36 protein-coding genes and 1 pseudogene are annotated in these 48,057 nt (G+C 53.5%); 12 read left to right on the top strand and 25 right to left on the bottom strand.

Annotated features, from left to right (window positions below; all coding sequences use genetic code 11):
- The 6 genes from LAO76_26420 to LAO76_26445 form a co-directional block, all read right to left on the bottom strand.
- A partial coding sequence (locus tag LAO76_26420; GenBank protein MBZ5494475.1) for an AMP-binding protein occupies positions 1-1,310 on the bottom strand: 1,310 nt, incomplete at its 3' end.
- Entirely contained in the window at positions 1,292-6,799 is a 5,508-nt protein-coding gene (locus LAO76_26425) for an amino acid adenylation domain-containing protein (protein ID MBZ5494476.1), read from the bottom strand. The genes LAO76_26425 and LAO76_26420, both read right to left, overlap by 19 nt.
- Positions 6,800-7,000: 201 nt before the next feature.
- Positions 7,001-8,518, bottom strand: a complete 1,518-nt coding sequence (locus LAO76_26430) for a tryptophan 7-halogenase (protein MBZ5494477.1) — start codon at positions 8,516-8,518, stop codon at positions 7,001-7,003.
- On the bottom strand, positions 8,515-8,832 hold the full coding sequence (locus LAO76_26435) for an AMP-binding protein (GenBank protein MBZ5494478.1): 318 nt from the start codon (positions 8,830-8,832) through the stop codon (positions 8,515-8,517). Before LAO76_26435 ends, LAO76_26430 begins: the two co-directional genes overlap by 4 nt.
- Before the next feature lie 39 nt (positions 8,833-8,871).
- The gene (locus LAO76_26440; GenBank protein MBZ5494479.1) at positions 8,872-9,090 is read right to left on the bottom strand and encodes a hypothetical protein; all 219 of its coding nucleotides are present in this window, start codon (positions 9,088-9,090) and stop codon (positions 8,872-8,874) included.
- Positions 9,091-9,517: 427 nt separating this feature from the next.
- Positions 9,518-10,063: a UpxY family transcription antiterminator gene (locus LAO76_26445; protein MBZ5494480.1), complete on the bottom strand. Its 546-nt coding sequence runs from the start codon at positions 10,061-10,063 to the stop codon at positions 9,518-9,520.
- A gap of 16 nt (positions 10,064-10,079) precedes the next feature.
- On the opposite strand from LAO76_26445, the gene LAO76_26450 reads away from it, so the two are divergent.
- Positions 10,080-10,355 carry a hypothetical protein gene (locus LAO76_26450; protein ID MBZ5494481.1) on the top strand — a complete coding sequence of 92 codons (276 nt, stop codon included), beginning with the start codon at positions 10,080-10,082 and terminating at the stop codon, positions 10,353-10,355.
- A gap of 60 nt (positions 10,356-10,415) precedes the next feature.
- Here the strand turns inward: LAO76_26450 and LAO76_26455 are convergent, their stop codons facing one another.
- On the bottom strand, positions 10,416-11,117 hold the full coding sequence (locus LAO76_26455) for a LuxR C-terminal-related transcriptional regulator (GenBank protein MBZ5494482.1): 702 nt from the start codon (positions 11,115-11,117) through the stop codon (positions 10,416-10,418).
- Positions 11,118-12,099: 982 nt separating this feature from the next.
- Here LAO76_26455 and LAO76_26460 point away from each other — a divergent pair.
- The 4 genes from LAO76_26460 to LAO76_26475 all read left to right on the top strand — a co-directional run bounded on the left by LAO76_26460 (position 12,100) and on the right by LAO76_26475 (position 13,301).
- The gene (locus LAO76_26460; GenBank protein MBZ5494483.1) at positions 12,100-12,393 is read left to right on the top strand and encodes a hypothetical protein; all 294 of its coding nucleotides are present in this window, start codon (positions 12,100-12,102) and stop codon (positions 12,391-12,393) included.
- Between the two features lie 48 nt (positions 12,394-12,441).
- Positions 12,442-12,687 carry a hypothetical protein gene (locus tag LAO76_26465; GenBank protein MBZ5494484.1) on the top strand — a complete coding sequence of 82 codons (246 nt, stop codon included), beginning with the start codon at positions 12,442-12,444 and terminating at the stop codon, positions 12,685-12,687.
- A gap of 72 nt (positions 12,688-12,759) precedes the next feature.
- The gene (locus tag LAO76_26470) at positions 12,760-13,065 is read left to right on the top strand and encodes a DUF3575 domain-containing protein (protein MBZ5494485.1); all 306 of its coding nucleotides are present in this window, start codon (positions 12,760-12,762) and stop codon (positions 13,063-13,065) included.
- A complete protein-coding gene (locus LAO76_26475) occupies positions 13,062-13,301 on the top strand; it encodes a DUF2911 domain-containing protein (protein MBZ5494486.1) in 240 nt (79 codons plus the stop codon). The genes LAO76_26470 and LAO76_26475 overlap by 4 nt, the downstream gene beginning before the upstream one ends.
- 808 nt (positions 13,302-14,109) lie before the next feature.
- On the opposite strand, the gene LAO76_26480 is transcribed toward LAO76_26475, so the two are convergent.
- From LAO76_26480 to LAO76_26495, 4 genes are all read right to left on the bottom strand, one after another.
- The gene (locus LAO76_26480; GenBank protein ID MBZ5494487.1) at positions 14,110-16,233 is read right to left on the bottom strand and encodes a serine/threonine protein kinase; all 2,124 of its coding nucleotides are present in this window, start codon (positions 16,231-16,233) and stop codon (positions 14,110-14,112) included.
- Positions 16,203-16,517, bottom strand: a complete 315-nt coding sequence (locus tag LAO76_26485; GenBank protein ID MBZ5494488.1) for a hypothetical protein — start codon at positions 16,515-16,517, stop codon at positions 16,203-16,205. The genes LAO76_26480 and LAO76_26485 overlap by 31 nt, the downstream gene beginning before the upstream one ends.
- Positions 16,514-17,986: a CsgG/HfaB family protein gene (locus LAO76_26490; GenBank protein MBZ5494489.1), complete on the bottom strand. Its 1,473-nt coding sequence runs from the start codon at positions 17,984-17,986 to the stop codon at positions 16,514-16,516. The genes LAO76_26485 and LAO76_26490 overlap by 4 nt, the downstream gene beginning before the upstream one ends.
- 63 nt (positions 17,987-18,049) lie before the next feature.
- A complete protein-coding gene (locus LAO76_26495) occupies positions 18,050-18,610 on the bottom strand; it encodes a sigma-70 family RNA polymerase sigma factor (protein ID MBZ5494490.1) in 561 nt (186 codons plus the stop codon).
- Between the two features lie 460 nt (positions 18,611-19,070).
- Here LAO76_26495 and LAO76_26500 point away from each other — a divergent pair, with 460 nt between their 5' ends.
- Genes LAO76_26500 through LAO76_26510 form a run of 3 tightly spaced genes read left to right on the top strand, consistent with a single transcriptional unit; the run spans position 19,071 to position 23,538 of the window.
- Entirely contained in the window at positions 19,071-22,115 is a 3,045-nt protein-coding gene (locus tag LAO76_26500; protein ID MBZ5494491.1) for a CHAT domain-containing protein, read from the top strand.
- Positions 22,116-22,130: 15 nt separating this feature from the next.
- Positions 22,131-22,640 carry a hypothetical protein gene (locus LAO76_26505; GenBank protein ID MBZ5494492.1) on the top strand — a complete coding sequence of 170 codons (510 nt, stop codon included), beginning with the start codon at positions 22,131-22,133 and terminating at the stop codon, positions 22,638-22,640.
- 43 nt (positions 22,641-22,683) lie between these two features.
- Positions 22,684-23,538: a hypothetical protein gene (locus LAO76_26510; protein ID MBZ5494493.1), complete on the top strand. Its 855-nt coding sequence runs from the start codon at positions 22,684-22,686 to the stop codon at positions 23,536-23,538.
- A gap of 189 nt (positions 23,539-23,727) precedes the next feature.
- On the opposite strand, the pseudogene LAO76_26515 reads toward LAO76_26510, so the two are convergent.
- The 10 genes and pseudogenes from LAO76_26515 to LAO76_26560 all read right to left on the bottom strand — a co-directional run bounded on the left by LAO76_26515 (position 23,728) and on the right by LAO76_26560 (position 35,879).
- Positions 23,728-24,851 (bottom strand): annotated as a pseudogene (locus LAO76_26515) (histidine kinase).
- Between the two features lie 260 nt (positions 24,852-25,111).
- The gene (locus tag LAO76_26520) at positions 25,112-25,930 is read right to left on the bottom strand and encodes a hypothetical protein (GenBank protein ID MBZ5494494.1); all 819 of its coding nucleotides are present in this window, start codon (positions 25,928-25,930) and stop codon (positions 25,112-25,114) included.
- Positions 25,931-26,112: 182 nt separating this feature from the next.
- Positions 26,113-26,880: a PIG-L family deacetylase gene (locus LAO76_26525; protein MBZ5494495.1), complete on the bottom strand. Its 768-nt coding sequence runs from the start codon at positions 26,878-26,880 to the stop codon at positions 26,113-26,115.
- Between the two features lie 28 nt (positions 26,881-26,908).
- The gene (gene kdpC / locus LAO76_26530) at positions 26,909-27,499 is read right to left on the bottom strand and encodes a potassium-transporting ATPase subunit KdpC (GenBank protein MBZ5494496.1); all 591 of its coding nucleotides are present in this window, start codon (positions 27,497-27,499) and stop codon (positions 26,909-26,911) included.
- Positions 27,500-27,514: 15 nt separating this feature from the next.
- On the bottom strand, positions 27,515-29,560 hold the full coding sequence (gene kdpB, locus LAO76_26535) for a potassium-transporting ATPase subunit KdpB (GenBank protein ID MBZ5494497.1): 2,046 nt from the start codon (positions 29,558-29,560) through the stop codon (positions 27,515-27,517).
- Positions 29,561-29,573: 13 nt separating this feature from the next.
- The gene (kdpA, locus tag LAO76_26540) at positions 29,574-31,367 is read right to left on the bottom strand and encodes a potassium-transporting ATPase subunit KdpA (protein ID MBZ5494498.1); all 1,794 of its coding nucleotides are present in this window, start codon (positions 31,365-31,367) and stop codon (positions 29,574-29,576) included.
- 1 nt (position 31,368) lies between these two features.
- The gene (gene kdpF, locus LAO76_26545) at positions 31,369-31,458 is read right to left on the bottom strand and encodes a K(+)-transporting ATPase subunit F (protein ID MBZ5494499.1); all 90 of its coding nucleotides are present in this window, start codon (positions 31,456-31,458) and stop codon (positions 31,369-31,371) included.
- 114 nt (positions 31,459-31,572) lie between these two features.
- Positions 31,573-32,979, bottom strand: coding sequence for a porin (locus tag LAO76_26550; protein ID MBZ5494500.1), 1,407 nt, complete (start codon positions 32,977-32,979; stop codon positions 31,573-31,575).
- A gap of 953 nt (positions 32,980-33,932) precedes the next feature.
- Entirely contained in the window at positions 33,933-34,628 is a 696-nt protein-coding gene (locus tag LAO76_26555; protein ID MBZ5494501.1) for a response regulator transcription factor, read from the bottom strand.
- 111 nt (positions 34,629-34,739) lie between these two features.
- Positions 34,740-35,879 (bottom strand): histidine kinase, encoded by a 1,140-nt coding sequence (locus LAO76_26560; GenBank protein MBZ5494502.1) that lies wholly within the window; start codon positions 35,877-35,879, stop codon positions 34,740-34,742.
- Between the two features lie 47 nt (positions 35,880-35,926).
- On the opposite strand from LAO76_26560, the gene LAO76_26565 reads away from it, so the two are divergent.
- Together LAO76_26565 and LAO76_26570 are read left to right on the top strand one after the other, a co-directional pair.
- Positions 35,927-37,363 carry a DUF4118 domain-containing protein gene (locus LAO76_26565; protein ID MBZ5494503.1) on the top strand — a complete coding sequence of 479 codons (1,437 nt, stop codon included), beginning with the start codon at positions 35,927-35,929 and terminating at the stop codon, positions 37,361-37,363.
- Positions 37,364-37,586: 223 nt separating this feature from the next.
- Positions 37,587-38,528: an ABC transporter permease gene (locus LAO76_26570; GenBank protein MBZ5494504.1), complete on the top strand. Its 942-nt coding sequence runs from the start codon at positions 37,587-37,589 to the stop codon at positions 38,526-38,528.
- Between the two features lie 99 nt (positions 38,529-38,627).
- Here LAO76_26570 and LAO76_26575 read toward each other — a convergent pair whose 3' ends face one another.
- The 3 genes from LAO76_26575 to LAO76_26585 all read right to left on the bottom strand — a co-directional run bounded on the left by LAO76_26575 (position 38,628) and on the right by LAO76_26585 (position 44,571).
- Entirely contained in the window at positions 38,628-42,146 is a 3,519-nt protein-coding gene (locus LAO76_26575; protein ID MBZ5494505.1) for a hypothetical protein, read from the bottom strand.
- A gap of 55 nt (positions 42,147-42,201) precedes the next feature.
- On the bottom strand, positions 42,202-43,020 hold the full coding sequence (locus LAO76_26580; protein MBZ5494506.1) for a hypothetical protein: 819 nt from the start codon (positions 43,018-43,020) through the stop codon (positions 42,202-42,204).
- Between the two features lie 1,185 nt (positions 43,021-44,205).
- Positions 44,206-44,571 (bottom strand): hypothetical protein, encoded by a 366-nt coding sequence (locus LAO76_26585; protein ID MBZ5494507.1) that lies wholly within the window; start codon positions 44,569-44,571, stop codon positions 44,206-44,208.
- A 1,139-nt stretch (positions 44,572-45,710) separates the two neighbouring features.
- On the opposite strand from LAO76_26585, the gene LAO76_26590 reads away from it, so the two are divergent.
- Positions 45,711-45,926, top strand: a complete 216-nt coding sequence (locus tag LAO76_26590; protein MBZ5494508.1) for a helix-turn-helix domain-containing protein — start codon at positions 45,711-45,713, stop codon at positions 45,924-45,926.
- A 355-nt stretch (positions 45,927-46,281) separates the two neighbouring features.
- Complete coding sequence (locus LAO76_26595; GenBank protein MBZ5494509.1) at positions 46,282-47,025, top strand: transposase; 744 nt, start codon at positions 46,282-46,284, stop codon at positions 47,023-47,025.
- 605 nt (positions 47,026-47,630) lie between these two features.
- On the opposite strand, the gene LAO76_26600 is transcribed toward LAO76_26595, so the two are convergent.
- On the bottom strand, positions 47,631-48,057 hold a 427-nt coding region (locus tag LAO76_26600), incomplete at its 5' end, for a non-ribosomal peptide synthetase (GenBank protein MBZ5494510.1).

Genomic DNA, 48,057 nt, shown 5'->3' on the forward strand with positions numbered 1-48,057 from the left:
CATATCGCCACCCGGTCATCCGGCTTCACCCCTAGTTGCCGCAGATAATGCGCCAAGCGGTTCGCTCGCAGATTCAACTCTTTGTAAGTAAGCTGATTGCCCCCGCATACCACCGCCACCGCGCCCGGCGTCCGCACTGCCTGTTCTTCAAATAATTCATGCACGCACTTCTCTCGCGGATAGTCCCTCTCTGTCGCGTTCCAGGTATACAGAAGCTGCTCTCGCTCCTCCTTCGCCAACAGGTTTATCTGCTCTATCCTGGGGTTTCTCTCCGTCGCCATGCCCCTCAGCAGTCTTTCGAAATATCCCACGTATCGTTGGATCGTCCTTCCCTCGAACAGCGCCGTCGCATATTCCAACTCCCCAACGATCCTCTCCCCCTCCTCCCTCAGCGCCAGCGTCAAATCGAACTTGGCCTTCCTTCCTTCTTCCACCCGCACCTCTCGTGCCTCCAAACCCGCCATCTCCAACTTCCTCCCAGGCAGGTTTTGCCACGCCAACATCACCTGAAACAACGGACTGTACCCCAAACTCCTCCCTGGCCTCACCAGTTCCACTACCTGCTCGAACGGTATGTCCTGATTCTGTTGCGCCCCCAGCGTCACTTCCTTCACTCCCCGCAACAGCTCTTCCACTGTCGGCCCACCACTCAAATCGATCCGCAAGGCCAGCGTGTTCACAAAAAAACCAATCAGCCCTTCAATCTCACTTTGTCCACGGTTCGCCACCGGCATCCCGATCACCACTTCTTCCTGTCCTGATAGTCGCGACAACAATGCCCCCCATCCTGCCGCCACAGTCATGAACATCGTCGTCCCCTCCCGCCGACTCAATTCCTTCAACCTCCCCGTCAGCCCCTCCTCCAAGTTCACTTCCACCACCGCCCCTCGAAAATCCTGCCGCACTGGTCTCGCTTTGTCCCATGGCAACTGCAGTAACTCCGGTACTCCTCCCATCACTCTCTTCCAGTACTCCCTCTGCTCCTGCCATACCTCCTCTCCCAATCCCCTCTGCCACACCGCATAATCCGCATACTGGATACTCAATTCCCCCAACCCCGCTTCCTCACCTTTTACGTATCCACTGTATAATCGGCTCAACTCCCTCATCAGAATCCCCATCGACCACCCGTCCGATACAATGTGGTGCATGGTGATCAACAACGTATGCTCCTCTTCCCCTTCCCTGATCAGCCGCCCTCGTATCAGCGGCCCACCCGCCAAGTCAAATCTCTCATTCACTTCTTCCTCTCTCAGCGCCCCCAACTCCATCCCAACGTCCGGCCTCCCACTCACATCCTGCTCCCGCATTGCAAACCGGCTCTTCTCCGCCTCCTCGTCCTCAGCACTTCATGACGCTTCACCAACTGGTTCAGCGCTCGCCGCAACGCCACACGATCCAATTTTCCCTTTAAATGCAGCCTCAAGCGGATGTGATACGCCTCCCCCGCCCCCTCCATCTGCGCCAAAAACCACAGCCGCTGCTGCGCAAACGACAGCGGCAGATGAGACGGCCTTGGCTGCAGCCTCAATAAAGGCGGTAATTGCGTGGCAAAATTCCCGGGGCTGGTATAGGACCATCCATTCCCATTCCACCAGACAGGCTCTCCGGTCTGAGTATCGACTGCTTCTTCCCCAAATTTTGCGGCAACTTCAATATGGCCCACGTCCTTGACTCGTTTAATTGTCGAGGGATTGGCATATATAACGACAGGAACTGGAGCATGCGGGTCGGAGGCCAGATAGCGGCCCAATTGCAGCACGGTGGGAGCATCAAAGATCGTGCGGATGGAAATGTTCGTACCAAAAGCTTTGCGTACCTGACTGACCACCCTCATCGCCATTAACGAGTGGCCGCCGAGAGCAAAAAAATCATCATCAATGCTCACTCGCTCCAGCGATAGCACTTGAGCAAAAATTCTGCACAGCAATTCCTCCTGTCTATTCCGTGGACTGCGATGCGATTCGCTGTCCCGCTTGGGATCCGGTAACGCTCCCCTATCTACTTTGCCATTCGAGGTCAGCGGAAGCTCGTCCAGTTCGATATAGCTAGTGGGGACCATGTATCCCGGCAGCTTCTGTTGCAAGAACAGATGCAGCATGTCACCGTTAACCTTTTCATTCCTGGACACAAAATATGCGGCGAGGAAGGTTTCCCCATTACCTTCTTTTCTCAACACCACGACTGCTTGCATCACGTCGGGGTGCTCCAGCATGATGGACTCAATTTCACCCAGCTCGATCCGATAACCCCTTACTTTGACTTGGTGGTCAATTCTGCCGAGAAACTCCAGAGTCCCGTCGCCCCGCCAGCGCACCCGGTCTCCAGTCCGATATAGCCGCTCTCCTCCGCTCTCACTGAACGGATTCGGCACGAACCGTTCCGCCGTCAGTTCCGGTCGGTTCAAATAACCACGAGCTAGACCAACACCCCCAACGCACATCTCTCCTGGAATGCCGATTGGCATTGGATTACATCCCGTCTCCTCGTCCATCACATAAGCCTGGCTATTCGTAATCGGTGATCCGATGGGAACTGTTCCGTCCAGTTGAGACGCATCTGCAACCTTCATCCGGTAGCAACAACTGAAGGTAGTATTCTCTGTTGGACCATAACCGTTGATCAGACAGGTCTCTTCCAGTTCCGCCAGTGCTCTGCATACGTGAGCAGTTGATAAGACATCTCCTCCGGCGAGTAACTGTCTTACTCCTTTCAGCCGTCCCAATTGCGTGTCCACCATTTGGTGAAACAATCCCGCTGTTAACCACAACACTGTGGCACCACTCTTCTCTATTACCTGGCCCAGGTCTTCCAGTGAAGGCACTTCCCCCGGATACACTGTCAAGCGGCATCCATTTAAAAGGCTGCCCCAAATCTCAAATGTCGCCGCATCAAACGATACCGGAGCCAGTTGCAGGAACACATCCTCTTCCCCCAGTTCCACATAGTTTGTCCGCTTCACCAGTCGCACAATACTTCTGTGCTCCACTCCAACGCCTTTGGGCCGGCCCGTTGAACCCGAGGTATAAATCACGTAAGCGAGGTTTTCTGGGCGCACCCCGCTTTCAAAATCCTGATCATTTTCTTGTCCGATTTCATCCCACAGCTGATCCACGCAAATCCAGTCACCTGTAATTCCTGTGAGCCTCTCCCTCACGTCCTGAGTAGTGAGCAGCAGCTTCAGTTCTGCATCTTGAACCATATACTGCAGGCGCGGAGCAGGATAATTCACATCCAGTGGCACATAGGCTCCGCCAGCTTTCAAGATGCCCAGCATTACCACCATCATCTCTGGGCGCCGTTCCATGCACATGCCGACCCGGACCTCGGGATGGATTCCTTGCTTTCTGAGATAATGCGCCATTTGGTTGGCCTTTTTGTTCAAGTAGCTGTAGGCCATGGTTTGCTGCCCATAGAGGAGCGCGGGCAATTCAGGCGTTTGGCAGGCTTGCAGACTGAATAATTCATGCACGCATTTGTCGAAGGGAACATCTTTCCCGGTCTGGTTCCATTCCGCCAGCGCTCGTCGGTCATTTTCTGTCAGCAAACAGATTTCAGAAATTCTCTGCTGCGGATTCGCGATCATGCATAGCAGGATCTGCTGATAATGCCCAATCATCCGCCAAATTGTGGCTTCCTCGAACAGGTCGGTGTTGTACTCCCACAGCATGACGAGGGCATCCTTGTCCCACTCTGGATTCAGCCGCAGCCTTTGCGGGGAGGCTGGAATCACGACTATTCCCAGATCGAATTTCGCTGTCCCATTTCCCAGAGCCTCTTGCAGTTTCAATTTCAACTCTGGGATCTCAGGCACAGACAGGGGCGAGTTGTGAAAATTGAACATCGTTTGGAAAAGTGGGTTTATACTCAGGTTGCGAGTGATATTCAGAGCTTGCACCACGTCCTGAAATGGAACGTCTTGATTCTCATAAGCTTCAAAGGTCAATTCGCGCACATGCGACAGAAGGCCATGCAAGCTGGCATTGGGCATCGTCTGCGCTCGCAGGACAACATTGTTCACCAGCATGCCCAGCAAACCTTCGGTCTCAGGGCGATGTCGGTTAGCCATACTCGTGCCCACACAGAATTCAGATTGTCGGGTGTAGTGATAGGCCAACACGAAAAATGAGGACATCATGACTACAAACAGACTCACATCCTCCTGATTGCTGAAGAGGTGAAGGCTTCTTGCCAGTTCGGCGTTAAGCGGAACTCGCAGTAAACCGCCATGAAACGTCTGCACATTAGGCCGCGGATGATCTGTAGGCAGCTCGCTTATCGGCGGACTTCCAGCCAGTTGCTCTTTCCAATAAGAGAGTTGTGCCTGGGCTTCGTCTGAGTGCAGAAACTCGCGCTGCCACAGAGCAAAATCAGCAAATTGAAAACGAAGGGGCAATAGGGGGGAGGGCTGGTCTGCCGCAAATGCGCGGTACAGCTCCAGCAACTCACCCAAGAAGACATTGAACGACCAGCCATCATGCAAAAAATGGTGTTCAACGTGCACTAGCAAATGCTCGTCTTCGCTGAACGAAATCAGTATCCAGCGAATGAGTGGAAGTTGGCTGACATCAAACGGTTTTGCCAGCTCATTCTGAATGATCTTTTCAGGTGTCTCACCCGTGCTGCCATCCGCATTTTTTAGAAGGTGGATGATCGTAAATGAGGCCGGTAGAGGTTCATGAATGATTTGAATCGGCCGTCCATCTTTCTCGATAAAGGTAGTGCGAAAGATCTCATGACGTTTCACCATCTCGGTGAGACTGCGCTCTAGGGCCGGCACCTTCAAAGGCCCGCTGATCTGTAACGTCGCCTGGGCATGATAAGCGATACTTGAAGGATCCAGCAGATGTAAGAACCAAATTCTTTCCTGGGAAAACCCCAGCGGAATATCTTGACCGCGTGACACTGGGCCGATCGAGGGAGCCTGACCGCTGGATGCTTGCCGCTGGGCTGCCTCAACGTACTGCGCAAGATCGGCCAAAACTGGCCGGTCAAAAAAACTGCGCAGGGGCAGAGATACATGACAAGTCTTGCCCACACGGGAGATCACCTGGGCAGCAAGGAGCGAGTTCCCGCCCAAGTCAAAAAAGCTATCTTGTACGCCTACCCGGTTTATGTGCAGTACTTCAGCCAAAATGGACGAGAGCAGCTTCTCCGTAGCGGTTGCCGGTGCGACATAGGACTGTTCCAAAGCCGGACGCTCACCGCCTGGCATTGGCAACGCGCGACGATCCACTTTGCCATTCGCTGTAAGGGGCAGCTTTTCCATTAAAACGAATGCTGATGGAACCATGTATTCGGGTAGCTTATTGCTGATATATTCACGCAATCCGCTGGGAGACAGGCTTTCTCCTGTGTGCTTCACTACGTAAGCCGTCAACCGCGCATCACCCGGATTGTCTTCTCGTACCAGAACGACCGCCTGTCCTACTGCCGCGTGCTGCTGGAGGACGGCTTCGATTTCCCCCAACTCGATGCGATAACCACGCAGCTTTACCTGCTGGTCAATACGCCCAAGGAATTCGAGTGTCCCATCCGGTAGATAGCAAGCATGATCTCCACTACGATAGAGCCGTGCTCCAGGGGTAGTGCTGAAAGGGTCGGGCACAAACTTGTCGGCGGTGAGCATTGGTTGCTTCCAATATCCGTGGGCCAACCCATGCCCGCCAAGGCAAAGCTCTCCCACCTCTCCTACCGGCATGACTTGCATGTGTTGGTCGAGCACATAAGCGGTGCTGTTTGCAATTGGCTTCCCGATGGGAACGCTTCTTGCATCCACAGGCATCTCCCGCAGTTCTGCACACGTGGAAAAGGTGCCATTCTCCGTGGGCCCGTAGGCATTGATGAGCCTGCAGCTGGGATACTGTCTGAGGAGCTTCCGCACCAGACTGAGCGAAAGCACGTCTCCGCCAGAGATAAACTGCCGCAGATTCTGGAAGTAGCGTCCGCTATCGCACTCCGCCGCCTCGTGAAACATGCCCGATGGCAACAATAATGTGGTGACGGGATGTTGTGAAAGCCATTCTCCCAATTCTTTACCCGACGGAGCGTACGCAGGAAAAATCATGAGGCGTGCGCCATTCAATAAAGCACCGAAAATCTCAAACGCAGCTATATCAAAGGAAATCGAAGCAATCTGCAGGAAGACCTGATCAGCGCCGAAATCGGCATAATTGGTGTTTCGCACCAGCCGCACGGCGTTGCGGTGGCAGATGCATACGCCTTTTGGTCGTCCTGTTGACCCGGATGTATAGAGAATGTAGGCAGGATGAACGGCGGTAATGCGGTTGGTGAGATTTTGTGTCGGTTGTTGGGAGATTTCAGCCCATCCTGTATCCAGAAAGAACCGCTTCACCCCGAGCCCGGGAATTCTCGCTGCCAATTTTTGCTGCGACAGCAAGAGCTGCACTTCTGCATCTTTCGCCATGAAGCTGAGGCGCTCTTGCGGATAATTCCCATCCAAAGGTACATACGCGGCGCCAGCCTTCAGAATCCCGAGGATTCCGACCACCATTTCCAGCGACCGTTCCACGCAAATGCCCACCCGGTCTCCCTCTTTGATTCCCAAGCGGTGAAGATACCAGGCGAGCTGATTGGCGCGATCATTCAACTCCTGATAGGTAAGCTGACTGCTCTCAAACTCTATAGCCAAAGCTCTTGGATATAACCGCGCTTGCTCGTCAAAAATCTCGTTGATGGTCAGCTGAAGCTGTTCACTATCATCTGTTTGGAGACTTGTCCTAGGTGCTGAACCAACTTTATTTTTATTGATAACCAAAGCTATCTGTCGCTCAGTCATAAACAAAGCTCCTGACAAAAACTTTGAAAATATATGATGGAGAGTTACGAAGGGAACAGCGGTGAGCGACCGTCAACATTGTTTTAGAACAGGAGTAACTTCTCACCGCCGCGAAAGCCCAAAAAGCGAGTGCCGAGCGGATATTAAGCCCCGAATCTTCATCTCAACTTACGCAAGTGCCGATTGGTATCTGGAAAGCCACTACCGGTAAGCTGCGGGCATACCAGCGGGCATGGGGGAGTGGGTCCAGGAAAGGCCATCCCGGGATGGAACGAGCCCATTTTTGAAAAGTGGCTGCTCAGGCACAGGAGCACCCTTCATAGCACCCCGCAATTGCAGCTTAAAACCTTCTGCATTCAATTCGCTCCACAACTTTCTTCTCTCGTTCGGTGGTGAACCGCTTTCGGCATACTTATCGCTGGGCAATCCCGCCGCGTCAGGAAAGATTCGGCTGCCACGCGCTCGATAATCTTCCGGTTTGCCGTTGACGCTATTGAGCAGTTCCCCGCTGGCATCTCCGCCCACGAGATTGAGGAATGCCTGGTTTCCAGGAATTTCAGAGTGCATCAATACTCTTGCAGTCCAATAATAGCTTTCCAGATCTTGATCCAAATCATAAAAAGCTGTAAGAAAGTCATAAAACACTTTATATTCACGTCTATACCGCATCTCAAATTCCTTGAAAGCTATTTCCTCGCTCAATGGGTTCTCAAAATAGGTATTGATCGATCTTGCCGCCAACAATGCCGAATAAGTCGCAAGGTGCACTCCAGATGAAAACACCGGATCGATAAAACAGGCAGCATCGCCGATCAAAACCAGACCTGGCCTCCAAAAACTACTATGGGAGTAGGAGTAGTCTGTCCGTACGCGAATCTCGTTATAGGGAGCGTCCTTGCACGGAGAAGCGTTTGATAACAAATCTTTAATGGGCCCACAGTTAGAAACCAATTCGGTAAAGGCCCGCTCATGCCCTTTCTGCAACAAAGACGAGTATTCTTGCCCTATAATGGCTCCCACAGAAGTCAGCATGTCAGAAAGTGGAATATACCAGAACCACCCCTTTTCAAAAGCAGCGCAAAAAATATTGCCCGAATTGGGGGCTGGCAATCTACCGGCGTTCTTAAAATATCCAAACAAGGCGAGATTCCGGAAAAATTTGGAAAATATGCGCTTTCCTGCATGGCGGGCAATGGTGCTGGTATGACCGGAAGCGTCCACTACGTAGGTGCTTCCAACCACTATTTCCTCACCTGCATTGTTGAAAAGCCGTATTCCCGATACGCGATCATTGTCGAAAAGTAGATCTTGCACGCGATGTTGTTCCCAAACCTCTACACCTTTTCGAACGGCGTTATCCAGCAATATCTTATCGAACTTGATCCGTTCAACCTGATAAGCATGAGATGTGGGCCCTTGGAATCTTGATGACTCAGCAAACGTAAAGGTCCAAGGCGCTCTGTTTTTCCCCCAGCGGAACGTGCCGCCAAGCTTGCGTATGAAATTGTGACTGTTCAGTTCTTCAACAACGCCCAACATCGCGCAGATTCCATGAACGGTGGCAGGCAGCAAGGACTCGCCGATCTTATAAACGGGAACCAATTCTTTCTCGATAAGCAGAACGCGGTGTCCCCGCATCGCCATAAAAGTTGCCGCTGTAGATCCAGCGGGACCGCCCCCAACCACGCAAACATCGTAGCGTGTATCATTGCTCCTCATACAATTCTCCTGTCAGTAATTAGCTTGTGAACGGACAGGATATGCGGGGACAGCAATTGTCCCGCATACAAACATCCCCAAAACGCTGCCACAAATTCCAGGCCGGGTGGAAAAAGCGGAAGCACGCGCTGGCCAATCCAAACCGACTCTTGCAAACGGCCGGCTATGGCGCGAGCGGCATGATCCAGCTCAGCATAGCTCCACTGAGCGTCTTCCTCGCCATCATCCTTGAGAAAAGTAAAGGCGGGCTGGTTAGAATCATGTTGTGCTCTCCAACGGAGCACTTCATTTAAGATGCAATACTCACGGGACATAGACACCTTTGGTCAATTGAGTTTTTGTGGGTGCCGTGCTTATCTGCCAGTCTCCATCCCATGGACTGGTAGGACCGGCGGCATCTCCGCCGTGGCTGCGGTCCATGAAGCCAGGGGCCGGAAGTACACCGCATTTCCCTGACCATCGTGGTTGTTTTTATGCGGCTCGTTCGACTCGAACCCGGTTTGCGCGGTATAGTGCGCGCTCACATAGGCTGGATCGTGGTGATAGTTAAGGTAAGGGTCGGGGTGGGCCATAACACACCTGTCGTAATTGTCGTTTCCAGTTTCTCCTCAGTCAGCTGCTCCATAAATAAAGCCCTCCAAATGGTGTAGCTCGTACTTTTTTGCTACAGCACACTTGCTGTCAGATTTGTGTGAATCGGTTTTTGGGATTACGGATAAGTGACGGTCTCGTCCGCTGGGATCTTGAGGAAACAACCCACATCAATCCGCAATCGAGGTGCTCGCGGACGCGATGGCCGCACCCCGCTTGGGATTTCTCAATGTGAGCTTCCATCTGGTGGAATCAGTTCAGATCATCCGCTGCGGCGCTTGCTCGTAGATTTTGGAAGAGCAGGTCGCGCCTTGGCGTGACGCTACGATGTCATGCCGGTCCTGAAGAGGACGAATCGTGATAATTGCCGGCCTTGGTCACATTTTGATGTATCCCAAACAACCAATACTACGCCGTCAGATCCAAAGATAGTCTATCGGGTGGAGCAGGACTTAAAAGTGCGGCTTCCTCCGTATCAATCTCGACTACTACTGACCTCATAATCAAATCCACTGAGACGACCAGCCTGCCACAATTTCTATAGTGACTAATGATTCCGGTGAGGCCGGACAATGGTCCGTTGACAATTTGCACCTTCTGACCTACGGCAAGATACGGAATTGGACAAATGTCGCGCTTCGAGTCAATAATTCGTTGCAAAGCCTCAATTTGAGCATGTGGCACAGAACATGGTCTGCCGCCAAAACTCACAATTCTTATAAAGCCTGGCATGCGATGAATCATTCCCACGCTACACGATTGGGTACGGACAAAGACATACCCAGGGAATAATGGCTGCTCGATGACTTTGACGCGGTCCGACCACTTCCGGCGCGTTCGGCGCATTGGTAAAAAGTGACCATAATTCTGCTGCTGAAGAATGGCATCAACCCTCTTTTCATGTCGAGGTGTGACTTGGATAGCAAACCATGAGTCCTTTTCAATCAGCAGCATATTAGGTGTCCGACCAGTGAAAATTGCTCTGATCCAAGGCCGTGAGAGGGCAGGCTGCCGCCTTTCTGAGTCACAAAATGCTTGCAAACTTACAGGCAGCCACATGCAAGTTTTCCGCTCACGATATGCCAATGATATGAAAGCAAATTCAAAATTCTTTGACAACTGTACGGGTAACAAAAAATCGCCGGGGAGTACACTGACCTACTTTTTCGCAACGGTACAGGTAGACTCAAATAATCCACTGACCCCTTTCTTGGATCCAGTTGGCTACAAAGCTCAGTTTTTATGAATTATGAAATCGCGGGTATTCTTTATGAATTATGAATTGCAGGGATAACGAACAACTTTTCTAAGCGACTGCAGTTCCCGCAAGCGGTTCTTCCCCGGTATCTGCCATTCTAAGATCTTTACGAGTTTTCACTTTGAATTTTCGCAAGATGTTGGAAACGTGGAATTTTACTGTTCGGACCTCTATCTGAAGCATATTGGCGATGTCCTTGTTGGAAAACCCTGTCACCAGGAAAGGGATAATCTGCTGTTCACGGTCAGTGAAACTACGCGGCTGGGCAAAACGGCCAAATGAGCGGGTACGCTTGATATACTCGCTGAGGCACTCCCTCCCCATCCAGAATCGGCCTTCTGCTACCGCATGCACGGCACTCGGCAAGTCGGTATCGATATTCGGCGCCAGAATGATTGCATGGATGCCCAGGTAAATGAACCTGCTCTCCTCCTCTGGGCTCCCGAATCTTTTTTGAGTCAGGACGATAGACCGTCCCCCCGTCCGGTTCCACTCAATCGCGATCTTTGTCCAATTCTTGACAGAACAGGTGTCGAGAATCAATAGCCGATTCTGACCCTCCAACGGATTAGTTGGAATCTGCTCGAACATCCTGACTTCGTACATCGCGGAAATGAGCAGTTTCTTGATCGCACCAAATGCAAGCGGATGACGAGAACAAATGAAGATCGCCGGGGAATAGATCTGACGGCTCTCCATGGCTTTCACCTCGTAAAGAACGGCAATACCGCTGGTAAATGCTAACAGCACGAAGAAGGTTCACGATCATCAGATGCGTCGAAGGAATCCTCATGTCGAATAAAAGTGTGGAAAATCAACATTTTGATTCCCATTTCGGGAGGCTGAACATCTTGTCGCAATACTTCCCGTGTAGACAGTATCTACTGATGATGTGGGCAGTTTCATTAAATGCCCTCAGCAGCCCGTTACAACACCCGGCATATTGCTTCTAAGTTTCACGATGTTGAGCCTTCTAAGAGAATCAAGAACTTTCTTAAGACCTTTCTAAGGATGCGAATTTGGGAATGACGCTCCTGTGCGGAATCCATTGCTGACCTACGGCTGACCGGATTGATAGCAATGCTTGAAGCAGTTTATTAGAACCACGAAATGATGAAGTGTCGCCCCGTTATTGTAGAATCGTAGCCATTCTGGATAAAGGAGACTAACACTTGGACACACAGTCCATCATCGCGGTTTTGGAAGCTGAACGAGATCGATTGAATCAAGCAATCGCGGCTCTGCAACCTAGTCCAGGTAGGACCGCATCAAGTAAGCCAGACCGCAGAAGGCGTCATTTGTCAGCAGCGGCTCGGAGACGCATTGGTCTGGCCATGAAGAAGCGTTGGGCAGAGCGGAAGAAAAAAGCGGCGGCCTGAGAATGGTTTAAGATTGGTCCGGTGGGGGTGCCAGCGGGTGAACGTCTCTTGTGCGCATTGCCTCCTTGTAGAGTTCAAGAGCCTTCTCTTTTTGGGTCAGAGGCTGGAAAGCTGTGGCGCGACTACACGATTGCAGTGGAACCAGCAATTACTTCTGATCCGGCTGATGTCAAATTTCCAATCAGAGAAAAAGATATAGCCGCTGCGGAATAGAAGTAGCTACTGACCGCGAACACAAGAGAGTGTATGTAATTCTGAAGGAAAGTCTCAGTTGCGATCAGAAACCATTACAAGGATCACAGTGAAGGTATTAAACCCGCTTGAATATGTCCGACAGGCTGGCCTTCAGACCTTTGGCAATCTTACCGATATTGACGATAGAAGGCAACCTGGAACGCGTCCTCAACCTGCTCAAAGCCATGAGCCCCATCGCGGTCATCGTGGACGAAGCCGACGCCCACCTTGCGTCCTCTCAATATATATCGCAATACGATGCAACCAACGTCCAGCGACGTGCATACATTCTTACCATGGGCCCAATCGGGTGCCTGCTTTCTCCTGGAAAGCCGTCTTGCCTCGAGTTCGTCCACACACGTGCACGCGGTCGTCTGGATGCTAAAGGAATGGTTGGCTGCCCCGCTGGTTGAAGCATGGAATTGGCCCGGAGTTGAGCGTTCGCTCTCGGGCAGTTTTTGATGAAGCACAACATCGCGAATGCCATTACGCCTATTTTCAACGGAGGAATGGGAATTATGCAGAATCGTCAAAATACGCCGACCGTCATTCTGTTGGCCATGATCGTTGCTATGAGCATGGCGATGATATTTGCCGCGCTTCTGTATGGATTCATGAGGGCCAGCCACGCTTCGTCGCTTGAAATCGGGGCGCATGACAGCCGCTGTCTTCACGAAGTGTGCGACATCCATCACTCCGTGACCTAGCCAGATGTCCTGAAGTTTAAACCTCCGCGTGAGGAGTGCCCACAACGATCCGGCACATTAAGGAATCGGGTAATGAACACCCAAATCTCAGAATTCAGAGGCTTTCGGAGGCGAAAAATGATGCGCGCTTTACTAATCTGTGCCGTGCTGATCGGTACTTTAGGCCAAGCTGTTGCGGTCCAGGAAAAGCAGACCACCACCGCCAATGCTGCCTGCACGTTCCAGGACGGCAAAGAAATGAGTGTCCGATATAACCCGGCATCCTTCGACAAAAACAAAGATGACCGTTTCTCAGAGCGCCAGATGTTTTTGTTTACCCAAACTCCTCTCACCATAGGTGACAAGAGATCCCGGCCGGTGCGTCTAGTCTGTACTTGATGCAAAAGGGGAAAACGTGGACCCTCATCATTAACAAGAACGTAATGCCGGACACTAAGTATGATGAGAAGCAGGATTTAGCGAGGGTTTCAATGCAGCTTGGAGAGGTCGACTCAGACGCAAAACAACTTGAAATTCTCTTCGCTCATGGAGCGCCGAAGCAGTGTAATTTACGGGTTTATCAAGGACACACAGGCGCATGGGTTGAATTCAAGGAGGCCGCGCCCAGTAAATAGCTCGAATTGGGAGCGCCCCTTGGCGCGACAGGCCAGTTCCGTCCCGGTCGGCATGTTACAGAATTGGCCAAACAAACTGGCTTACACCGACGAGTCGCTCTCGAATGCCTCGGGCTGATTTGCTTCTGACTGTGCGCCAACAAAGGGCGCCGCAACCCAGCAATGAAAGATTTGGCTCCCGAATTTCTGCCGGAATTGAATTCCCAAATTATCTACTTTCGCTCCAAATCCCAACTAACTGCGGCGGCGAATCCCCGGCATGGAGTGCCGGATGATATTCGCCGGCTGCAGTCGGTCAAATTAACTTAGCCGGTACCTCAACGGCCGTTATGTCATTGCGTGAACGCCAGAAGTGCGAGATGTCACTCATCGAGGGACGTTTCCGCCTTAGGAAGGTCTCATCACGACTCAATGCTTTCGATTCTGAACGACAAAAAGCAGCAAGCTTCCGGCCTATTGGTTCAAAGAGGGCGTCGCATCTCCCCTGAAGAGCGCAGAACAAATCAGCAATGAAGAGGCCACTGAGCACACTTCTCGAAGATCATCGGCAAAAGTCTTCCTGTCCATCCTGTCCATAAAATGCGGAAATTGGTTCTACTGGGCAGACAGGGCGGAAACAGCGGAAAGGGCGGAAAGCAAAGAATTCCCTGTATTCATGCGTATTTGACGCTATGCTCCTTGAGAATCAGAGATTTGCAAAAATCAGGGTAGGTAGAATCCCTCCTCTCCGCCACAAGCGCGCCGCCAGCCAGGTAAGCCGCGGAGATTCCGCTTTCGCGTAGATGCGTGGCAGTGCAGGAACTGCGCTTCAACGCCCCACGATCTTCATCAGCCGTCGTGCGTATTCATTAGCAAGGTCAATATCATTTCGTGCTGCCGTTAAGTCGCCTTTCTCCAGCTCATGGCGCGCCGACTCCAGCGCCGTCTGCATGCGCATGTGGTTTGCCACGATATCGGAGTGAAGGGACTTTCCTTCCTTCTCCAGGTCGGCTTTCAGGCCGGTGAAAGTCTCATCCGCTAGTTTTGATTTGCTCGTGGCAGCATCCAGGCTCCTGCTCACGATCTCGTATTCAGTCGGATTTACGTCAGGCTTTACGGATATCACGGGCGGGTGCGCTAAATCTGTTCTTGCGACTGGCACAACAGCGGCTTGACTGCTGCGGCTCTCCGGAGCTGAATCTGGGACCCGCTGTTGCGGGACCTTGGGAACCCAAACAGGGACCACGCCTCCCAGGCCGTTTATTTTGGCAAGGATCACGCCCCACTGTTGGCGATTCGGCCCCTGGCTGGGATCGCCCTCGGCAATCTGTTCTAGTGTTTTTGCAGCGCTGCTGTACGCCACCAACGCTAATTGCGGGAAGCGGGTTTCATACAATGTGCCCAGTTCCTGATACGCGCCGGCCACCTCTGTTGCCAGCGCTGCATCTTGCGCAATGCAGGGACGCACGCCATCAAGATAAATCACTGCGCGCTGCAACAATGCTTTGCGCTCGGCAGTAAACTCGGGATGCAACGACGATGCAGGATCCAGATCCTGTTTCAAGGCGTTGCGGAGTGTGCGAACATCCTCCGCGCGCACCGTAGAAGGCGGGCACAGGCCGGCACGTGGCCGCGGCGTTCCCGCTCCCGGCTTGGGCGCTTTTCGTTCCAGCGCCTCGAGAATGCTTCGGACTCCCGCTTCGCGCGCTTCAATGAGTCGCGAACGGATTTGCGCCGTTACCATCTGCCACGTGCCAATTCCAAGCGCCGCGAGTACAACCGCGCAGATTGCCACCGCGGCCCGGTTCCGCTTCAGGTAGCGCATGGCGCGTTCTATGCCGGGCTCGCGCCGCGCAAGGACGGGCCTTCCTTCCAGAAAACGCTGAAGGTCGTCCGCCAGCGCGGCGGCAGTGGGATATCGCCGGCGAGGGTCATGCCGCAGACACAGCAAAACAATCTGGTCCAGGTCACCCACGATCCGGCGGCGAAGCTGCGCGGTGGTCTCCGGCATGCGCTTGAGATCTTCGCGGATATTTGCGCTCGGCGGCGGCGGCTCCTCCCTCAGCTTCAGCGCCGAATCCTCGTAGGGCAGCCGCCCGGTCAGCAACTGGTACAACACCACGCCGAGAGAGTAGATATCAGAAGTTTTCCCGATAGGCGCTCCGCTGATCTGCTCCGGGCTGGCATAACTCGGGGTAAGAAGCCGGTCTGCCGGTCCGGTAAGGCTCGGCGATTGGAACAACGGAATTTGTGTTTTGGCGATCCCAAAATCCAGCAGCTTGACCTGCCCCTCACCTGTTACAAGAATGTTGGAAGGCTTCAAGTCGCGGTGCAGCACCAGGTTCTCATGCAGGTAACACGCGGCTGAAACTACTTGCTGAAAGAGCCGTATGCGATCGGCCAGGTCGAGCTTCTGCGTGTCACAGAAGCGGTCCAGCGCGAGCCCCTCTACGTACTCCATTACGTGATAAGGCAGGCCGTCAGCCGTCTGTCCACCATCGAGAATCCGCGCGATGTTTGGATGATCCTGGTTCGCCAGGACCTGCCGTTCCTGATTGAATCTCTGGATGAAATCCTGGGTCGCATGATTTCGCTTCAAAAGCTTGATGGCCACGTTCTTGCGAAACGTTCCATCATCGCGCACCGCCAGGTAAACCACACCCATGCCGCCGCTGCCCAACTCGCGCAAAATCCTGTATGGTCCGATCATTTCCGGATCGCTGGATGAAGAGGCACCATCCACCGTCGCGCAGGTGCCCGCACTCTGGTGCGCGACCAGGAGTTCCATGGCTTCCGCATACAGCTCCTGGTTGTCTTCACACGCCTGGAGCACGAAGGCCGGCCAGGCCGGGGCCGGCAGCCTCACAGCTTCGTCAAAGATTTTTCGCAGTTGGATAAAGCGGTTGGTTTCCATCATGCGCCTCAGAGCTGCCGCCGCAGCCGGTCGATCCATCCGCGCGCGCGATCCAGGCTTTTGCGAAGTTCGTTCCAGTCCTTTCGTTCCAGCGCGCCGGACGCGCTGTTCATCGCTGCTGTGAGCCCGTTGCGCGAGGTTGCGATCTCCGGGTTCAGCACGAGCCCCTGCTGGCGCAGGTCGTTCTCCAAATGGTCCACCAGATCGAGGATGGCCGAAGCCCGCGCCGCCACGTTGTCATATTCCACCTGCAGGCGCCGCTCCTTCGCGCTGGAAGCAGGAAGGAGCGCCGCACAAAGCAGGATTGCTGTAAGCACTCTCATTTCGACATCAGCCGGGCCTGGTAGCCCTTGCCGGTAACGTAGTCAGGGGAGAGCGGATGTCCACCGTAGTTGCCGATGCAGCTCTTTTCCTCCACCTCGCTGACCACAACCTCGCCGACTTTGACTGCTTCGGTGGCGATTGGTTCCTTGGTCTGCGGGTCAAGCACCTGATTGTTGATTTGCCGGATCTCGAAACGGTCACCGGGCAGGACGCCATCATTGCTTCCCAGCGCCAGATAAATACCGTTGGGCGTTATCTGCGCAACGCGCCCTTCGATCTTCCGTAGTTTGGCTGGAAGGAGCGGAATTTTTTCCTGGATCTGCTTTACGATCTGATCTACCGCGGCAATCGTGGCTTCGCCCAGAATGGTGTTGGCAAAGTTGCTGCTGTTCATGGCGCTGCCGATGCCTCCGCCGGCAATGCCACCCTGGCCAATACCCAGCCCTTCCAGTCCCAGACTTTTGCTCTTTCTCACTGACTCGCCGCGGACGTGTATCGGCAAGAGAACTTCGGAGGTCTCAGCGTCCACCAGGCTCAAATCAAGGACGACCACGGCCTTTTCTTCCTTCTTGGTGAGTCCGGCTCCTCCTATGCCAATTCCTTTCCATGATGGCACCCATCCACCGAAGACACCGCCTTTGTGTGTAGTCTTGTCATCCCGCCCAAAGACAGTGATATCGCCGGTAACGATGCAATCGGCACTCCAGCTCTTTCCGATGGTTGGCCCGCTGCCGGGACTGGCCTGCGCACTAATGCTCCGTGCTAGTTCCTTATCAATTGCGTCGTTTCTGTCCAGCACGGTAATGACGTTGGACTGCTGCAGGCGGTTCATGATCATGCGTTGCAGACCTTTTCCAATGTCCTCAGTCGTGCTCAGGCCCGGAGATCCCGCCGCAATAGCGTTCCTATACTGCATGAGAGCGATCCAAGGATTCTGAGAATATGCAGCAGCAGCCTGGCTCTGGTCTTTCAATGCACCAAACACAAACGGAGCAATCACCACGCGCCGCTTGCGCACCGGGGACGTGTTCGGCAAGTCGGGCGGGTAAGGTGTGTCTGCCGCGATGGCCGAAGTCCCCGCACTAGCCGGTGGCGGGGGCTCGGGTGCAGGCGGCGCTCCGCCGGGCGACGAATCCTTGTTCGCCAACAGATTCGGCGCGACTGGAGATGACGCCGCCGCTGGCACAGCAGCCTTCGGGTCCAGCATCACGTTGATAATATTTTCCGAGACGCCGGCCTTCTGCAGCTTCACCAGGTCCGGCGTGGTCAGCTCATAAGATTTTCCTTCGCGCTGCAATTGCTTGATCACCAGCGCCTCTGACATGCCGTTCTTCACCAGATCAATTACGTTGTCCACTATTGATTTCGCCATGACAGCCGGCCTGTGTGGCTTTATAACAGCAGGAGCAGGAGCTGCCTGTCCAAAGCCGGCAACGGAAAGAAGAATCAGGACCCAAAATTTTTTCATCGTCATACCTCTCTTGAGTTTTCATACCGCCTTTTGCATAGCGGAAAGTTCCGGAAACTTTATTCAAGCTGGGGTCAGATGTTTTTCCATCCAGGCGCGGGCAAACATCCAGTGCCTCCGTACTGTGCTGTGCGATGTGGAAAGCGCTTCAGCCACTTCTTTGTCAGTAAGGCCGGAGAAGAATTTCAGCTCTACCACTCGGGCCGCCGCAGGATCGGTCTTTTCCAGCCGCTGGATTAGGTCGTCTAGCACCTCGATCTCGCACGGCTGCCTGGGATTGGGAACAACAGTTTCGTCCAGCGCCACCTTGCACTCGCCGCGGCGGTTCGGACCACGAAAGGCCCGCCCATGGTCTATCAGTACGCGCCGCATTTGCGACGCAGCAATGGCAAAAAAATGTGCCCGGTCACGCCACTCCACTGGGCCGCCACGAAAAATACGCACATAGGCTTCATGCACAATGGCCGTAGGCTGTAACGTATGCTCACGCCTTTCACGCGCCATGTAATGGCGGGCAATCTTGCGCAGGTCGGTGTATACCAGGCCAATCAGCCTGCTCTCGGCCGTCTGGCTGCCTTCGCGCACTTGCCGCAAAAGCCCGGTGATCTCCATTGCATCAGGCATGGTGTTGTCTTTCCTGCATGCTCAATCAGGCGAAAATTTTCCGGTTGTGTTTTACGAAAGAGATATGACCAGCACGAACCGGGCATTACAGCCCGGAATGAAAAAATCTGATGAGTTCAAGGGCGAGGCCTCCCAGATTAAAGTTTTCTAGCAGTTAGCTAGCTGCCACGGGGATTCCGCCTTTTTCTCTTCTGACCATTTTTCTTTTCTCCTCTCGCTATCCCGGTGACCGGAAATCCCCGGCAATTTCCGCCGGGCCGGCCAGAGAGGAGACAGTTCGATGGATAGCATCCTTCAAGCGCTGATCGTATTGTTTGAGGTCATTCAGGACACCGGAACGGGCACCTAATCCCGTTGCTGAAAATTTTGACAACAAACAATTGCGGGGAGAGGCAGCTCTCTCCGCTTTCTCTGCTACAATGCCCTCCACTTTCACCGCAACATTGGGAAGGTAAAGAACGTGAAGTCTTTCGCCGCGACTGCTCTCTGCTTCGCAGGAACGCTTCTTTTGGAAGGCGCGGCAAGTTCTGCGCGCGCCTCTGAGGCCCTGCTTGAGCAAGGTATCCGTCCCACCGCTGTGCGGAATCAGGCACCGCAGCAGAGAAGGAACCGCTGCTCTCCGTTGCCGGCGGAGACGCCACAAAAACGCGTGCTTCTGCCGCAGCAACTTTATTGCTTTACCGTGACAGTCGCGGCGGGTGAGCCTACACAATTGCTGTTGGACCAGCCTATCGATTTGGAAATGCGCGTCACCGGCAACGCCGCGGGAACTCGCGTGGACAGCTTTGAGATAGGAATCGAGACCCTGACTTTCACTGAGCCTGGCGATTACCGGGTCGAAGTCCGTGCCGTCCACGCGATGACCGGCCCGCTTCCATTTTCCATCGTCCGCTGGACGCTGGATGCGCAGAAAGCCGAGTCCTGGAAGGAAGCGGAAACCTGGGCCACGCACTCAAAAAAATCCAAGGAGATGAAAGACCTGGAGAAATCATTGGCGCTGTGGACGGCGATCGGCGACACAAGTTCCATCGCGCGGACTTACCTGAAGCAGGGTTCAGCGCTGCAGAAGACCGATCCCGCCAATGCCCTGAGTTTCTTCGAAAAAGCGCTCGCCTTGTGCCGCGCCAACTTTGATACTCGCTGTTCTGCGGAAGCCGCGAACAACAGCGGCACGATGTCGCGTCGTCTGGCTGATCTCAGCGGCGCGCAGCGGCGGCTGAAAGAAGCCGCTATTGACTGGCAAAAGCTTGGCGACAAAGAAAATGAAGGCGTCACACTTTCCAATCTTGGCCTTACGCTCTGGCAGGCCGGCGACTTTGAGCAGGCGATCGGGTTACTGAACCGGTCGGAGAGTCTGTTGCGCATCCGGGACGCTGCCGGAGATGCAAAAACATTGAACAATCTGGGGCTGTGCTACCAGTCTTTGGCCGCATATGCACGAGCCAGGGGTTATTTTGAATCAGCGATCAAGGGCTTTATTCGCACCCAGAAACCAACGGAGCTCGCGCGAGCACGGTTGAACCTGGGCCGTAATTACATGCTGGAAGGCAATTTCATCCGCGCGCAGCAGATACTTGAGATCGCCGAAAAGGAAGCCAACACGGTTCCTGATCGCGCCACTCGCGCCGATATTCTCAGAAACCAGGCACAGAACTTTCTTCAGCAGAACAAACCAGAGCAAGCCCGTCTCCGTCTGGAACTTGCCCTGGAAGTGGACCGCCTGGATGGAGACCGCAGAGGAGAGAGCAGCGCGCTGCATTATCTCGGCATCATTGCGCAGCAGAAGGGCGATATTGCCACAGCGCGCGCTTTCTTCATCCAGGCGGCGCACTTGCGGCATGAAACAGGGCTACGTGACGACGAAGCGGAATCTCTCTTCAAGCTCGCGGACCTTGACTATCAGGCGGGAAACATGAATGATGCCCGCGCCTCCGCCGAGCATGCGCTGGATATTCTGGAATCGGTGCGTAGCCAGGTACCCAACGCAAACCTGCGTGCCTTGTACTACTCGCGTAAGCGCCAGTTTTTCGAACTTCTGGTGGAGTTGGCTATGGTTCCGGGGAATGCCAATGCAGCCGCTGACGGCCTGTTCGCTGTAGAGCGCGGACGCGCCCGCGCACTGATGGACCTGCTAGCGAACAGCGCATCGCCCGAGCAGACGCCTAACGCTGGCCGGCATGCCCAGATCCAGCGCCAACTTGATTATCTTGCGAATTTGCTTTCACGTACTCAGCCGGGAAAAGATGCTGAGCTGCGTCGGCGTTTCCAGGAACTCCAGGACGAAGATGCAGCGCTCGAAAATGCGATCCGCAAATCCATCGCCGGTGAAAAACTTGCCGCGCCGCTTCAGTCAGTGGAGGAGTTGCAGCAAAAATCCCTGCCCGTCGACAGCACCCTGCTTGAATTCCATCTGGGGAGGAAGCGCAGCTATCTCTGGCTGGTAGATGCTCACCACGTTCAGGTTTTCACGCTCCCCTCCGCCGGCGTCATTGAATCTTACGCCCGCCCGGTGGTGGAACACTTCCAGAACATTCTTGAGAGGCAACGCTCATCGGAAAAAAGAGCAGCTTTCAGGCGCTCTCTGCATAAACTTTCCGCCGCATTGCTGGGGCAGCTCTCTGAAAAGCAGCTCCAGTCCCGTGTGATGCTGGCGCCGGACGGCGTCCTTTATAGAGTTCCTTTTGCGGCCTTGCAGCTGTCCGGCGCGACTGAGCCGCTGGGTGTGGAGCATGATTTGGTGCAGGTTCCTTCCGCCTCCTATTTGCTCCACGCTGCGCGACCTCGCCCCATCAGTGAATTTCCGCAGACCATTCTGTCCATCGCTGATCCCGTCTTTTCCGCCAGCGATCCACGCGTAACCGGCGGCGGACGCAAACTCCGGGAATCAGCTACGAATGAGTTACCGCGGTTGCCGTTCAATGCCGAAGTGGAACTGATAGAAGCCACGGTCCCCCGTGGTCGCTACCGCACCCTGCGCAGCTTCGCCGCGGGCCGCGCCGTATTGGCCAACATTCACCTGGAAGACTACGCGATCTTGCATTTCTCCACCCATGCACTGATCGACGATCGCTTTCCTGAGCTTTCCCGAATCGTACTGTCGCTGGTGAATCGGGCTGGCCGCCCTGTAGATGGTTACCTGCACCCGTATCAATTAGGGCAGCTTCACCTGAATGGCTCTATTGTTGTTCTCTCCGCCTGCGACACGGCGTTGGGCAAGCAAGTGCTGGGAGAGGGGATGATGGGCTTCTCCAGCAGCCTGCTTTATGCAGGGGCTTCGCAATTGGTACTCACGCTTACCGCGGTCGATGCTGAAGCATCGTCCTCTTTCCTTACCGATGTTTATCGCCGGTTCCTCCAAGGAACCACTAGCATGGAACATTCCATTTCTCTCGCGCGCCGGACCATGATGCACTCCCGCCGTTTTTCAGATCCTTATTATTGGGCCTCTTTTATCGTGATCGGCAGGCCGGCAGATACCCTCAAACCCGGATTGGCTTCCATGTGAGATTCGGAGAGAACTATGGCCAACTGCCGCTCCATTTCGCCCGAAGCCTGGGCCCATGCTCGGGAAAGCCTGGTCTTTTATTTCTCGCGCCGCCACGCCCGCTCCGATGCCGAGGATCTGGCCCAGGAGACGCTGCTCACCATCTGGAACAGGGAGGATTATGAATTCGATAAGGAAGAGGACTTTTTGAAAGTCTGCTATGGTTTTGCCCGCCTCGTCTCCAAGCAGGGCTATCGTGAAAGCCAGCGCCATGCTGCGGCGCCGCTCGAGCCTTCGTTGCCCGCGCCGGCACACGAACGGCACGGTCCTCAGGCAATTGAAGCCCGCCTCCTGCTGGAAAAAGTCTGCGCTATCGGCGAATCCCAGTTGCGTGACGAGGAGTGGAAAATGGTCCGGCAATCCATCGACCATGATCGGGCCGGCATGGCGCAGGAATTCAAAATCGGAGATGCAAACAATATGCGCGTCCGTCTCCACAGGGTGAGACGAAAACTGGCAAAACTCACAGGCCTGGACAAGAGTTGAGGTGTAATGAAGGTTGCCGATGGACCATATATCCAATGAGTCTATGAAAGCCTATTTACTCGGCCAGCTTCCGGAAGACCAAGCCGTGGTGCTGGAAGAAAAATATTTCACGAACCGTGAGTTCTTCCTCCAGGTGCAATCGGCAGAGACGGCGCTGATCTCCGATTATCTCGATGGCAACCTGTCCTCGGCAGAAAAGCAGCGTTTTGAAAGCCGCTACCTGCAAGTACCTCTTCTGCGAGGCAAGGTAGAAGAGGTCCGGCGACAACGCGCTGCCCAGCCTCCTGCTGCGCGTACACCCATGTGGCCCCACTTACGTTTCGCTCTTGGGATTTCGATAGTCCTGGTCCTGGGATTGGGAATCTGGCTCTATCGCTCCCGCTCTGTGCATCAGCCTAACGCCGGCTTCATGCGGCCGCAAGTCCAGTCCGTCATCGCAGTCCACCTTGCTCCAGGCCTGGTAAAAGGGCCTGGCCAGCAACAGGCGCAGTTCGAACCGCCCGCGCATGGCGCCGTCAACCTCGTCTTGGAACTGCCTGCTCAATCCTCCCCCGTCCAGTGTCAGGTAAAAATCTTCCGCGTGAATGCGGATGGGAGTCGGATGGCGATGTGGAACAGCCCGGGACCAATACTCTCTTCGCCGGAAAGCAATTTCCAGGCGTTGACGCTGCAGATCGGCGGTTCTTTGCTCGAACCAGGAGATTACATCGCAGAAGCCTGGACTGCGGGAGGGACAGTGCAGGAAACATATTCCTACCGAATCCGCAAACCCGAGGCTTCAGCAACAACAAGTCTGACGCGGAAGACAAACGCGGCCCTCATCAAGATTTGCAAAATCAGGGTAGGTAGAATCCCTCGCTCTCCGCCACCTAAACTATTTGTTTTCACTGTCTTATAGTGATCCCTCTTTGATTCGCATGCCTGAATGAAAATCCAAATCATTGCAAATAAATGTGTTTATCTCGCTCTATGGTGGAGAATGCTACACTCTCACACTCGCATGGCAATGAAGATTCGTTCGATCATTGCCGCCTGCATTCTGCGGTGGAATTCTTGATCAAAGCATGTGGGTTACGTGCTCAACAAATCATTCTCTCAACTCTCTTCGTGCCAGCGGGTCCCGGTCAGAAACGATCACGATCTGCATGTCCTTCGCCAAATCAATGATCTCCTGGGCTTGATCATGTAATCGGAAACGCAGCCATGTGCGACTATGCGGGCGTGTCACAAAGATCTGCGTCACGCCGTTTTGGCGAGCGAAATCAACCAGGCTGGCCCCGCTATTTCCTTTCAAAATATGTGCATTGATGTGAAGATTCCGGGCAAAGGCCAGGTGCTTTTCCAATGCTTGTCTCTCTGATTCAGCCAAGCCCGTGAGGTCGCCGGTGGGCGTCACAAGAACTGCCATGCATTCAACGCCGAGGAAATCGCTTACTCTCTTGGCGCGCCTTGTGACCATGGCGGTTTTTGGATCGGCGGTGACATGAATGAGAACTTTATGCTGCCGGTTGTGGCCTTTAGCATTCGCTTCCTGCAAGGCTACTTCAGCCTGGCTTGCGATTCTTTGTCCCACTTCGTGAGCGGCTTCTCGCAGCGCAAGCTCTCGCAGCGCAACCAGGGTTGGCTCACGAAAGAAGTTTTGCAGAGCACGCTCGGCTGATCAGGTCTGTAAACGACGCCACGTTGCAAACGGTGCATGAGTGCGCGCGGCGTAAGGTCAACCATCAAGACCTCATCAGCATTGCGGACGATCCAGTCGGGAACTGTCTCGCGAACTGTCACGCCGGTAATATGCTGGACATGGTCATTCAGGCTTTCAAGGTGCTGGATATTCATCGTGGTAAGAACATCAATGCCGGCATCGAGCAGCACCTTGACATCTTCCCAGCGCTTGGTCCGGGATGATCCTGGAACATTTGTGTGTGGAAATTCGTCTACGGCGCAGACCTGCGGGTGTCTGGCCAGAATGCGTTCTGTGTCCATTTCTTCGAAGATGTTTCCGCGGTACTCGACCTTTTTCCTTGGGACGAACTCCAGCCCCTCTGCCCTGGAGATCGTCTCCTGACGACCGTGTGGCTCAAAGTAGCCAACCACGATGTCGGTCCCGTGCTTCCGCAGTGCATGGGCCTCTTCCAGCATCTTGTATGTCTTTCCGACGCCGGCCGCATAACCCATAAAGATTTTCAGTTTCCCGCGTTTTGTCTCATTCATTGCTTGTTCGGAAATATCCGGACATCCATGCCGCGTGACAATCTGACCAGCCTGTCTACCGAGGTTCCCAGCAAGCCCGACCAGAATCCTGAGCGGCGGCTATGTCCGACAAAAACTTGGGTCATTCCTCGCGAACGAGCAAAGGCCATGACAGTGCTGATTGGGTCTTTTCCTTGCAAAATTTCAACACGCGCCCCGGCAGCGCGAGCCAAACTGAGTTTTTCATCGACTGCAGCCCGCTCCAGAGAGGAAAGTTCAGGTTAGTCTACATTGACTACAACCAGTTCGGCATAGAATCTCAGTGCGATCAGCCGCGCCGTTTCAAGCATCTCTTCTGCATTTGAATCAGCAGTGATGCAGACAAGTATTCGCTCTTGTGTGCCATACTGCTGCTTGATGCCATGAGACTCCAGATAACTGGTGAGCTGATGATCAACCACGTCAGCAGCGAGAACCAGGGCCATCTCACGCAGCTTCAACAACTGGCGCTGCCGCCTTTCAAGCCCTGCCTGTTCATCGGGTGTCCGTGCGAGCGCCTCCAAGGCAGGGGCATCAACGATCTCGATTTCATTAGCACTCCTGATAAAGGCAATCGGAACGGTTTGGGTCACGTGCTTGCCGGTGATTGTCTCCACTTGTTGCTGCAACTCTGCGATGTACTGAATGTTGACGGATGCGACGACCTTGATTCCGGCCTGCACCAGGTCGCGAACATCCTCCCAACGCGTTTTGTTCCGCGCACCGGGTGGATTATCATAGGCCAGCCCGTCGATCAAGCAAACTTCCGGATGGCGCTGGATCAAAGCCTCAATATCGATAACCGCGCCCTGCCCCATCTCTTTTAAGGGCACTACTTCAAGCTGTTGAACGAGGGGTTCAGCCTCGCGTGGCATCTGCGGTTGAGTTGCAGCGAGCACAACATCCTGGCCCCGAGCACAACGGCGACGCGCCTCGTCAAGCATTCGAAATGTTTTGCCCACACCGGACGCGTACCCGAGAAATATCTTGAGGTAGCCTTTCTCGACTCCTGCTTCGACCTCGCGCAGGATCTCTTCCGGAGTTTTACGCCGTTGGTTCATTTCACCAGTGTTTTATGCAGTTCTCTTGTCCGTGATTGCGTGTACTCGTTATTGAGCCTGCATTGCTGCTCCTACTGTTCCACACCACGGCCGTTCCAACCAAGACCGCAGCGGCACACGCTTGAGGCACCGAATACAAGGGAAACATTATCAGCATCTGGCCGGCTGTCACACAGTTCGCGTCAAACGGACGCGGACGTGCGCCGCTGTCCATAACTCTGAAAGGCTGCACATACATCAGATCCAGTAATAGGCCAACCCCAAACTTCATAGTTAAGAGCACCAGAATGCGGTGGCTGGAAGTAGTCATAATCAGGTTGGGGCCTGAAGCGTTCAACTTCCTCCGCAATGAACTTTGGCAGATCTGGCTGGGAGACATACTTGCTGAGCATCTCACCGCGCCGCTTCAATTCCAATTGAGAAGGATGCAAGAGAATTTCGCCACCTCTGGAAACTCGGAATTTCTGGCGTACGAGGCTGCCATTGGGCGATCGGTGGTAGAGAGGCATCTCCCATCTTGGAATCACAAGAGCCCGCCCAACCGTATTCACCAGAAAATTACAGACATCGTGATCGGGATGGCCGCCTTCGTAGGCAGGCGCCAGCAATGCGTCTGGCCTGAATTGGTGTGTTATGGCTTCCAAAGCCTTGCCTGCGGAAGACAGAGAGCGAAAGAGTTCCTGATCGCGAAACGGAACGTCGGTCGTCCCATCTTTCAGGAAGATTGCTTTCACGTTATCAAGTACTCCAACCGACTTCAATGCTTCGGCATGCCGTACCTCAGCATAGCGTCGCTGTGAGCCGTAGGATGACCAAAAGAATTCGGCAGATGGAGCCCCGTCCGTCGCAAAAACGATAAGGGCCTCAGGGGTCCTTTGCAGAAGCACGGAACAGGTAACTTCATCATCCTGGTGGGCGACAACGACAAGCAGGCGGTTGCCAAGCGACACTTGAGCATCAACTCTCATCCCAAGGCGACTATTTGGATTGACCGAGGTTGTTGGCCGGAAATTGAGAGTCAAGAGCCAGGTTCAATTCGAGCACGTTCACCCGTGGCTCGCCAAAAAACCCAAACTGCCTGCCTTCAGTGTGCTCGCGCACTAAATTGAGGACTGCATCTGTGGTCGTACCGCGCGCTTTGGCTATACGTGGGACCTGAAACTCTGCAGCCGCAGGGGTAATGTCGGGATCAAGGCCGGAACCTGAAGCTGTGACCAGATCGACCGGTATCGGCTTCCCGGGATTCTCAGCTTGCAGAGTTGCAACATCGCCCTTTACGCGGTCAATAAGCTTCTGGTTAGTAGGTCCCCAATTGGTCCCCCCGGAACTTGTAGCGTCATATCCGTTGGCGCCCGCAGCCGATGGCCGCGGATGGAAATAGTGAGCGCCTGTGAACGGTTGCGCGAGGATGCGAGAACCCACTGGAACCCCGTTCCTGCTGATGAGCTGACCATCCGCCTTGTGTGGCCAGATGCGAGCCAGGCCGACGACGAGAACCGGGTATATCAATCCCAAGAACACGGTCGTGACAATCGTGTAGAGGATAGAGGTAATGAGATTTTTCTTCATGATGTGTTCTCTCCGTTATGCCAAATGCAACGCACGAATGATCAAATCGATGATCTTGATGCCAATGAAGGGGACAATCACTCCTCCGGCGCCATAAAGCCACAGATTGCGCCGCAGCAGCGCCGCAGCGCTCATGGCCTTGTACTGGACTCCGCGCAGCGCCAGCGGAATCAGTGCAATGATGATCAGCGCGTTGAAAATCACCGCCGAGAGCACTGCCGATTGCGGTGTGGCCAGATGCATGATGTTGAGCGCGTTCAGCACGGGAAATGTGCCGGCAAACATCGCCGGAATGATGGCGAAATACTTCGCCACGTCATTAGCAATCGAGAACGTGGTCAGCGAACCGCGGGTCATCAAGAGCTGCTTGCCGATCTCCACGATTTCCAGCAGCTTCGTGGGATTGGAATCCAAGTCCACCATATTGCCCGCTTCTTTGGCTGCCTGGGTTCCAGTATTCATCGCAACGCCGACGTCGGCTTGAGCGAGAGCGGGGGCGTCATTCGTGCCGTCGCCGGTCATCGCGACCAGCTTGCCCTGGCTCTGCTCCTTCTTAATGAGATCCATTTTGTCCTTCGGAGTCGCTTGGGCCAGAAAGTCATCGACGCCGGCTTCCCGCGCAATGGCCGCCGCCGTCAGAGGATTGTCGCCGGTAATCATGACCGTGCGAATGCCCATTGCCCGAAGCTGGACAAAGCGTTCTCTCATGCCCCCCTTGACGATGTCTTTCAGGTGGACCACACCTAGAGCACGATTGTTCTCGGCAACCACCAACGGGGTGCCACCGGACCGGGCTATTGTCTCGACGGTCGCTTGAACTTCTTTGGGAAGATAGCTGCCATTTTCTTTCAGGTATCTTTCAATCGCGTCCACCGCTCCTTTGCGAACTACACGGCCGTTAAAGTTGACTCCGGACATGCGCGTTTGAGCGGTAAAGGGCACAAATTGCGCCGGGTGAGTGCTGAGATCACGGCCACGAAGCCCATACTTTTCTTTTGCCAACACCACGATCGAGCGTCCTTCCGGTGTCTCATCCGGCAACGAGGAGAGTTGGGCCGCATCGGCAACCTGATCATTGCTCACGCCAGGCGCGGCGATAAATTCGGAGGCCTGCCGGTTACCCAATGTGATGGTGCCGGTCTTATCCAGCAGCAGGGTGTCCACATCGCCCGCCGCTTCTACTGCCCGTCCAGACATGGCGAGGACGTTGTGCTGCACCAGTCGATCCATGCCGGCAATCCCGATGGCAGAGAGCAGGCCGCCGATGGTCGTTGGAATCAGGCAGACCAACAATGATACGAGGACAAATACCGTCTGAGGCGATCCCGAGTAGGCAGCGAACGGCTCCAAGGTGACCACGGCAAGCAGGAATACAATAGTCAGCCCCGCCAGCAGGATATTGAGAGCAATTTCGTTCGGCGTCTTTTGCCGCTCTGCGCCTTCGACCAGCGCGATCATGCGGTCCAGGAAGGTCTCGCCAGGGTTCGACGTGATCTTCACTTTGATTCGGTCGGAGAGAACACGTGTTCCTCCAGTCACGGCCGACCGGTCGCCGCCAGCTTCGCGAATGACAGGTGCGGATTCGCCCGTAATCGCGGACTCGTCGACTGAGGCAACGCCCTCCACTATGTCGCCGTCGCCTGGGATGGTTTCGCCAGCGACCACAATCACAAGATCGCCGACGCGCAACTTGGATCCGGAGATACTCTCTGTGCGGCCATCGGAGAGCAGACGGTTGGCCATTGTTTCCGACTTGGCGCGACGCAGGGTTTCCGCCTGCGCCTTGCCACGTCCTTCGGCCATCGCCTCAGCAAAATTTGCAAACAGGACCGTGAACCAGAGCCACAATGTGATCTGCAGGTCGAAACCGAAACTTCCGCTGGCGCGCATCAGGTCTTTAATCAACAATACTGATGTCACAACGCTGCCGATCTCGACCACGAACATGACGGGGTTCCGCATCATTTTGCGGGGGTTCAGCTTGACCACTGAGTCAATGAGCGCCTGCCGCACAATTTTGCTGTCCCACAACGATTTTGGTTTTGCTTCTTTTACCAGCATGGCTCAAGTCCTTTTAGAAGGTCTTTCCTGCGTGCATCAGCAGGTGCTCAAGAATCGGACCTAAGCTGAGCGCGGGGAAAAACGTCAAAGCTCCGACGATGATGATCACGCTCACCAGAAGAGTGGTGAACAGTGGCGTCGTGACCGGGAATGTGCCGGGCGAGGGCGGAACAACCTTTTTGCGCGCCAGGCTGCCAGCAACCGCCAACATCGGCACGATCATCAGGAAACGGCCAACCAGCATGGTGAAGCCCATGGTGAGGTTGTACCAGCGATTGGGACCAAGGCCAGCGAAAGCCGAGCCGTTGTTTCCCGTTCCTGAAGTGAAGGCATACAAAATCTCCGAGAGGCCGTGCGGTCCGTTATTGTTCAGTGTTGCCAGACCCTGGGGCAGGAGCACGGAAGCTGCGGCCAGCACCAGGATCATGAGCGGGAAGATGAGCACGTATAGCATTGCCATCTTCACGTCATACGATTCAATCTTCTTGCCCAGGTATTCCGGCGTTCGCCCAACCATCAGACCGGCAATGAAGACCGAGAGCACGACGAAAATCAAAATCCCGTACATGCCGGCGCCGACCCCGCCGAACACGATCTCGCCGAGCATGATGTTGACTAGCGGAACCATTCCGCCAAGAGGCGTGTAGGAATCATGCATTCCATTGACCGCGCCGCAGCTCGCATCGGTTGTCACGGTCGCGAACATGGCGGAGTTGGCGATCCCGAAGCGCACTTCTTTGCCTTCCATGTTGCCGCCAGGCTGCAAAGCGGAAGCTTGTTGGTTCACTCCCGCCAACAGTGGATTGCCACGCGATTCCGCCCAGTATGCGGTCGTGACCCCGGCAAAGAAGAGCACGGCCATGGCGGCAAAAACCGCCCAGCCATGCTTCTGCGATCTGGTCATTCGGCCGAGGGTGTAGGTCAGGCCCGCGGGTATACAGAAGATCAGCACCATCTCAATAAAGTTGCTGAATGGCGTCGGGTTCTCAAATGGATGGGCACTGTTGGCATTCAGGAAGCCGCCCCCATTGGTGCCCAGTTCCTTGATGGCCTCCTGGGAAGCGATGGGACCTTGAGCGATACTCTGCTCGGTGATGGTGTCCATCACCGGCTTTCCATTGGCATCCACAACCGGTTTGCCGTCTTGCCCGACTTTCTGGACCTGCTGCGGTTCAACCAGCTTGGCCGTGTCATACGGCTTGAAATTTTGGATTACCCCTTGCGATACCAGAACCAATGCAGCAACAAGGCTGATCGGCACCAGCACCCACAGCGTCGCCCTGGTGATGTCCACCCAGAAATTGCCGAGTGTTTCCTTCTCACGCCGCGCAATGCCCCGGATAAACGCTACCGCCAGCGCCATTCCGACTGCGGCCGAGGCAAAGTTGTGAAATGCCAGCCCGGCCATCTGCGTGAGATAGCTCATGACCTGTTCGCCGGTGTAGAACTGCCAGTTCGTATTCGTCGTAAATGAAGCGGCGGTGTTGAACGCCAGATCCTGAGGAACCGCGGCGAATTTCTGCGGGTTCAGCGGGAGCCATTGCTGTGTGCGCTCCAGCAAGTACAGCACGAGCATCGACACGCCGCTGAACAGCAGCATGGCGATCGAATACTCCGTCCAGCGCATCTCGCGGTCTTCATCCACGCGAGTCAACTTATAAAGCACGCGCTCGACAGGACGCATGACCGGATCGAGCCAGGTCCGCTCTCGCGAAAAGACCTTGGTCATGAAGACGCCCATGGGCTTCGTTACCAGCACGATCACCACGAAGTAGAAGAGAATTTGCAGCCAGCCGTTGAGCGTCATATCAGAATTTCTCCGGACGCAGAAGCGCGTAGATCAGGTAAACCATCAGCATCAGGCTGATGAACAGTACGCAAATGTTTTCGAAGTTCATCAGTCACCTCACTTCAATTTGTCGCAAGCGACCGTATAAGCGATCGCCAAGGTGAAAAACAGCAATGTGAAAAAGATCATCAATAAATCGAGCACGGCAAAACCTCCTCAACCCCTACCAGGCACCCTGCTTCTGGCCAAACCACCAGATGAGCCCCAGCGTGGCTGTGTTCTGCTCTTTCTTGAGCTTTCCTGGAATATCCGTCAGGAAAAACGGTTGATTGGAGAAGTCCCGCCGCCATTCCATGCGCGCGAGAAATCCGTCAGCGAATTTGTACTCTGCCGTCGCAGTTGTTTCCTTGAGCGCCTGCGTCGCGCCACTGAACAGCCCGCCACGATCCGAAAGGTACTCGCCGCGGCCAGCCAGCGCGAATTTCGGTGCAATCTGGTATCGCGCATAGGCCGCTCCACCGGTAACGTGCTGCGGAGCTGAATTGCTGAAGGCACGGTTCACAACGTAGTCAGCCTCGCCCACCAGCGTGAGTTTCGGCGTTGCATTCCAAGTCATGTACGTGTCGAAGATGTGCTCGCGGCCGTCAGGAGTTGGGGTGATGGTGCTCACGGGCAGGCCGGGTTGCGTGGGGCCGTTCGGGAAACCCGGGTTCAACACTGCATTTACATCGCGCTGTTCCTGCCCAAAGTAGTAGTTGACGTTCCAGCTGACGGTGCTTGCCGGCTTGAGAACCAATGCAAAATGCTGCGATTTGAACCCGTTGAAATCTTCAACCTGTTGCGCACCATTGGTGAGCATGTACGTGAAATTCAGCTTGGGGCTGAAGTTGTAACTTGCACGGAAGCCCATGTGGTAAAACGGCAGAAAGTTGAAGTAATAGGACCGCGAATAGTTGATCTGGTCCTTGTTGTAGTTGCCTTCCGACCCAAGCGAGCTTGCCCATTTGCCAAAATCCACTGTGAGTCCGCTTCCTACCGGGAAAATATAAGTGCCATAGGCCTGCCACACCGGGCGGTACACCTGCGGGCGAAGCTCATTGGCGGCGCTGCCCTGAACGGTTTCCGTGGCCTGGCCATACTGGAAATCGAGACGCACTCCATAGCGCCGTTTCAAATCAAGATCAGGCGCGCGCTCGATGACAAGATTCGCCTGATTGAGGCTGAAGCTGTTGCTGCTTACATCGTAGGCGCGAAGGAGATTTACGCGGCCGATCGGCTGGTTGAAGTTGTACCCGTAGTAGCCGTCGAGGGCGCCATTAATCGTTGTGCCATGGAAGAAATCCAGGATGGCGCGATCATCTTTGCTGATGGCCTGGGCCTCTGCCGCTGGCGGTGGAGCACTCGACTGTGCGGACACAATCTGCGCGGTGTTTGCCGGCTGAGAACCTGTGCCCTGATTACGCTCAAGCTGTTCGATTCTTGACTGAAGCTTCAGGACCAGCTCTCGCAATTGTTGAACTTCAGGACCGGACGATCTGATTTCCTGGGCTGCTGCTGGAACAGAGCAAAACAAGAGTTCACCAGTAAGTATCAACACGCTGACTACAGCAAGGCTTCGTTTGGAGCGCATAAACCACCCTTCTGGTCTAAACGCTTTAAATTCTCTGGTTTTGCTCAGATTTCGTTCCGTGACCCATATCACAGCGACCGAGAACACGTAGAGCAGCCCGCCCAGCAGATTCTGAGCGGGAATCAGTTTGTGCTCACTCTGGCTGTCCTGCATGAGCTCTGCCGCCTGGACTGCGTTTAAGCAGAGGGCTCCGGCAACAGCACCGACGATCAATTTGCTTACAAATACTTGACTTAATAGCTTCATAAATTCGCGCAATCCTCACCTTCCGAAAATAAATCTCTTGTCTGCAACAAGGGGGCCGCACAACCCGCAATTCTGCCAGTCCTGTGTTTTCAATCGACAGGGCCACTCAGTTGTTCCTGTAGTTGAAGCGCTAAGACTGTGGCTTAAGGAGAACAGGGGGATTGTTCTATTGAGCCGGCCAGAGAGCCGTGACATATCTCAAGACGACGACAACACTCTTGAACGAGCGTTCCTCTCTACAAGCCTCCGGTCCCCTTTATTAATGCAGCGTGCATTCGCACAAACGTTACTTGTACCTAAGCACTATGCAGGCCGGCCAGAGTGCAAAACGCTTCGCCCTGGAATTTCGATTACGCTTCCGGCATTCCGTGCATGGTCGTTTGTAGCCGCCGATCTGCTTACAGCGCTTTCCAGACGTACAACCAGACCAACAGCCTTGCGACCACGGTTCAACTCGCGACTAAAGCCTCGTAAACACCACAAAAGGGCGATGATTGCGATTAAGCCAAGAGCTCCAAATGCAATGGGGAGTGTCATAAACCACCTCCGGACCAGCCGTGTATTCATTCACACTGGCTCGGAACAAATTCAGTATTCAACAATCCCCATAAAAATGGCCTAAGCGAATCCTAAAAAAATCCTAAAGGCTTTAGATTCCCGCAAAATAAATGGAAATGAATGGCTTAGCTCGTGGCACTCAAAACAAGCTAAGTCTTTTCCGGTCGAAACCGGTACCCAATTCGCGGTTCGGTGACGATGTAGTGAGGTGTCTCATCCGGCTCAATCTTTTTTCTGAGTTGATTCATAAACACCCAAAGGTATTCTGCCGACTGCGAGCTTTGGTTTCCCCAGACAGCGCTTAACAGTGCCCGATGGGTCAGTACTTTGCCTGGATGATGCGCCATATACGCCAGGAGATCAAATTCGGTTGGAGTGAGATGGATCTCGTTACCTAGCACCGTGACAAGGTGGTTCTGTAAGTCGATGTGAAAGTCGCCTATGTCGATGGGCTCGGACGCTTCTTCCTTTCCAACGCTCGCCCGGCGCAAGCTCGCGCGAATCCGAGCTAAAAGCTCATTGATGCTGAAAGGCTTTGTAACGTAATCATCTGCGCCTTTATCAAGCGCTTCCACTTTATGTTTGTCCTCTCCTCGCACTGACAGCACAATAATGGGAACTTGAGATCGGTCCCGGATGCGTTTACAGAGTTCGATACCAGTCATCTTCGGCATGGACAGATCGGTGATCACAAGATCCGGCTTTGAAGTTTTGAATGCCTCCAAGCCGACTTCTCCATCATTTGCCACTTGGATCTCATAACCGTACATGGAGAGACTTGCCCGGAGCGTACGAGTGATCTGAGGCTCGTCGTCCACCACGAGAATTCTGGGCCGTTCGGCCATGCTGCGCCTCACATATCCGTTTGAACGGGATATGATTATTTGACCCTATTACGGCTAAAGAACGGCTAAAGAACACCTAAAGAAGTCCTGAATTCTTTATAAAGATGTCGCTCACTCGCCACCACGTCGGCCGCGTTCCTGGGTAACAATGTGCACGTCCAAAGCCGGGGCAGCGCGGAGAAAGCGTTGAATTGCTGTTAGATAGAGATATTGTTCCCATCCACGCACAGCCGAGCGGCCGAAAATAATTTGCGTGATCTTGTATTCCTTAGCAAAAGCAGCGACTGTCTTGGGAACGTCCTTTCCCTGTAAAGTAACGATCTTCGCCTTGAGGTTCTCCGCGAAGCGCTGGTTCGCTGTTAGTGACTGGCGGTCTTCTTCTGCCATCTCCTCGCCGGTATCGACGTGAACCACATAAAACTCAGCAGCGTCGACACCTCGCGCAAGCCGGGCGCCTCTTGCAATCAGTTGCTGCGATGAGCTTTCCGCGCTGATGCAAACTGCGATGCGCTCGCTCACACCCCAACTCTGGTCAATGTTCTTCTTCTGGAGGTATTCATCCAGGCTGCGATCTACCGAATGGGTGACGTGCCGCAACGCAAGTTCACGAAGGGCCAGCAGATTGCCGCGACGGAAGAAATTGGTGAGTGCTTTGTCCGCCCGTTCGACGGGGTAGATGTCGCCCCGACGCATTCGCGTTTGCAGCGCTTCCGGGGTGAGGTCCGCCAAAACGATCTCATCCGCGCGTTCCAGCACCCAGTCAGGAACAGTCTCACGTACCTGGATTCCAGTGATGCTCTGCACGATCGGGGTTGCGCTCTCGACGTGCTGGACGTTCAATGTGGCAAGGACATCGATATTGGCCTTGAGGATTTCGATTACGTCCTCATATCGTTTTTTATGGCGACTTCCTTCGACGTTGGTGTGAGCCAGTTCATCAATCAATACCACTGCGGGTTTTCTGGCAACGATCGCATCGACATCCATCTCGTCAAACAGAGTTCCCTTGTATTCCAGCCGACGCCTCGGGACCTGTTCCAGCTGTGAAGCCAGCTCGGCTACGCCCTTGCGTCCATGGGTTTCGATGATTCCGGCGACGACGTCTTCTCCACGCTGTTTGCGGCGAAGCGCTTCGCTGAGCATGTTGTATGTCTTTCCGACACCCGGGGCATATCCTAGGAATAGCTTGAAAATGCCGGCCTTTTTTTCCGCCGCCGTCTGTTCAAGCCATTGTTCCGGAGTCTTAGCCATGACAACACCATCCTGAATCAATGCGAACCTCAGCTACAATCAGCGGTGTGAAACTCTCCTGGATCACGCTTTTCAGGTCCGCCATTGCGGCATTGACGCTTTTCGTCATCGTCGTCGTCTACTTCAAATACATACATGTTAATCCCACCACGGTCGCGCTCAGCTTGCTGGTCGCGATTTTGGTCGTATCCGCGGCCTGGGGTTTTAGGTATGCGATTGCCATGTCTATCGCGGCGACGCTCTGCTTCAATTTCTTCTTCTTGCCGCCGGTGGGCACCTTTACTATAGCCGACCCGCAAAACTGGGCGGCGCTTCTCGCATTTCTGTTCACCGGGCTTGTCGCCAGTCACCTTTCCGAACGTGTCCGGCGCGAAGCCCGTGAATCGCGGAGGAGACGCATTGAAGTTGAGAAGTTATATGCATTTTCTCAGAGGCTTCTCCTCGCGGATAACACAGCTGAATTGCTGAAATCCATTCCTTTTCATGTGCTGGAGATTTTTGGGGTGCGGGAGGCTGCCCTCCACATTTCCGGCAAGGACCAGATTTACCGCTCTGGTGCAGGCACCGAAGAACTCCCCAGCAACATTCTCAAAGATGTTTCTTCGTCCGGAGATCTCACGGTTAGCGCTGAAAAGGGAATCTCAGTTGTGCCGCTGAGAATGGGCGTTAAAACGATGGGGAGTCTGGCAATGCGCGGCGAGATGCTCTCGTACGAAACTTTAGAAGCCGTTGGTGGCCTAGTTGCCATTGCCGTAGAGCGGGCCGAGGCTCTCGAAAAGCTGATGCGCAATGAGGCCTCTCGCGAGAGTGAACGTTTGCGTTCCGCCTTGCTCGATTCAATTACTCACGAGTTCCGTACGCCGTTAACATCGATTAAAGCATCGATCAGCAGCCTGAAATCTGAGGCAAAGATGAACGATGAACAGCGGCGTGATTTTGAGGACATCATCGATGAAGAAAGCGACCGGCTTAACCGGCTGATCGGTGAAGCGGTTGAGATGGCTCAACTCGATGCCAAAGAGGTGAAACTAGAACTGGAGCCGCACCCTATTCTTGAGCCGGTCCAAGCCGCTCTTGAAGAGTCGAAGAATACCATCGCCGGTCACCCAGTGGAGGTTCGCATTCCTGAGAGTTTGCCCAAAGCAATGATGGATGTGACTTGGATCAAAAAAGTATTGCAGCATCTCATCGAGAACGCGGCGAAATACTCGGATGCCGGACAGCCCATCTTTATCAGCAGTGAGGTCCGCAATGGAAGGCTGATTACCAGCGTTGCTGACCGTGGAGTTGGAATTGATGACCTCGAAAGGTCAATGATCTTCGACAAGTTCTACCGTGGCCAGGGGCAGCGATACAGGATCCAGGGTACAGGGATGGGCCTGGCGATTGTCAAAGCGATTGTTGAAGCGCACGGTGGTCGAATCGAGGTCAGCAGCCAGTTGGGCCACGGTTCGGTATTTTCATTTGGCCTTCCAGTTGTGTGATCCCCGCCGATGGTATCTGGCCGAATGGCTGGGCCAAATTTTCATCGCGCCTTTAGGCTTTCTTTAGGGTCCGGCAAGTAGCATTGGGTTCGAAGGGCCCACCAATGCTGCACGTCCTCGGCCGCGTTCTGGAGATCATATTCTTCGTTGGCCTTGCCGGTTCCGCAATGGTCGCAATACTTGCATTCATCGGCGATGTCCGTGATTTCTCGAAAAGGACTGATTGCCACACTCGACCGTGATAGGCATCACGGAGTGGTTTTGTAACGGCGGCTACGCTAAGAGTAGCCAAAGATTTGCCAGCGAGCCCCTTCAGGTGGAATATGAATCAATTTTGCCCGGCTTCTTCCGGACCATGCGGCTTCCGTTGCTTGAGGGCCGTGATTTTACGGATGCAGATCGTGACAACGCGCCCACAGTCGTAATTCTGGATAACGTTCTTGCCGCCAAACTGTGGCCGGGACAAAACCCGCTAGGCAAGCAGGTCGGGATGAGTGCGCGCGCCGGTGGAACCTCCCGCGCGCTTGAAGTTGTGGGAATTGTGCAAGAGATCAAGCATTTTGGCCCTGAGGCAAAAGTAAGATGGATGCAAGTCTATGTGCCCCAGTACCAGGATCCATCGCCGACATTGTCATTCGTGCTTAATGCGGCTATGCCGGAAGCAGCAGTCAAACCCACTATAGACAAGGTGATTCACGAATTGGACAAAGACCTGCCAATCGAGAATTTCCAGACCATGGACACTTACTTGGATAATTATCTCAGCCCCCGCAGGGTAAGCCTCCTCTTGCTTAGCGCTTTTGCTGGGACAGGAATCGTTTTGGGAATGATTGGCATTTACGGCGTGGTCGCAGCAGCAGTGCTTCGCCGGCGGCGGGAAATCGCAATCCGCATGGCGATGGGAGCAACCGTCTTTGGCACAATCGCGCTTATTACCCGGTTTGGTCTTCTTGCGGCTTCGGGCGGCATTCTGATTGGCTCAGCTATAGTGATGAGTTTGACCCGCGTCCTTGCCTCACTCCTAATTGGAGTGAACGTCCTTAGCCCAGGAGTCTATTTTGCCAGTGCATTTGTCATATTCACGCTGGCGGTCATCGCCAGTCTAATCCCGGCGATGAGACTCATGCGATTCAACGTTCAGGAAATTTTGCGCCAACAGGCATGAACATTTGCAATTGACTCGGGCTGGACGTAAAATCCTGCTAACATATACATGCACTTTTCACGCTGAGTGTTCAGGTACAGACTTGGGTCACCTACGAATTCAGCCGCAGCTTGGCTGAATTTTCGCGGTCTCGAATAACGAATGACTACGCCAGGCAAAAGGCAAGCAGTACGACCGAATCGCGGCAGTTCCCTGCGACCACGTGGCGAGAGTCCGCGCAGCCGCTTCCTGTATGTTGATGTAACGAAGGAGGAACAAAAGCAAATCCATGAATACTGCCTGGACGGCAGAATTATTCCAATAAATAGAGTAAATATGCTGTCCAGCGCCCTCGTAGAAGGTCATCAGATCAATCGGCGTTCCGGTAGCGATGGTGGTCAGCTTGCTTCCTGCCGCCGCCACTGCCGCACCAGTCATGCTAGTCAAATTGTTAGTGATCCATGCCGTGCCACTCCAAACAATGCGGTTGAGGTTTTGGTTTGTGTCGAGGAACAATGCATGAATGTTGCCTGTGGTTCCCCACATAGCGGCAGAAATTGAGCCGTTCGGGGCCATGAGATTTGTCGCTCCAGATAGGCTATGAAGGTCGGCATTCGACCACGTAGTCGTTGGGGCATACCAATAAACGCAGAAAAGGTGCTGATTGGCGCCTTCATAAAACATCATCGGCGTATTTGAGCTGCCAGTGTCAACGATCGCCATCTTTGTATTTGATACCGGCGATGCACCGGTGAGTACGGTCATATCGAGGTTCTGCCAGACGCTGCCGGTCCAGTTCATGTCATAAATGTGCTGGTTCGCACCCTGATAAAAAACGTGAATCACACTTCCGAGGGCCACAGCGGCAATTGAGCTACCAGCCAAGGGAAGCCCCGCCTCACTCATGCTCGTGAGATCCTGGTCGAACCAACTTGAACTATTCCAAGACATCTGACAAAGGTGCTGGTTTGTATCAAAATAAAACGTGTGCGAACTGCCATCACTTAATGTCACGCTTGCAAGGGCTGTTCCAGTCGCCGCCAAATGAGGTGAGCCTGCGGCCACCCAAGTCGAGCTAAATGCGCCGCTAATGCTGACGCTTGCCGTGGCCTGAACTCCCGAAGATCCAGCTCCTCCCGGTTCGTCAACTTCGATCAATCGTCCCAGTCCGTCGGTTACAGTCCGTCTTGGCTTTCCGGCCTCATCCGTGACAGTAACTGAGTTTCCATTGTACGAATATCTGGTCGTACCCCCATCTTGAGAAGTGATAGTTGTCGGTCGATTTAAAATGTCATAGAGGTAAGAGGCAAAACCCCAGGTGGATTCGCCGCAATTTGTATCTGGCGGATTGCAACGCGTCGGGTTATTAACTTTGCTTTTGCGGTTCAAAAAGTCATAAGAGATTGGGCTATAGACTGTGCCCTGAGGATCGCTTGTAATCGCCTTTTGAACCGTACGGCCCAGATCATCCAGCTTATCTATGTCGATGAGGTCTTGTGTTGACGTGATTGATCTTGTTGTCGTAAAAGTTAAAGGCAAAGATGCTTCATTATAAGACTTGGTTATCTTGCCCCGAACGCCGCTGTCGTCGGGAGGAAACTGCGTCTGGAGTAGGCGATCCAATGGCTCGGCGTTTCCTGAGGAGTCGGCGTAGCTGAAGTTTGTCGTGTTGTTGTTCAGATCGGTGGAACTCGCCAATTTCCCAGTGCAAGAATTATAGGTGGAACTGGAGAACTGAGATTTAGCATTTGTAACTTTCGTCACGTATGCTGCAGAATTTCCGCTACTCGGCGCACAGATTGCATTACCCCATGCGTCGGTATAGCTGAATGTTGTTTTATGTAGCCCTGGGTCCGTTGTCGATGTAATGTTACCGGCATCATCATACTGATTTCTTGTCACCAGAAAAGAGCCATCCGAAGTCAGCAGGCGCGACACCGCTGTCAGGTTTCCACGAGTCGTATATGCCGTGCTGAATACCGCATCGTGCTGAACTGCACCGCTTAAGGACAGCCCGTCAGTGTAGTTGTCATATTCGAAGACTCCCTTTCCGGCGATATGCCCAGCTCCGTCACTGATCGTGATTGCTGTTGGCTTGCTAAGAATATTTACAGTTACATCTGCGGGATTATCGGATGTGTACGTAGCATCAGTAACGCGAGTCGCAGTTGCTGGAGCAGTACCTGTATAAAAGTCCCACTCGCGTACCTCTGTAAGATTAGGTATTGACCAAGAATATTCAGTCTTCTTCGATAAGGTTGATCCATTAAATGGCAGGCTAGTCGTAACTCGAATGGGAAAAAGCCTCGCAGTTGACAGAAAATCATAGTCTTTTGTGACCGTCTGAAGAGTGTTACCAGCCGGGTCGCGACTGATAGAGCTCGTCATCCATGCTGCTGATTGATCGCGCACTGTGAAGATATAGACAATAGATGAGTGATCGGGCATGACAGCCGTTACTTGGTGAACACCATCTACCTCCGTTGGAGGGGTCGGAATTGGACAGCTGCTAAAACGCGATGTCACTAATAACGGTGTATACGACCAGACATTTCCTTCAGAAGTTCGGGATGAAACCCACCTGCTGCGGCTGCATTGTGAATCGACAAAGGTCGTATAAGTGTATTGGACCACGGCACCGCCGGGCAAAGTAATGCTCTTGAGCAAACCATAATTGCCGGATGCAGTTCCTGAATCATAATCGAATTGATATAGCGTGTTGTTAGGTAGCCTTACACTTTGGATGACAGAAAGTGAACCCTGATATTCGGTCATAAAAGATGGACCAAAGGCTGTATGCACATTGATAGTTGTCGTGGTTATGGTGTATCGCGATCGAGTTCCCTGTGAATTCAGAACGTCTAGATAAATAAGATTTCCCTGGACGGTCTTTAATACTGGATTACGACCGACGAAATCCACGACCCCGTTGGCATTGTGGCCATATATGTTTCCGTTTGAATCCTCACCTGTTGATACTATGTTTCCGTAGTTATCATAAACAACGGCTTGCGTATATCCGGTGACCGACATGAAATATCCAGAACCATCATCGGCATAAGCAGAACCATTGGGAGCATCAGGAATACAGTCGAGCGAAGGGCTTGGGGAATTATAGGTAAAAATTGGAAATGTCTTGGAAAGACCGTCGGGAGAAAGATAGCTAAAGTTTGAAAATGTAAAATACTTATCGGTAATGCCGCCCGGAGCGATAGTGCACTGTGTCTCAGACACACCATAATTGATACCTGGGCACGGTCCATCAGGGAATCCCCCAAACAAAAAACAGCCACTACCAATATCTTCCCTGTCGGACGTGATGACCCTCCAGCCGCCGAGGGAGTCAATCATAGCATTTGGCCTCCACACGTTACCAAATGGAATGCCATAAAGCTGGCTGTCATAAACGAGTTTGAGATTGAATGGAGCTTTGCCTCTTTGCGCTAAAGAAGCAAGCGGAATGTCTAGATGCAGACTGCCATTAGCTACATTAATCGCACCCATTTCGACGGGGTCATTTACAGAAAAATCTGGAATGCCGATTCGCTCGAGATAATCGTCTGGCACTTGAGCGACGAGCGTGTAGTGGTGGCACAACATTGCCAAACCTATAGCAATCATTATGGCGCGGAGCTTCATCGGAATATGTCCTCGGTTCAAATGGGTAACTTCTTAACCAACAGTGAAACCAAGACTAACGATCAAAGGCATCAGGCTGAACCCCTGAGCTCAAGGAGCAGGTGCCCAAATGGAGCGTCGAAAGGTGCTGCCCTCCCTGCTTTTCCTCTATAGAGAAAGGCAAAACTAAACCTGACACCATTCTGAAATCAGAAAACACTAGCTGGCGAACCAACACCACATGGCGACGGTTAGCCAACACCAGAGGATGTGCAAATTGCACTATCATCAAGCTGGTCTTTTCAATGCAGAGCTTAAAAGTTCTGAGTTGTTGCAGCTTTAAATCATTTTGCAATTGCGTTGGAATCGGCTGCACAATCTGTATTCGATACGCGTCGTTACAGCCCATATCGTCATTTCCCGCATCGAAGGAAATGCTGGTACGAGGGTCTTCCACAGCTTCGACGATGTGGGGCAACATGAAGATCAACAACCCCATGTGTCTAGCATTCTGACCAAGGATGGCATGCGACCCGGAGTGGTCGGAAACCGAACCAGTGCCATGATTGAGAATTATGGAATCTGTCCGGTCCGGCAAGCGTACATCCATCCTTGCTTGATCCTGCCCTTTAGCCAGGATGCGAGCGTCGCCTTGAACATCCCCATCAGACCATGAGTAAGTAATTGTCCCCGTTGCACTAAAATCCTGTGCGGCTTTAATTTGAGCTTTGCCTCCCGCCACCGTAAAGGCATGTTCTAGCACGTTGAGGGCAGATTGGTCTCTTACTGGCGATGGGCCTGCGGACTTGGCAACGAGGCTTTGGGCGCGTGCGTAAGATGAGCCGAGGACGATAATAATTAGAAGTACAATCCAAAATGCTTTTTGTGGCTTCATAGCAAACGGTCTCCGAATTCAGTCATCCGGTTTCAAGAGTTAACGATCTTGCCAAACAAGTAAACAGCAGGATCTTGCTGAGTGGAAGAAACTAACAGAGCTGAAAGATGAATTGCAAGGATTTACTTCAGTTCGATGCCAAAAGTTTTGCTTCGGAAAAAGACCGGATTTGGTAACCCTATGGTAATTAACATACTCAAAAACACTTGTCCTTTCGAAGTCGGCCATCACCGGTCGCGAACAGAGGTAGCTAGAGCGTTTTCATCCTTGTGTGCTGTTGGTATGATTACAACTTTGAAGCGTGCCAGTCTCGTCAAAGGAGACGCTCTTGGACGCTGTAACTATCATCGCGGAGTTGGAGGCGGAACGTGACCGGCTTAATAGTGCTATTGCAGCATTGCGTGGAAATCGAGTCACATTCCGAAAGAGTTCCGGTAAGCCGGATGGCAGGAAAAGGCCACCATCGGCAGCAATCAGGCGAAAGCTCAGCCGAGCCACGAAGAAACGTTGGATCGAATGGAGGAAGAAGCGAGCAGCAGACTGACTCTCAAACTTCGCGAGACTTAGGCATCCGAATTGTTCCTTCTGACGCCCTTGGGACTGCGCATATGAGTAGGTAATGTTGCTCCGAGTTCAAAAACAAATCCTCTGCTTTTGGATCTTCTATCCACAGAGAGATGATGATTCGAATTTAACTTTTCACGCCTTGTGTGCCGGTTGCTTGTTTGGCAAAATTGAAAATGAATTCGGCGAGTATGTCCCAAGTTCGACGTTAGCACGAGGTGGTCCACCGTATGTATCAAAGATTTGATCACGAATGCAGGCGTTCTGGGCGACGTCGCCAACGTCGCTTACGGGCAGGCAATGTTACGATCAGCTCAAAATCTACTCCTCTGCGATTGCATGTATGCTCTTGTGAGGCAGTAGACGAAGGCGGGGATTACGCTGGCTCATGGAACTCCTTGAAGTAAGCAGCTTTCACTGACGCGACGATCTCGAACTCCATTTTGTCCGGATTGCGCTCCAAACCTCGGGACTCCTGGTATGGCAGCACTCCTTCTCAGAAATGGTCTCTTGGGAAGCTTATGGAAAATCGGTGCACGAATGAGTTGCCGAGGGAAATCTCAAGAATTTAACAAGTTTCTACAAGAATCTCCGCTTTGTACGAATGGTGTCCTTTGGCGACTACCAGGCTGACATGCCGCGCTTCACTTTCCAGTTCTTCCAGTCCGAGATGACGCGATGCGGGAACAGCAATAACTTCGGCAAACAAAGAGTGGACAATGACGCAACAGTGACGGCAGGGCGGCAATAGGGGTGGTTGACATAGCATCTCTTAAGGAACCGCCAGAGCCGGCTGAACGCGCCCTGATCAGCATAGAGGCAGATCACAAGATGCTCTTTCGCCGGGATGGTGATGAGATCCAGACTCTTCCACATTGCGCCTGTGTGGTGGAGCACGCCCCAGGAATACACAATGTCAAACTGTCCCAGCGAGCGCAGATACGGCTCGTCCAGAGCTGAGCCCCCTTCAGCCGGCCAGTTGGCCATAGGGGCAAAGCGGCGCTTCATCTCGGCAGTACAGGCCACGCTTTTCGGATCGTAATCAAAAGATGAGACACGGGCCGCGCCGAGGCGTACAGCGGCAGAGAATGAATTCCGCTACCGGACCCGACATCCAGGAAAGATTTTCCGCTGAGGTCGCCGACCATTTCAGCAAGACGGCCGCATGCTTCCGCTATATGTTTTTCATCGACGAGGGAAAGAAACCGGGTCCTAATAAGGGCTCAGTGGCATCCACAGCGCAGCTAATTTCAATATATGCGCCAAGGCACCAAGTTCGTGGTTGATCAGAGACGGGCCGGCTTTTTCGTGGTCCGTGCCCGGCGCGCTGCGCCAGCGTTGATAGTCGCGGAGGTCTCCTTCATGAAAAGAGGAGAGTCTCCGGTTGGGATCAAAAAAGCTCATGAGCGTCCGGAAATGGTATTTGTACGCTTCGAGCGACCTGGGGCTCAGGTGTTGCTTCCGCCTGGCTTATATCTCGCATGCACTGTTGAGACGCAGTTCCGGTGACAATGGGGGCTTTTGCATTTTAGTTTTTTCGGTAAACATTGCGCGATGATAAATGCGCGTACGAAACAACAGGTCAAGCAACAAGCGCTCGTGCAGAGATGACTAAGACCGACTTGGAGTCTTGGTTACCGATGGGAGTCAGATAGGTCCCGATCTCCTATATCGTCCCCCGATTACGTTGAGAACCGATTTTCCAATCTCCATTGCTATGGGCTGGCAAGGGGCTATATATTTCCACACATCATTATTCCCTTCTCTCGGTTCAAGAGTTTCTGCTCCGATTGGCCGGGGCATCTTTTATGTTGAAAGAGTTCTCCGCTTCCAAAAATGATCCATCCCCGCTCGCGGGCTGGCTCTTTGAAAGTAGCCTCTGCCTCGCATCAGACATACCGCACGGTAACCAGTGATGTAAGGGACAATGTAATAGACCCCCGCTGCAGATAATTCACGATCTGCTTCTCCTGATGGCCGACCCTGATCCGCAGATATGATGCAGGGACACGGGGGCCGGGAGCTTCGCCTTAATCTGAATCGCCCTCTTTCTTGAATGGCTTCCCCAAAAGAATGTTATCTAAACACGGTTTGTATTGCAAACACGACAGGGCATTATTCCATAGATGCCAGCCGATCTGCTTATAATAGTGGGTGACCGAATTCGCCGACGCAGAAAACTTGCCGGGTGGACTCAGGTCCAGTTGGCGGAGAGGATTGGCATTGATCGCAGTTTTCTGGCCGACGTCGAAAGAGGAAAACGCAACATTTCGATCCTCAATCTGTATCTCATTGCGAAAGCGCTCAAAGTATCGCTATCGCAGCTTTTGACCAAATTATAGTAATGGTTCCCGAGATCGCTCGACAAGGAATGGGCGATTTCCCTTCCTGTAGCGCGGTCAAGACTCTGCAACGGCAGGAGCCATTTATCAACCAAACACCAGCATATCATTGGCCCTGATCAGCACGTGCACATGATATTCAAACAATATAAATTTGGGCGCTTGGGGAAATCACGACATCAACTCTTATGCTGGAGCGCCAACGAATGTGCTTCCCGCGCTTCCTAAGAAGCGTCGGCGGTCAGTTTCGGCGCGGCTGGTGACGTAAATTCCTTTGTGTAAAAGCGAGAGGGTGTAAGTTGGTTTTGGCCTAACGAGCTAAAACCGAATCCTGAGAAAAGGAGCCTTACACCCGATGGCGAAAGTAACAGAGATCACCGAGCATTTCCAACATTTTGTGAGCGAACTGCAGGACAGCTTTTGGGGCGATATGTATGGCCGGACGCGTGTTGCGTGGCGGCAGTTTTGGAATGCGGATTCGCTGCGGGCGCGCGATCAGTGGATGGAACTGGATCCCTATCAACGGGCCGACGGCGAGCGTGAATATCGCAACGGCTTTTATGAGCGCGACTACGTGACCCGGATGGGAACGATCCGGCTGCGGATCGCGCGGACACGGAACAAGAACTTTCTGCCGGCGGGGCTGGAGAGATTTCAGCGGCGGGCCGAAGAAGTAGCGATGCTGATCCGGGAGGCTTTTCTGCGCGGGATCAGCACACGCCAGGTGGGGCGGGTGGTAGCCATTCTGACCGACGAAGCGGTAAGCGCGCAAACGGTTTCCACCCTGACACGGAATCTGGATCAGGCGGTGCGGCAGTTTCATCAAGCCCGGCTGGAAGATGAATGGGCCTATTTGTTTCTGGATGGAGTGAGCTTGGGGGTACGTCGTCCGGCGGAGCGGAAACGGGTGCAAATGCTGGTGGCCTACGGGGTGCGGCGCGACGGCAGCCGGCAGTTGCTGGCCTTTCTGCGCAGCCAGGGCGAGAGTCAAAGCGATTGGGAAGGACTCCTCCAGGATCTGTACCCCCTTTGTCCAACCGTTATCGCTCGGAAGAGTGATTCAGATACCGCAGGTCGTTGGCTTGCATTATCGCTATGAACGACGCGCAGGGTTTTGAGCTGCGGGCACAGGGCGTGGACGCATCCGCCATCCGATCTGTTCTTTCGGTTTGGACTGGTAGGTGCAGTGACCTTCGGGAGTTGGGTATCGCTTTCCTTAATCTCTGACATCTTACTTTTGAAACGGATTCAAGAACGCAGTGGCAAAGCCATAACGAAAGTGAAGAATGACGGCTGAAGCCAAGGCTAAGATCAGTGCCGCAGCAAAACGCCGCTGGGCAAAATGGCGCAAAGCAACGAAGAAGGACCAGAAGAAATAAGCCGTGCCTGTGTATAGGTCGGGGGCGTGCCGAAGTTGAGTAATTTTATGGATGGTCTAAACTTCTGAACAATGACTGCGTTTGACATAAAGTACGCTGCCTTGAACTTTCAAGATCCGATCTCGTCGAGTTGGAGTGAAGAGCTCTGCCGGGAGTTGGAAGAGCAATTTCAGGACGGGCAGCTGACCTGGGCAAAATGATCCCCACATGGTCTTGGAGTTCCCGCGAAATCTGCAGGGTTATGAAACGACACAGAAAGAGTGCCAGGCGACCTTTGGCGTTATGTGCGCCGTCGTGATCCCCAGTACCAAGTAATTTCGCAAGTTCATACTAACCTTTCATACTGGTCATCGGCGGCTATTATGTTCAATACCTGTATGTAGTTCCCTGCCATCTGCTCCATATACCAACCCTCAAACACATCCTTGTTATATGCCCAATAGAACCCAATCTCCCCATCCTGTTCCCACGCATGCACCTCCAGGTCAAAGCGCACGTGCCCTGGTTCCAGCCTTTCCTGATACATACTAAGTTTCGAGACAGCCGGCTCATGTGGTGAATTGTTTTGCAGAGCAAACATCACCTGGAAGATTGGCGTCGTATTCAGCGTCCGCTGCGGCGAGAGCTCTTCCACCACCTTCTCGAACGGCACTTCCTGGTGTCGATATCCTTCCAGCGCCTTCCGCCTCACCTCCCCCACCAGTTCACGCAAGCTCCTCCGTCCCTCCACTCTCACCCGCATCGCCAGCGTG

It is taken from the genome of Terriglobia bacterium (genome assembly GCA_020072645.1).
Lineage (GTDB): Bacteria > Acidobacteriota > Terriglobia > Terriglobales > Acidobacteriaceae > Angelobacter.

Bases quoted from the DNA above. Each gene is read 5' to 3' on its own strand.
- LAO76_26425 (MBZ5494476.1), bottom strand. From the start codon at position 6,799: ATGACTGAGCGACAGATAGCTTTGGTTATCAATAAAAATAAAGTTGGT.
- LAO76_26430 (MBZ5494477.1), bottom strand. From the start codon at position 8,518: ATGAGGAGCAATGATACACGCTACGATGTTTGCGTGGTTGGGGGCGGT.
- LAO76_26435 (MBZ5494478.1), bottom strand. From the start codon at position 8,832: ATGTCCCGTGAGTATTGCATCTTAAATGAAGTGCTCCGTTGGAGAGCA.
- LAO76_26440 (MBZ5494479.1), bottom strand. From the start codon at position 9,090: ATGGCCCACCCCGACCCTTACCTTAACTATCACCACGATCCAGCCTAT.
- LAO76_26445 (MBZ5494480.1), bottom strand. From the start codon at position 10,063: ATGCTGCTGATTGAAAAGGACTCATGGTTTGCTATCCAAGTCACACCT.
- LAO76_26465 (MBZ5494484.1), top strand. From the start codon at position 12,442: ATGAAGCACAACATCGCGAATGCCATTACGCCTATTTTCAACGGAGGA.
- LAO76_26470 (MBZ5494485.1), top strand. From the start codon at position 12,760: ATGAACACCCAAATCTCAGAATTCAGAGGCTTTCGGAGGCGAAAAATG.
- LAO76_26480 (MBZ5494487.1), bottom strand. From the start codon at position 16,233: ATGGATCGACCGGCTGCGGCGGCAGCTCTGAGGCGCATGATGGAAACC.
- LAO76_26485 (MBZ5494488.1), bottom strand. From the start codon at position 16,517: ATGAGAGTGCTTACAGCAATCCTGCTTTGTGCGGCGCTCCTTCCTGCT.
- LAO76_26490 (MBZ5494489.1), bottom strand. From the start codon at position 17,986: ATGAAAAAATTTTGGGTCCTGATTCTTCTTTCCGTTGCCGGCTTTGGA.
- LAO76_26495 (MBZ5494490.1), bottom strand. From the start codon at position 18,610: ATGCCTGATGCAATGGAGATCACCGGGCTTTTGCGGCAAGTGCGCGAA.
- LAO76_26505 (MBZ5494492.1), top strand. From the start codon at position 22,131: ATGGCCAACTGCCGCTCCATTTCGCCCGAAGCCTGGGCCCATGCTCGG.
- LAO76_26510 (MBZ5494493.1), top strand. From the start codon at position 22,684: ATGAAAGCCTATTTACTCGGCCAGCTTCCGGAAGACCAAGCCGTGGTG.
- LAO76_26520 (MBZ5494494.1), bottom strand. From the start codon at position 25,930: ATGAACCAACGGCGTAAAACTCCGGAAGAGATCCTGCGCGAGGTCGAA.
- kdpC (MBZ5494496.1), bottom strand. From the start codon at position 27,499: ATGAAGAAAAATCTCATTACCTCTATCCTCTACACGATTGTCACGACC.
- kdpB (MBZ5494497.1), bottom strand. From the start codon at position 29,560: ATGCTGGTAAAAGAAGCAAAACCAAAATCGTTGTGGGACAGCAAAATT.
- kdpA (MBZ5494498.1), bottom strand. From the start codon at position 31,367: ATGACGCTCAACGGCTGGCTGCAAATTCTCTTCTACTTCGTGGTGATC.
- kdpF (MBZ5494499.1), bottom strand. From the start codon at position 31,458: ATGAACTTCGAAAACATTTGCGTACTGTTCATCAGCCTGATGCTGATG.
- LAO76_26550 (MBZ5494500.1), bottom strand. From the start codon at position 32,979: ATGCGCTCCAAACGAAGCCTTGCTGTAGTCAGCGTGTTGATACTTACT.
- LAO76_26555 (MBZ5494501.1), bottom strand. From the start codon at position 34,628: ATGGCCGAACGGCCCAGAATTCTCGTGGTGGACGACGAGCCTCAGATC.
- LAO76_26560 (MBZ5494502.1), bottom strand. From the start codon at position 35,879: ATGGCTAAGACTCCGGAACAATGGCTTGAACAGACGGCGGCGGAAAAA.
- LAO76_26575 (MBZ5494505.1), bottom strand. From the start codon at position 42,146: ATGAAGCTCCGCGCCATAATGATTGCTATAGGTTTGGCAATGTTGTGC.
- LAO76_26580 (MBZ5494506.1), bottom strand. From the start codon at position 43,020: ATGAAGCCACAAAAAGCATTTTGGATTGTACTTCTAATTATTATCGTC.
- LAO76_26585 (MBZ5494507.1), bottom strand. From the start codon at position 44,571: ATGGCCAACTGGCCGGCTGAAGGGGGCTCAGCTCTGGACGAGCCGTAT.
- LAO76_26590 (MBZ5494508.1), top strand. From the start codon at position 45,711: ATGCCAGCCGATCTGCTTATAATAGTGGGTGACCGAATTCGCCGACGC.
- LAO76_26595 (MBZ5494509.1), top strand. From the start codon at position 46,282: ATGGCGAAAGTAACAGAGATCACCGAGCATTTCCAACATTTTGTGAGC.